The following is a 57,671-nucleotide window of genomic DNA, read 5'->3' on the forward strand; positions in this document are numbered from 1 at the left end:
ATCATATGCTTTTGCAAAATAGGCTGCAAGAAATCAAATTTGAGCTCTACATAGAACTGATCTGGATCTTTCTCTGATAGCTGCACAGTATAAGAGATCTGCGCTGTATCATTCGTATCAAGCACTGCAGTTGCTTGGCACTCTCGTCTTTTGATCTTCTCATCATACGAAACAGGTAAAGCATCTTTTATATCTACGATCTTTTTGGGTAGATGGAAGTCGATTTTACCCTTTTTGCCCATTTTCATGATTGCAATGAGTGGAATGCCGTCATAAATTTCATCCACATTCTTTGCGAATATCTCTTTCACCGTCTCAATAGTCTCTTCATCTGAGCACTTTGGAGGCTCTTTTTTAAAGCATCCACTCAAAAGTACCAAAACCAAAACCGCCATTATCGCTTTGTACATTCTCTTTCCTTTAATTTGATAATTATGTATTATACAAAAATCGAAGATTTTTTAAGCGATAATAGCAAAGTGATTTTACAATACCATTTTTATATCTTCATGTTTCTTAAGATCTTGATAGATCTTTTCCCTCTCCTCTTCAGAGTGTACCATGATATCCGCATTGAAACTTTGGTATTTTCCACGGTTACTCTGCTTGGAAAAGGTGATAGTCGTAGGTCGTTTTGTCACGCTCTCTATCGCCTCTCGCGTCTTTTTGGCATTTTCGCCAATCACTTTATATCGCCAAATTGTTGGATACTCTATCTGTACTTTTTGATCAAAATCTTTCATCTCTCTCATTGTATCTCCTTTTTGTTTTAAACTATTTTTATCATAGCAAAAAGGAATCAAAAAAAGTGCTACTTAAGTTACAATTAAGTTTATGGCTGGGGTAGAAAAATCTTTTCAAAATAGGATAAAAGCTATATCTTTATCTAAACTGCTTCTACTAATTCATTAGCCAATGCTTCAGCTTGTTCTAAAACTGTTTGGGTGGCAAGCTTTTGCATATCGGGCGGATAGCCATATTGTCTGAGTGTTCTTTTAATTATTACTTTTAATTTTGCTCTTGCACTTTCTCGTATCGCCCAATCTATTGTGGTATTTTCTTTAACTTTTTGAAACAAAACAACGGCAAGTTCTTTTAACTTTTCTTTCCCCATTAACTCCCTTGCGCTTTCATTTTCTGCAACTGCGCAATAAAATGCATATTCATAATCACTAAGCCCCAATTCTTCGGGCTCTTTATCACTTTGTTTTATCTCTTTTGCAAGGTTTATAAGCTCATCTATCACTTCAGCAGCCGTTAAAAGTCTATTATTATACTTTCGTATTAATTCCTCTAAAGACTCTTTTAAAGATTTGCTTTTTACTATGTTTGTTTTGATTCTGCCTTTAATCTCATCATTGATAAGCTTTTTGAGTGCCTCAATGGCTAAGTTTTTTTGCTTCATTCCCTTAATCTCTTCTAAAAACTCATCAGATAAAATAGAAATATCAGGCTTTTTAAGTCCTACTGCATCAAATATATCAATCACTCCATTTGAAGAGACAGCTTTATCAACAATCTGTTTGATTGCTGTTTCATACGTTCCAATTGTTTCATTATCTGTATTAAACTTGATAAGTCTTGATTTTACAGCTTGAAAAAAAGCTACTTCATCTTTTATCTTCATAGCCTCACTATGTGGCACAGCCAATGAAAAAGCTTTAGATAATGTGCTGACTGCATCAATAAATCTTTTTTTACCATTTTCAAGCCCAAGGATAAAGTCTTCAGCCTCAAGGATAATATGAAGTTTTTGTGAAGTATTGGCATCAAAATATCTTTTATAGTCATATCCATACAACATATCTCTTACAACTTCTAACTTTTCAAGCATCACTTTTACAGCTTCTTCTTGTAATTTCGCTGGCTCACCTTTACCGCCACTGTCACTATAAAAAGCTAAAGCTTCTTTTAAATCACTTGCAATTCCAATATAATCAACAATAAGCCCACCCGTTTTATCTTTATAAACTCTATTTACCCTGGCAATCGCTTGCATAAGGGTATGCCCTTTCATAGGCTTATCGATATACATCGTGTGCAAACACGGCACATCAAAACCAGTTAGCCACATATCCACAACGATTACCAACTTTAGCTCATCTTGCGGGTCTTTAAACCTATCAGCAAGCGTTCTTCTTTGATCTTTTGTAAGATAAAATCTTGCAATGTGGGGTTCATCCGATGATGAAGTTGTCATTACTACTTTAATCTTCCCTTTTTTTAGTTCATCACTGTGCCAATTAGGGCGAAGCTTGATAATCTCATCATATAAATTTACTGCAATTTGCCTCGTCATTGCAACAATCATCCCTTTTCCATCCATCACTTCAAGACGGCTTTCAAAATGGCTTACTATATCTTTTGCTATCTCTTTAATTCTTGGCTTTGCTCCAACTAAAGCTTCAATTTTGGAATATTTTGCTTTTGCTTTTTCAATTTCAGATAATCCTTTTTCATCCAACTCTTCTTCATACTCTTTAATAAGCTTTTTACCCTCATCTGTTATATCTATTTTTACAAGTCTACTCTCATAGTAGATTGGAACAGTCGCTCCATCTTCAACAGCATTTGCTATATCGTAAATATCGATATAGTTTCCAAAAACTGCGGGAGTGTTTTTATCAGAACTCTCTATAGGCGTTCCTGTAAAAGCTATATAGTTAGCATTTGGCAGCGCATCTCGCAGATATTTAGCAAAACCATACTTAATCTCTCCACTTTTTTTATCCACTCTCCCTCTAAAACCATACTGAGTTCTATGCGCTTCATCTACAATAACAATAATATTATCTCTTATAGACAATGTTTCATAAATATTTCCATCATCTGGCCAAAACTTGTGAATAGTAGTAAATACAACTCCACCACTTTCTACCTTTAATAGCTTCTTTAAATGCTCTCTATCTTTTGCTTTTACCGGTTCTTGGCGTAAAATCTTTGAAGCAGTTGAAAAAGTGTTAAAAAGCTGATCATCAAGATCATTTCTATCTGTAATAACAACAATTGTTGGATTATTGATAGTTTGGATTATTTTTCCAGCATAAAAAAGCATCGAAAGTGACTTACCTGAACCTTGAGTATGCCAAACAACACCTGCTTTTTTATCCCCTTCACTTTGCTCTTTAACATCAGGTAACCCATAAGTTATTGGAGGCTCTTTAACTAAAAAACTTTCTCTATTTTTACCAATAGCACGAATGGTTGATTGAATAGCTTTATTTACTGCATAGTATTGATGATATGCTGCTATTTTTTTTATGGTTTGGACGGTTATCTGGGCTTTTTCTTCTTTTTTTGTTTTTTCAAAAAGAATAAAAAACCTGATGTAATCAATCAAAGTTTCTTTATTCAAAAGCCCTTTTATGAGTATCTCAAGCCCACTTACAAGATGTGAGGCTTCACTTTTCCCATCTGCACTTTTCCACGCCATAAATCTATCAAACCCTGCTGAAAGACTTCCCATCTTTGCTTCAAGCCCGTCTGAGATAATTAAAATCTCGTTATATGTAAAGAGTGAAGGAATCGTTTGTTTATAAGTTTGAAGCTGGTTATAAGCTGATTGTAAAGTGGCATTTGAAGTTGTAGGATTTTTTAGCTCCATGACTACAAGTGGAAGTCCATTGATAAATATAACAATATCGGCTCTTTTATTTTTGTGATTTTCTATAACCGTAAACTGGTTTACTACCAAAAAATCATTCATTTGGGGATTCTTAAAATCAATAAGCCATACAATATCGCCTCGCTGAACTCCATCTTTTTGATAGGTTACTTTTACCCCTTCTGTTAGCATTCTGTGAAATATTTCGTTATTTGCTATCAAATCTGGCGTATTGATTTGTGTTAGTTGCTTGATAGCATCATCTATTGCATCTTGAGGTAAGCTGGGATTAATTTTTTTTATTGCTGTTTTTAACCTATCAAATAAAATCACTTCTTCAAAAGAATCTCTCAATGGATTTATCCCATCTGGGGCAATATCTCCGCCATAGAGGTAATCATATCCTTGATTTTTTAAAAGCTCTATGGTAAAGTTTTCAATGGAAGATTCGGTTAGTTTAGGCATTGTTAACTCTCTTTTTTATTATATTCAAAATAAATATCACGTAAAAAATCAAAACCTCTGGCTCCATATAAGTTGCATATTCTATCTGCCAACTCTTTTTCTCCTGTCTCGTATAGTATTTTTATTGTTTCCTGAATATTCTCAACTTTATAATATAAATAATTATTATTTTCGAGCATTTCAATATAAAGTTCTCCTACTTTTTCCGGAGTTTTTGATACATGTTTCAATAAATACTCTGATAAAAATATAGTATTATGATATTTAAAAGAATATCTTATTGCAGGTTTTAACCATTCAAAAATTTCATCATCTATTTCATCAATTAGTACTAACCAGTTAATAAGATTTGAAATAACTTCTTGATTTTCAGAAGATTCCTTGTTTTCTATTGTTTTTTCAAAAATTGCTTTCCATAAAGGTTTTATTTTAGTTTTTATCTTATCATTAATATCTTCTCTCATCATCCAAAAGAAACTTACCATTGCTAAAAGTTGTTTTTTGTTTCCATTTTCAATCAACTGTGAAATTAAGCTTGTTTCATCATCTAAATTTTCCCAATTTTCTATATATCCTACTGCTATATGTTGGGCAAGCCTTTCAGTAATATGTTCATCTTTAAAGCTTGTTTTTATTGCTTTTAAATAGTGGTTGTTTTCTCTAAGTAAAAAATAAATATCCTTATAAATTTTTGAAGAATAAAATAAATAACCTGTAAAAGCAGCTTGCCAATGAGTTTCATTTTCTTTAGGGAAAATTTGATTAATATGATTAATCACCCACTTTTTATCAAGCCAGTAAAGATTGGCCAAATATCGTCCTAAAATTACTGAAAACTCAATAGAAAGGTCAATATTGCAGTTTAGCCTTTTGGTAAATTCTTCTTTTATGCTTTTAATCCATCTCCCTTCACTTTCTGTTTTATATAAGAGGGCGTATCTCAGAGAGTAATTTATCATGGCTGAAAATATTTTCCCTTTTGTTGAATTTAAAACCGATGTAACCACATCAAGCATATCAGGGACTTCAGATTCGGTTTTTTCTGCAAGAATTAATAATATTTTTTCTGCTTTTGGTAAAAGTTTAGGTTCAAAAGCATGTTTATCATCTTTAGTCCCTTCTTCAAGCAGTTCTGCTATTTGTGATATTATCCAATCCCTATAATTATTAAATTTATATTTTTCACTCCAAAAATCATCTGATGAAATTAAATAACTAATAAAATCAAATAATATATTCCAATTAATTGGCTTTTTTAAACTCCAAGCTTCTTTTAACCCCCATAATAATGAGTGTTGATAAATTCTTTGAATTTTAAGAAATGGTTTCATATTTGCAGTAAACTTTTCAGGTTTTTCTTTTACAGCATTTCTAAAAGAGTTAGCAATTCCTTCCATATCTATATTTTTCTTATCTTTAAAACTATCTAAATATTTTGCTATTTCTTCATTAGATTTATTAAGAAATTCTTCTATATCTCCTAAACTTTCATAACCCCATTTAGTTTCCGTCCAAAAATCAAAGCCAGGATGAACAAGTTTTACAGAATTTATAGAGTTGTATTTATTATAAAGCTCAACAATCTTAGAATCTCCTGAATCTAAAAGCGAATAAAGCCATTCTTTTTTCTGATATGCAAGAATTTTCTCTTTTTCTTGTTCATTATTTTTTATCCCTTCAGGTATATAATAATCTTTAGACTCAATCCATTCTATAATCTTTTCAATCTGTTCATCTGAAAAATCTTTTGCATGACTTTTAAATAGTTCAAATAGTTCATGTTTTATAGAAATTTCATCCAGAGGATTCTTATTATAATTCCACAATAGATGATTCAATTCTTCATAATGATGATTTATGGTATAAAAAGCAATTCTTTTGAATATAGGATGTTCTTCATTCAATAAATTTCTTATAACTTCTTTTATTTCTTGAGGTTTTGAAAGTTCAAACACATCTCTTACAAAATAAACTAACTGATTTTGATATTTATCAGGAAAACTTGTTTGTGGATGGTCTTCTATTGTTGGTATCCAGATAGAATTAAATTGTGTTTTATCCTCAGTTACTATTTCTTTAATTTTTTGGATAGCAATTCTAGCAGCCTCAAATCCACAGATTTTGGCTATTTGTGGCTTATAAATTTTTAAAGATTCATAAAGCCAATACTCATCCATTATTGAAATATAATCAAAAGAATCTTCTTTCCCCAAAATAGAGTCTGTTTTAATCTTCTTATAATCCAAAATGACCTTTAATAATTCTAAGATTAAATTTTTTGCTTTTTCTCCTTCATTTAGTAATTTAGGAAGTACGGTTTCTTTTATCTCAGATGAAACTAATGAACTATCCCATTTTGAATTTAAGGCTATTTTTACAAACTCTATATGTTTATTGCTTATCTTTTCAATTGGCAATGAAAAAATAATTTTTACCATTACCCAATCAGTTCTATAATTTTCAATCCTTTCTTCATTTTCATCTTTATAATCTATAATTTCCTGAATTATTTCTAATAATAAATTTGTTATTTCGTCCGAAGGGGTTTCTTTGTTCTTTTTAGCTACATTTTCTAAATATCCAAGAATATTCCAGTGAGGTATAGTAAAATAGCCTTTTTTATTTGGAACTTCTTGAGGTTTAGGATTATCTGCTGGATTAAAATATCCTTTTTCTTTTAATGGTCTTAACCATGGAAATGGGTTATTCGTTGAAGCGAGACATTTAAAAAAATAATTCCTTTGAGGCTCATCATTTTTTATAAGTTGAAAAACTTTATATTCCTCAGATTTTTTATAGCTATAAGCCAATTTTTTTAAATACTCATAAGTATCATATAAGTATCCAGAAACCTGATTAATTTCTTTATTCCAATTTTGTAAAACTTCATAAAGTTGTTCATATCCTTTTTCATCTTTTTCATAAGGTATAACCTCAATACCCATAGAATTATAATAATAACGTTCAAATGAAAGTATGTTCTCCTCGCCACGATAAAATGGAATAAGTATAAAATGTTTTAATTCTTTACGCTCTGAATATTTGTCGTATTTTGTTATTAAAAAATCAAGTAATTCAAATTCCGCTAATCCATATCCCAAAAACAATACTGTATATTCTTCAAAAATTTTTTCTAAAAACTTTTTAAAAGTTTTCTGATTATATCTCCTAATATAATCAGAAACTGTAAAGATAATAGAACTTCTACCTTTTTCTAAGCAGCCATGGATATGATAAAGTTTATTTCTATAAATATTTGAAGGTATAAATTCATTTTCTTTAAATACAATATTCATAGGTTCAAAATATTTATGAAAATGACTATCAATATTTGTTGTAATAAATAAAGCTCTTAATTTATATATTTCATCATAAATATTTTGTAAATTTAGACGGTCTGTATCAGCTTTAATAGCATTTTCAAGAGTTTCATAATAAATTTCTTCATTATTACTTTCTTTTAAAAGATGATAGCAAACAGTAATTATTTTTTTAGGATCTTTAAGCTGTTTTAAAGAGTCAGACTCTCTATAATTAATAAGTTTCTTTTCAAAACAAGTCTTAATAAAATTATACGCAAGTTCATCCCAACCTGAACTCCCTAAAAGCCTTGATACTCCAGCGCCAATAAAAACAGCTAATTTTTCATTATTAACTGCATCAATTATTTCTTGAGGAACTTTTGGAATAGGTAAAATTTTGTTGTAATTCATAATTTAACCCTTACTTCTCCACTCATAAGTTTTGGCAAAAGTGTATCTCTTAAATTTTCAAGGGTGCGGATTTGTCGAATGTTATTACTGATTTTATTAAATAGTTTTCTTAAGTATGGAATTTTAGATTTTAAATAAATTTTAGGTGGAATTATGAGTTCAGTTTCATTTATATCGTTTTTATTTATATGAGGCTGTGCACCACCTGTTTCATTTAATATAATTTCTCTTATTTTAAATTTAGCCCATAAATAAACAAATTCTTTACATAATCTTTCATTAGGAATAATACCAACTACTGATTGATTTGCACAAGAATCTATTTCAAGCAAACTAGTTTGGCCGAGTGTAGCACCTGTAATAGCAATAACAGTTGTACCTTTAGGCAAAAGTTTTGTATTTGATTTTTCTAAACCAAGTTTTGTAATGAATTTTGTTGGACTGTCAATTCGAAATCTATTGACTTCCCCTGAGTTTATCCAAGGGATATCCCCATCCCAATACTCTGGTTTTGATGTTGAAGGTGTACCTCCAAGGACTGTATGCAATTCTTTTCCGATTGTAGTTATCTCCCAACTATCATCTGCATCTTTTATAAACCATTTTCTAAAAAGCGTCTGTGCCATCTGCTCAAGCGTTTGATTTTGACGATGTAAAAGATCTATTTTATCATCAAAAGATGAAAGCACAGAAGCTATGGCTTTTTGCTCGGGAAGGGATGGAAGTGGAATGTCAACTTCTTTAATATTTTCTCTTTTAAGTTCTATTTGACCTGTTGACCCTTCGGCTATTTCTTCAAGTTCTTTTTCTCTTTTTCTCAAATTATAAAATACAAATTTTGGAAAAGCTTTTTTTGTATCTATTCTTAATATAGAAACATGACTATCTACCGTAGCTTTCATTGAGGTTTTATATATTGCAACTCTTCCTGCTGTTCCAACTCCAGTAGAATTTATTAATATATCATTTGTTTGTAATATTTTTTCAGATTGAAATTTTTTATTAATATCATGTAATCTCACTAATTTAAAATCAATATTTCCATTTCTTATACATTTTTGATTAATAACAGTAATTCCATTCTTTTCTACATATTTAGGAGTTATTCCTCTATTTATGTATAAAGCAACCTCCCCCAACTTAACCTTTTTCCATCCCTTAGGTAATTTTTCACTCATCATTCACCCTTTACCCTTCAAACGCTATAAAATTCATAATAAGCTTGATAAGCTGCTCTTTTTGCTCTGCTGGACTTGCTGCCACAAGATAGCATAGAGCGGTTAGGGTATTGCTATTAAATTTTTGAAAAAGTTCTTTTTTTGATAGGTTTTCATATAAAAATTTTAAAAAAAGCAAAGCTCCTATGCGTTTGTTTCCATCTACAAAGGGGTGATTTTTGATAATCAAATAGAGCAAGTTTGCAGCTTTTTCTTCAAATGAGGGATAAAGCTCCTCACCGCCAAAACTTTGATAAATGGTATTTAATGCACTTTCAAACAATCCTCTATCTCTTTCTATTCCAAAAATTTTTGATGCCTCGTTACGCTCAATAAGATACTTTTTAAGCTCTTTTATTGCTTCTTTTGCTTCTTGGTAGCCTATTTTTTTCCTATCTTTTCTTGCAATTTTTGCTTCTATTTTGCCTGTATCATACTCTTCTATCCATCTCCAAACCAAAGCATATTTTTCAATAATTTCAAGCATTCCTTTTGCTTCATTTGCACTAATTGAAGGGGTGTTAATATTTTCTTTTATAAATTTTATAGCGTTTTCTAACTCTTTTAATCTTTCTTCAGTAAGCTTTTTTTCATTAACTACATACCCTTTAATAAGATAATTTTTTAAAACATTTGTTGCCCATATTCTAAATTGTGTTGCTTTTTTGGAGTTTACCCGATAGCCAACGGCTATTATTACATCAAAATTATAAAGATTCATTTTTCTTTTTTTACCATCTGCGGCAACCTGTGCAATTTTTGCACAGGTTGAATTTTCGTCAAGTTCTCCACTTTTATAGATGTTTCTAATATGTTTTACAATAACCGTCCTATCAACATCAAATAATTCAGCAAGCCTATGTGCATCAAGCCATATTGTTTCTTCTCTTAATTGCACCTCAACCTTTTTATCACTATCTTCAAAAATAACTAATTGATTTTCCTCTTTCACCCTTCACCTTTAATATCTATCTTTGCCAGACTCTCAAGAATCTGTTTATTAAGTTTTTCTTCTTCAACAAGTTGGGCTAAAAACTCAGCTTTTAGTTTTGCAAACCTCTCTTCAAAATTAAAATCATCCTCTTCTTCAGGAAGTCCCACATATCGTCCCGGGGTTAAAACATAATCAAGCTCTTTTACCTCATCAATCGTCGCAGATTTACAAAACCCCTTTATATCTTCATACCTGCTATCCTCTTTTTGCCATGTATGGTAAGTATTTGCAATTTTTTTAATGTCTTCCTGTGTTAAAATCCTCTGTCTTCTATTTATAAGTTCTCCCATATCTCGTGCATCAATGAAGAGGATTTGTCCTTTTCTTGTAGTTTTGTTTTTTCTTAAAAACCACAAACATGCTGGAATTTGCGTATTTAAAAAGAGTTTTGCAGGTAGATTTACAATACAATCAACTATATCATCTTCTATCATATTTTTTCTAATCTCATACTCATCTTTTTGTTTGGTAGTCAAAGACCCTTTTGCTAAAACAAAACCAGCCTTTCCATGGGGTGCAAGGTGAAAGATAAAGTGTTGTATCCATGCATAGTTTGCATTCCCAGCTGGTGGTATGCCATACTTCCATCGTGCATCTTCACGTAATAGCTCTCCACTCCAATCACTATCGTTAAATGGGGGATTGGCTATGACAAAATCTGATTTTAAATCTTTATGAGCATCATTTAAAAAGGAGCCTTCCGGGTTCCATTTAACTTGTGAGCTATCAATCCCTCGAATAGCCAAATTCATCTTACAAAGCCGCCAGGTTGTCTGGTTGCTCTCTTGTCCATAGATTGAAATATCATTAATTTTTCCTTGATGCTCCTGTACAAACTTTTCAGACTGCACAAACATACCACCGCTTCCACAACATGGATCAAATACCCTTCCACGATATGGCTCAAGCATCTCAACCAAAAGCTCAACTACACTTCTTGGCGTATAAAACTGCCCACCTTTTTTCCCTTCAGCTAATGCAAACTCCCCTAAAAAGTACTCAAATACATGCCCTAAAATATCTGAAGTTTTTTCTTTGGCCGCGTGTATTGCAATATTGCTAAAAAGATCAATCAACCCTCCAAGAGCGATTGGATCAATATTTCCTCTTGCATACACTTTTGGCAAAACGCCTTTGAGAGATGGATTTTTCTTTTCTATTATTTCCATTGCATTATCAATAATTTTCCCAATTTCTGGATCTTTGGCTTTTGTTTTTAGATAATTCCATCGTGCCTCAGGCGGAATAAAAAAGACATTTTCAGCCCTGTATTCATCTATATCTTCCGGGTCTGCCCCTGCGTATTCTCCCTCACCCTTTTGAAGTTTTTCATAGAGATCTTCAAATGCTTCTGATATGTAGCGTAAAAAAATGAGTCCAAGCACCACATGTTTATACTCAGCTGCATCAATATTTTTTCTCAGTTTATCAGCAGCTTTCCATAAGCTTTGTTCAAAACTCTCTTTTTTCTTTGCCATTATAAAATTCCCTCCTCTTGTAAACTTACAAATCCCTCTTTGCTAAAAATGATATGATCTAACAGTTCAATTCCAAGTATCTTGCCACTTTGCTTTAATCTTTCAGTAATTAAAACATCTTCTTTACTCGGAGTTAGATTGTTTGATGGGTGATTATGAGCTACAATGATACTTGCACATCTATTTTCAATTGCTGGAGCAAAAACCTCTCTTGGATGTACCAGACTTTGATTTAACGTGCCAATAGTTATCACTCTTTTTTCACAAATTCTCTTTGCCCCATCAAGATAAAAGGCTATAAAATACTCTTGCTTTTTATCAAAATACTCTTTTAGCTCCTCATATACATCCTTTGGTGAAGTTATCGTTTTATGTTGTTTTAGTAAGTATCTTTTTGAAAGCTCTATAGCACTTACTATCTGAGCAGCTTTTGCAATGCCAAGTCCGTGAATTTGAAGAAGCCTTTCTATATCGATTCCATCAAAATCTTGTTGAAAAAGTTTGATAATTTCTCGTGAGAGCTTGATAACATCTTTTCCTTTTACACCACTTCCAAGCAAAATAGCTACCAATTCATAATCTTTAAGGGCTTTTACTCCTTTTTCTAAAAGTTTTTCTCTCGGTTTTTCAAACTTTTCAAGTTCACACATTTTTCTCATCATTCATCCAAACTATTTTATTTCTTATCATAGCAAATATTTTTTTATTAAGTTATTTTTAAGTATATACAGCTACAATACGTCAAGCCTTTAAGAGGCGTTGATTTACGATTCGATCCCCTTATCACCTCTACACTCCCAAAAAATCTTAGAAGTGACCTTTGATTGAATCGTCTGTGATTCGCTCATTGAAGGTTAATATTTTTACAAAAAGAGGCAAAATGACTTTTTCTGATTTCAATCTCAAATCCCAAATAATGAAAGCGATCGAGCAAGCTGGTTTTAAAGAGCCAAGTCCGATCCAAAAAGAGGCAATTCCTGTAATTCTTGTAGGCAAAGACATGGTGGGCCAGGCTCACACAGGTACTGGCAAAACGGCTGCATTTGCTCTGCCAATTCTTAATATGCTTGAGCTTGATGGCGAAGTAGAAGCGCTTGTGATTGTCCCTACACGCGAACTCGCAACGCAAGTAAGTGATGAAATCTTTCGCCTAGGCAAATATCTTGGTATCAAAACAGCAACCGTTTATGGAGGGAGCTCTTACTCTAGACAAATTAACCACATAGCCAATGCAGCTGTTGTGGTAGCGACGCCAGGTAGACTTTTGGATCTACTCAAAAGCGGTAAAATTGAGCTCAACCCAAAATTCGTCGTTCTTGATGAAGCTGATGAGATGCTTGATATGGGATTTTTGGATGATATCAAAGAGATTTTTACATATCTTCCCACAAATCGGCAAACACTGCTTTTTAGTGCTACAATGCCAAACGAGATCAAAGAGCTTGCTCGCCAGATCCTCCATTCGCCAGAGTTTATCTCAATTACCAAAAAAGAGGTAACCAATGCAAATATTAAGCAGTTTTACTACGTTGTAGATGAGCGAGAGCGCGATGAAGCACTTATACGTCTTATTGACTATAAAAATCCGCAAAAAGCGATCGTCTTTTGCCGTATGAAGGTTGAAGTTGACCGTCTTGCAGATTTTCTCAATGCCCAGGGGCTCAATGCAAGAGGTTTGCATGGTGATATGCAACAGCGCCAGCGTGAAGAGACAATCAGAGCATTCAAAAAGGGTGCTGCAGATATATTAATCGCAACAGATGTAGCAGCAAGAGGTCTAGATATTAGTGATGTAACACACGTCTTTAACTATCATATTCCGTTTGATCCAGAAAGCTATGTACATAGAATCGGCAGAACAGGGAGAGCTGGAAAAGAGGGAGTAGCTATAAGTCTTGTGACTCCGCACGAATTTAAGCAGCTCTTGCGTATCCAAAAAGCTGTTGGAAGCTCACTTATCAACAAAGAGATCCCTACTTCTACTGAAGTCAAAAACAAAAAAGCAAAATCGTTGATGGACCAGATCCTCTCCCAGGAAGTAAGCCCAGAAGCAGTAGAACTTGTCAATCTATTGGAAGCTGAAGTAGATCTCTCTACAGTAGCTATGAAACTAGCAAGCCTCGTTATTGCTCAAGATAAAGAGTATGGCAAAGAGAAAATTGGCAAGAGCCTCAAAGAGATCGAAAGACTCTTAGAAGATGCCAAAAGAGAACTCTCTCGTCCTCACCGCTCAAGAGGACGCAATACCAATCGCGGATTTCGCAATAATCGTCGAGGCCGTAGCTCCCACAGACGATAATTTGCTATAATAGTCCAACTTTACTCAAGGTTGGACTATGAGCAATAACTTCAAAAAAGATCTCATCAAACGTATTGAAGAGGTTAAAAAACCACGTATTAAAACCATAAAAGAACTTCTTATACAAATAGATAGACTCAAATCACAAATAGAAGCACAAAAACGAGCACTACGCTCTGATCTTGCACTTCTATTCAATGAAATTGAAAAAGAGGTAGAATCGTTTCCTCAAGAGCAAAAACAAGAGGCATTGCGCATCCTCCAAGAATGTAAGCTCAGTTCTCTCGAATTTCTCGGTATTTTGGCAGAAACTGTTGAGAGTGCCATACTCAATGCACTTGAAAATGGTGAAAATATTGAAGAGACTATCAAAGAAATCACAAAAGACCTTACATTTGAGACAATAAATATCAATGTAGATCCGCAGCATATCAAAAATACTAGCAAAACCATTCTGCAAGTTGCTGCAAATATCGCCGAAGCTAGTATCAATCATGCAGATGAAATCATAAGAGGTGCTATATATGGTACAAAGCAAGGAATCCACAAAAGCCTTGCAAAATTTAATGAAACAATTGAGTTTACCCCAGACGAGGCACGCACACTTATCATAGAAAACTATGAAACTATTATCCAAAATCTCCCGCATATTGATGAAATTTTTTATAAAACTATCGAAGAAGTAGCGCAAGAGAGTGAACCTGGAATCAAAGAGAAAATTTTACATATTGCTCAACAGCCAATCTATGATAAACTCCTTACAGAAGCGCAAAAGGCAGTTACATCCCTTAAAAAAAGTTTTGGTGAACTCCTCAAAGATGCACCATCGATAAAAATCAGTACTGATGAGGCAAAAAAACTTGGTCTACGAGCTTTTGAAATTGCGAAAGAAAAAATTCAGGAGTCAATCAATGCAATTAAAAAATAGCCTTTTCATCCTTCTCCTTCCTCTTTTTTTACTAGCACAGCAACCAAAAGAGAATGATGTAACACAAATGCAAGAGGCCTTGCAGCAATTTATGCTCTTCATGCAAAAGGCAACTGAGTCTCTCAAGGATCTCTCAACCACAAAACAAAAAGCGGTCCCAGAGGATGAGCATAGCTGGATGCTCTACTATAAAAAGCTCAAAAATGCTCATATCCCGCAAAAGCGCAACGATCTCTTGATCAAAACACAACTAGAATACAACTTCCTCACAGATAAATCTATTCCCTCTTCTACTATCTTGGTCACTGTACATAATGGTCGTGTGGAACTCTATGGCAAAGTAAACTCCAAAGAGACTGCTGACAAAGCCCTTGATATAGCCCTCCATACGCGGGGTGTCAAAGAAGTAGTCTCCTACCTCATCATCAAATTTCCAGCCAAATCTTTGATATAAAGCAACTAAAGTTGCTTTATATCACATCACTATAGTTTATAATAGCATCTAAAATAAAAAGGAGTTGCTATGCTAACTGAACTACGCGAGAAGATGCTTCTCAATACATTGGTATTTGAAACTCTAGGTGCACCTGAAAAGGAGCGAGAATTCAAGATAAAATCACTCAAAAAATGGGGCTTTGATCTGCTTTTTGGTAAAAAAAATGGTCAAGATTCTTACTTCGTAGCAGCTGAAGACAAACATAAAAGTGGTGATACATACGAGAGTGAGGGGAGTAGCTATGAAGTTACCGAAGTACTCAAAGAACTTCCCAAAAATAAAAAAATCTATGCGCATATCGAAATGATTGAAGGAAGAGCCTACCTTTGTGCTGACTTGCGTGAGGGTGATGAAAACATTGAAATATTACGTCTTCCTGCGGGTGAAATACTCCTCGCATATTTAAAAAAACATAAATTCATAAAAGTTATCGAAGCACTACATAACCTGGGAAGTGCTGCAAGCTTGGTCAAACATCATGGTGAAGAAGGAAAGCCTCTTCCTTTTGAAGAGTTACCACCAATACCACGTAGATTTTTGAGAGATGCAAAAAAGATAGAAAAGGAGATGGGATTTGGTCGTATTGCTCTTGCTTACTTTGGAGAAAACAAAGAAGGAAAGGCAAGATATTGGATGGGATGGATGGTACCAACTATCGCCCTATTTGACGAACATATTGCACAAAAAATAGATAAAACATTAGCGGAGTTTAAATAATGCTTGTAGCTTGGAATGCTATTGCGTATGAAAAGGGGGAGTTTTTACGTGATGAAAATGGTGCATATATCCCCCGCAATGAAATAGTTGAAGCTATAGAGAGTGCATTGGTTTTTTATTATATAAAAAAAGATAAAGCACTTGAAAATAGTGTTAAAAAACGTATCTTGGCAACTGATACAAAACCAAAACTCAAAAGTTTATCTAAAGATATTAAAGATCTCGTCTTCACCAAACATCCTTACCATATAGATATTCTCGAAAAAATCTACCTTCCAAAAGAGGGAATAAAAAAAGTATATGTAGAACGATTTGATTTTGTCAAAAAAGAGTTTGTAGAACGCTTTGAGACAGAGATTTTCAAAGGTACCATTGAAGATTTTTCAATAGATGGAATTGAAAAAATTAAAGCCGCACTTCTCTCATATGCAAGAGGCTTGGCAGAGCGCGAACATGAGCTTCTCAAAGATACCATCCTAGAGCCATTGATCATTGAGATTCAAAACCTCATCGCTAACGAATGGCAAAATACACTGCGTATAGGAGCATGGACAAAGACTCCCTACAAAGGTGATCTCCTCTTCTTTTGGCGTATTAAAGAAGTGAGAGAAAAATTTCTCAAAGAATTTAAAATCGATATCCGCCCCAAAGATACACTCTTTATACCAAAATTTAAAGAGTTTCTTGGATGGTGTGAGCTATCTTAGTCCCATGCACCAAGATTACAAATAATCTCTTGGTGCACTTTTCCGTTGCTTGCTACAATAATATCACCAAATTTGTATGGCTTGCCTAAATGATTTGTTACCTTCCCTCCAGCTTCTTGGACTAGTAGTATCCCAGCTGCCACATCCCATGGCTTGAGATTTACCTCATAAAATCCTGCAAATCTCCCACATGCTACATAGGCTAGATCGATAGCAGCACTCCCGAAGCGACGAATATCACGGGTAATTGGCAAGAGATTTGTCATAGACTTAATCACAAAGCGATAATCTCTCCCTCTTTGCGTCTTGGTATAGGGGAATCCTGTGGCTATGAGCGTATCGATGAGTTTGTCAGTCTGTGCAACTTCTATCTTTTGTCCATTCAGATATGCTCCATCACCTCTTTTTGCATAAAAAAACTCTTCTAGAATCGGATTGTAAACAATCCCTTCTTGAGGTTTTCCATCTTCCCATACAGCAACACTTATAGAAACAAAAGCAAGATGATGGACAAAATTTGTCGTCCCATCAATGGGATCAACGATGATAGCTTTGGATGGAATCTTGCCACTGAAGCTCTCTTCACCGACAAATGCATAGTCGCTATACTTTTTTGTAAACTGCTTGCGCAAAAACTCCTCAATTTTCACATCATATTCGGTGACAAGATCTACACTCGATTTTTTTTGTATATACTTTTTCGCCTCGTATCCTTGGCGCAAAATCTTTCCAGCCTCTTTTATAATATCTTTCATCATTAACCTTCTGTTAATTTTTGATTAATTTTTATCAAAGATTTTATTCTATCATTGTGTTGATAAAAAAGAGGAGGTAAAAATGAAGAAAATTATTGCAATCTCTGCACTTACTGCAATCATACTCAGTGCAGCGACAATACATTTCAACGAAGCATCAAGCAATATCAAACGTGTGATGCCAGGAGCTGGCGAAAATGTTGTTATATCATACTATGATGCGATCAAAGATGCCAAACAGAGCGTTGTCAATATCGCTACTAAAAAACGTATCAAAATGCCAGCGATGCAAGATATGCCATTTTTCAACGATCCATTCTTCAAGCAGTTCTTCGGACCAATGTTTCGCAACTCTATTCCACGCAGCAGAGTTGAAAGAAGCTTAGGAAGTGGTGTGATCATTAGCAGTGATGGCTATATCGTTACCAACAACCACGTCATTCGCAATGCTGATGAGATCACTGTAACACTGCCAGGTGATAGCAAAGAGTATAAGGCAAAAGTTGTAGGCAAAGATCCTCTCACCGACTTAGCAGTTATCAAGATAGACAAAACCGGTCTCAAAGCTATCAAAATAGCTGACTCATCAAAAATCAAACCAGGGGACTTGGTATTTGCTATAGGTAATCCTTTTGGAATCGGTGAGACAATCACACAAGGAATTGTGAGTGCTACAAACCGCGACAATGTAGGTATCAACACATACGAAAACTTCATCCAGACTGACGCGGCTATCAATCCAGGTAATAGTGGTGGAGCTCTTGTAGATAGCAGAGGTGCGTTGATTGGTATCAATAGTGCGATTATCACTCGCAGTGGCGGTAATAACGGTATCGGTTTTGCTATACCTGCAAATATGATGAAAGAAGTCGTGAAAAAACTGATCGAAAAAGGAAAGATTGAACGCGGCTATCTTGGAGTCATCATTGAAGATCTCAAAGGGGATCTCAAAGATGTATACAAGCACAAAGAGGGGGCAGTCATTGTTGATGTGACAAAAGACAGCGCTGCAGACAAAGCAGGTCTCAAAAGAGGTGATCTCATCATCGAAGTAGATGGCAAAAATATCGCAGATGCAACTGAGCTCAAGTCACTCATCGGATCGTATCCTCCGGGAAAAACTGTCACTATTACATATGAGAGAAACGGTAAAGTCCACACTGCAAAAGTAAAACTAAGTGAACGTCCAGAAGCGAGTGGAAGTGAGAATGTAGAAAAATTCAAAGGTCTTGAGGTTCAGACTCTCGATGATAAGATCCGCCGTATGTATAACATCCCGCAAGATGTAACAGGTGTATTTGTCACAAACGTCAAAGAGGATAGCGCAGCAGACAAAGCTGGCATCAAACCGGGTGATGTTATAATTGGCGTAGAAGATATGAACATCAAAAACGTAGAAGATCTCAAAAAAGCCTTTGAGAAATATAAAGGTCCCAAAAAGATCTTCATCAAACGACAAGGTATCCCACTAATAGTAGTTCTCAAATAATCTCCCTCCCTGAGGGGGACATAAAAGGATATTGATGAAAAAGGTGGTAATGATCGAAGATGATCTAGAGCTGGCTGAAATATTGAGCGAATATCTCAAGAAGTATGGCATTGAAGTGATAAACTATGATGATCCGTTTATTGCACTTTCGGCTTTGCATATAGAAAAAGATTTCGATGCCCTCATTCTCGATCTCACTCTTCCTGGAATGGATGGATTGGAGATTCTTAAAAAAATTCGTGAATTTAGCGATATTCCTGTTATCATCAGTAGCGCCAGGAGTGATCTGAGTGACAAGGTCATAGGCCTAGAACTTGGAGCAGATGACTATCTTCCAAAACCCTACGATCCAAAAGAGCTAGAAGCTAGACTCAAAGCGATTACAAGACGCCGTAGCAAACCACCAAAAGAGCCAGATCTCAAGGTCTACAAAAATAGACGAGAAATCCTCTTCAAAGGAAAGGCTTTGCATCTCACACCTGCTGAATATGAGGTACTTAGTTATCTCATCGAACATCCAAATCAACCAATCAACCGTGAAGAGTTACTTTATTCATGCGAAAACCTCAGTGAAAATGCTTCTGAAAAAACTATCGATGTGATAGTAAGCCGCATTCGCCACAAACTAGGAGAAGATCCCAAAAATCCACGCTATATTCAGTCTGTTCGCGGAATAGGATATAAATATATTCCATGAAAAAAACCTCGATATTTTTATGGATCACTCTCATCTTCCTGCTTGCCTTCATTGGCATCGGTGGGGCATATTTTCTCTCCATCAAGTATATTAGTACTGCTAACAAATATCAGACCCAAAGACGTCTAGAATTTATTGCACAATCACTTATATGGCAGCTTGGAAGCTATGTGCAAAAAGATCTTCTCTTTAAAAATCTCGAGCGCCTTGAGCTCTTACCAATTCTCTATCCCAAAGAGGCAGAAAAGATCCTCAAAAAAACAAAATTTATCAAACGGATTCGTTTTCCTATAGGCCAAGTTCTCATCCTCAAAGACAAAAATAATTACTACTTTTTAGTTCAAAGCTACGGTAATGTTTTGTTGCTGAAAGATATCTCCAAAAACCTTGCTACTCTCAAGCTCATCTATACTGCAATCTTTGGTCTTATGGTAGTCTTGCTTCTCATTATTTATCTCTTGATCATCTACAAGCTCCGCCCTCTCAAAAAAATTACAAAAGAGATAGAAAAATTTAGTAGCGGCAAGCTCGATCTTGATCTCAATATCCAAGGATTCAAAGAGATCAACGAAGTAGCGCAGGCTCTGCAAGATGCTTCTAACTCACTCAAAAATATCCAAAACTCGCGCAAACTCCTTTTGCGTAATATCATGCATGAGCTTAAAACCCCTATCACAAAAGGGCGCATCCAGGCTGAAATGGTAGAAGACCAAAAACAAAAAGAGCGTCTTGTGCATATATTTGAAAAACTCAACTCCCTCATCAATGAGCTTGCAGCTATCGAAGCGGTAAATGCCAAAATCAAACCAAACTATGAAAAGATCAAGGCAAGTGATCTCATCCAAGAAGCAGTCCACATCGGCATGTTTGATAAAAAAGATCTTGTTATCGATATAGAGGCAGATCCGACAATTGAAGGTGATTATAAACTCCTCGCCATTGCTCTCAAAAACCTCATAGATAACGCTATCAAATACTCAACCGATGGAAAAGCAAAGATAGTAGTAACACAGAGCTCTATACAGATACACAACAAGGCTCCAGCTCTCTCGCAAGATCTCTCCTACTATCTTGAGCCATTTAGCAAAGAGAATAAAAGAAGTGGTTTTGGGCTAGGACTCTATCTGGTAGATAATATTTTGCGCATGCACAACTTCAAGCTTTCTTATAAACATGAAGATGGAGAGAATATTTTCATAATTACTTTTACTCAATAAATCTGCTCTTTTGAAGAGTCTGCTCAAGTTTATCAAGTATCTGCCCTTGGGATTTGACAATTTTTGCTTTTGCTTCATCAAGCCGCATCCAGGCAGCTCTATCAATCTCTGGGATCTGCAGTTCTTTGCCATAATAAGTGATTGTAACTTTGTTAGAAGAGATATGCGTATCGAGATCTGTTTGCAAAGCATAGATATGCAGAATCTTATTGGATGTACGAAACTCTCCCAGATCTATAAAATCTCCATCAACTCTTTTGCCTGTCTCTTCATAAAACTCTCTCTTTGCAGCCTCTAAATCGCTCTCACTCTCTTGTACTTCTCCCTTGATTACACCCCAAGAGCGCTCTTTTTTGCTCCAAAAGGGTCCTCCAAAATGGCCAAGATATACTTCAATTGAACCATTTTTAATGCGAAAGGGAAGGATTCCAGCACTTCTTTTCATAAAGCTCCTTTATTAAACTATAAGCTGCGACATTCTACACTATCTCAAAAGGAGTGGTATGAACATCCAAAAGGTAATCAGCGGCTTTTTCTTTATCCTCGCTATGACGACAAACTTCGGCTTTTTTTATGGCGATCCTGCAAATTTAGAGTATCATAGCAAATATGAGCTCTTTGCTGCAATTGTTGTCAATCTCATCGCTACTATTCTCAAACTTGGTGACAAAACGCAACTAGGATCAGTACTCTTAGCCACAAGCCTCGTTGCAGATATCCAGCTCATCAGTGCAGCAAGTGTTTGGGCACTAGCACTCTATGGTCTAGGACATCTCAATCTTGAGGCCTCTGTGGCGATTGTATCAATGAGTGGAGGAGCACTTTTAGCAAATATTGTCTCTGTTCTTCTTTTTGTTGGTGATACTCTCAAATCTAAAAGGTAACCATGGAAAGTAATAGTGCTTGGATCATCATCCATCGGATGAGGATCCCCCTCCTCGTCATTATCATTACATTTGCTATCTCTATCCTTGGCATGACTCTCATTCCTGGTCGCGATGATCAGGGTAACGTCTACTATATGAACTTCTTTGATGCCTTCTACTTCGTAAGCTATATGGCTACAACGATCGGATTTGGCGAGGCTCCCTATACCTTTACCTACCCCCAAAGACTTTGGGTGAGCTTTTGTATTTATCTCACTGTTATTGGGTGGTTTTATGGTATAGGTAACATCATCGCTCTTATCCAAGATAAAAAATTAGCACGCGAGCTTGCAGTTGCACGCTTTCGCACAAAAATCAAGAAGCTTAGTGAGCCCTTTATTATAATCCTTGGTTACAACAATGTAACAAAAGAGATCATCCGACGCCTCAATTCTGAAGGTATACGGATCGTTGTAGTGGATAAGGATGAGAGTAAAATAGATGAGATAGAACTAGAAAACTTCATTCCAGAAGTTCCAGCAATCAGTGGAGATACCACAAAACCTGAAATCCTCAAAATTGCTGGAATTCACGAGAAAAACTGCCAAGCTGTTGTAGTGCTTTTTGAAGATGATATTAAAAATGCAAAAATAGCTCTCATGTGTAAACTTCTCAATAAAAAGATCGATATTATCGTCAAATCCACCACCAAAGACAATACCGAGCATTTGCGCAATATCGGTATACGCCATATTGAAGACCCTTTCAAGATCGTATCTGATCGCATCTACTTTCAGATTACTGCTCCATATATTTGGCTTTTGGAGATGTGGATATTTGGACATATTTTACGCATACGCAAAAGAGAGTTCTTGCCAAAGGGTAAATATATCATCTGCGGTGCTGGACGTATGGGAAAAGCTCTCGCCCACGCACTAGAGCGAGCAAATATAGAGTATGTCTTCATCGATATCAAATCGAGTGATTACAAAAAACGCAAGCAAAGTGCTATTTATGGAGATGCTGAAGATATCAGGATTTTGATGAAAGCTGGCATCCAAGATGCTAGCTGTATCATCGCTGCAACCAAAGATGATATGATAAACCTCACTATTCTCTCTACTGCCAAAAAACTTAACCCTTCCATTTATACAATTGCAAGAGAAAACACCCTCGAAGATATTAGCGTCTTCAAATCTGCTCGTATCGATCAGATCTATATTCTTGAGCGCGTGCTGGCAAAGTATACCTACAACTTCATAGCAAGACCTATGGCAAACCGCTTCATCCGCTATATCTACCACAAAGACAACAACTGGGCAATGCATGTGGTAGGCAAACTCAGTGCTACAATTGGTAAAAATCCTGATGTTTTTGAGATGACGATCACAGAAGAGAATGCCTATGCACTCTATCATGAGCTCAAAAAAGGAATGGCTATAAATCTGGAAATTCTACGCCGTTCTAGAACAGATTATCGCAAGAAGAATAGAATAGTCTTTTTGATGTATCACTATGAAGATGAGTATACCAAAGAGACGATCCTTATGCCTGATGATAATGTAGAGGTAAAACCTGGAGCCTCTTTGCTCATAGCCTGTGATGAAGAGTCACGCATAGATTTTGAATATATTATCAACAACTACTATGAGCTCTATTATGTTCTCACTGGTAAAGAGCAGCATATGGGAGTATTTAATCTTTTGGGAAGAGAAACAACAAGTATCCATAATGCAGCATAAAACTCTCAATATCAAAAGCTATGAGTGGTAGTCAGATATGACCAGCTAACAATTTCTGTTTTAGCGATTTTTGACAAAAAGCTTTTTTTCATAGCACTTATACTCTCACGTTAATACAATTTTAAAGGACTGCAATGGTACGCAAACATATAACAGAACAGACTGCTATTCTCATATCAGTTACTAAATGGATCATACTCTCCTCTATCGTAGGCATTATCATTGGTGCCATTGTGACACTATTTCTCAAAACTATTCACTATGCTGAACTCTACCAACACAAACTCCCTTTTCCCTATTACTATTTACTCCCTTTTGTACTCATACTTGTAATCTGGCTCATTAAAACTTTTGCCCCCAGTGCACAAGGGCACGGTACAGAAAAAGTCATAGAGGCAGTACACAAAAAACATGGCAAGATCGATCTCAAAGTAGTACCTATCAAACTCATTGCCACAGTCCTTACTATTTTTGCTGGCGGATCAGTAGGTAAAGAGGGACCTGCCGGTCAAATAGGCGCAGCCAGTGCTTCGGGACTCAGCGACCTTTTACGCTTTAGTGATAGCGATCGTAAAAAGATTGTAATCTGCGGTATTAGCGCTGGTTTTGCATCTGTTTTTGGTACGCCTATTGCCGGTGCTATTTTTGGTGTAGAAGTCCTTATCATTGGTGTTATTATGTATGATGTGCTTTTACCATCTTTTATTGCGGGTTTTGCTGCTTTTACTACTGCCCAATTTTTAGGCATTGAGTATACCTATTTTGACCTTCGCTACTACCAAAGTATCAATCTTGATCCTGTTTTGATAGCCAAAGTTGTAGCAGCTGGGCTCTTTTTTGGACTTATCTCTGATATTGTGGTAACGAGCATCAATCTCATGCATAAAGGAATTGAGAAGATACCTCTCAATATCTATATCAAAGCATTCCTCATAGGTCTTATATTAGCAGGTATTGGAACACTTTTTGGAGAGCAGTATCTTGGACTTGGTATGGGAACTATCAAAGATACCCTCAATCCAGATCCCTATTTCGCAAAAGATCTTCCATGGTATGCCTTTTTGCTCAAAACCTTTACTACAGGCCTTACACTTGCCGGTGGTGGAAGTGGTGGAGTGATTACGCCAATATTTTATATCGGAGCGACCAGTGGTCACGCATTTGGTAGCTGGTTTGATTATGAACATATTACTCTCTTTGCTGCTTTGGGCTTTGTAAGCGTACTCAGTGGTGCAACAAACGCACCGATAGCCGCAACGATTATGGCTGTAGAGCTTTTTGGACTAGAGATCGCTCACTACGCAGCCTTGAGTGCAGTCATCAGCTTCCTCGTCACAGGGCATAGGAGTATTTTCCCTTCACAGATTCTTGCGATGCGCAAAAGTGAAATTCTTGAAGTCAAAATCGGCGAAGAGATTGAAAAGGCAGAAGTAGACATGGACATTGACAATACCCGCTTCAAGCGTATCCGTCGCAGAATTTTGCGCAAAAAGGCAAAACTTGGCAGAAGAAAGTAGTCTACCTATACAAGATTTTTCTCAGACGCTCTTCTATCTCTTGAGGTTCCCATAAAATGCGTTTTTTGATCGTACGTTTTGTAGTCAATCGCAAAACAATTTCTAAGAGGTAAGCACCAAAAAATGCTCCTGCAACATACCATCCAACCGATGGCATCTTCTGCGATGCATACACAAGCGCCAATATTGCAGCACTAAATGCACCAATTGCAGCAAACATAACCGCAAATGTATTAGCATTGGTATATTTGATTTTGAAGCAATGACCAAGATGGACAAACCCTTGAATGAAAAGAATCACAATAGAAGCAATCGTAGCAATCTCATCAAGATCCAAAAACAAAATCATTGGCACAATAAGGAGTGCAGAAACTATAAGCCCTTCAGTAGAGTGGAATACATTATACTCATATACCTTCGGCAGCTCTCCTTTTCGTGCTAAATCATAGCTTATCTGTGTAGCTGCATAGAGACTGGCATTAATTGCACTTGTAGCGCTCACAAGTGCCACAGCAGCCATAATCTTAAATCCCCACTCTCCAAATACTGGCTTAGCAGCTTCTGCGAGTGCGTAATCTTTGGCTTTAATAACTTCGCTCAGTGGCAAGTTGCCAAGTACTGCTACCGCGGTAGCTACATAGAGAACTATCACTATTCCTATAGCAAACATCATTGCTCGAAGCATATTCTTTCTGGGGTTTTGCATATCTTCTACAGTATTGGTAATTACGCTAAATCCCTGATAAGCAAAAAAAACTAGACCTAAGGCATAGAACATATTGATAAGAGGCGGGGAGTCTTTGAGGGAGAGATAGGTAGGTTTGATGAAAAAGAGTGCAGCACTGACAAAGATCACAAGGGCAGTGAGCTTGAAAATGACAATAGCATTTTCACTTTTGGCTACAAAACTTGCACCAACGAGATTGATAAGAGTAAAGAATGCTAAGATACCAAGAGCAAAGATATTCACATACAATGGAGTAACGCCACTACTCATATACGTTGCAGCATAAGTACCAAAAGATTTACAAACCGCTGCTAGTCCTATGAGTTGAGCAAGATAGAAAAGCACCCCAGCACTACCACTAAAAAAGCCTTCGCCATACTCTTGCACCAAATACTCGATCACACCACCGCGGCTTGGATAGACAAGTGCAAGCTTGGCGAGAGAATATCCGGCAAAAAGTGCAATGAGACCACCAAGAATGAAGCTTCCTATTACTAGATTGCCAGCAATAGCACCAGCTTCACCGATGACAATAAAAATCCCAATACCAACCATTGAGCCTATACCCAAAAATACTGCACTCCATAGACCAAAAGCTTTGTTTTCCATCTATTCTCTTTTTTTGTTTTTTATATGGTATCATTTTTGCATTGGAGGTGTATATGCATAAAATACTTTTTTTAATTCTTTGTTCTTTGAGCCTCTTCGCAGCTCCTTTGCAGTTTGCAATCCAACATCCTTGGCGCATGGCTTTTTATCCTCTTACACCTACAGATACCACTGTTAAAAAAAGCACAACGTTTACCTTCACTGAAACCAATGATTATGAAAATGAAGAGCATCTCATTCTTGATTATGAACTCAGTACCCTTACTCTCACACAAACCTACAATCTAGATACAACAAAAGCAGTAACGCTCCATCTTCCTCTTTGCCAAATATGGGGAGGCTTTATGGATAAGCCCCTTGATTGGTTCCACGATGTCACAGGACTACTCAACGGAGAAGAGCATAACATTAAAGGGGACAATAGAGTCTTCATCGATTTTGGCAATATTCACCAAAATTCACCTTACGCATTCATTGGAAACGCAACTTTTGAATTTAAGCAGCTACTCCCTTGGCATCCAAAGAGTACCAATTTTGCTTATCGCGTCGGTATAAAAATCCCTACAGCTCCTAAAAGCAGTGGGTTTGGTACGAAAAAGGTTGATTATTTAGTAGGATTTATTGGAAGTTATAAAAAGTGGTTGTACAATATTGACCTCCTCTATCTTGGAAAAAATCGTATCACCAATCTAGCCAAATCTAAAAGATGGGCATATTCTCTCTATCTCTTTTATAGTTATAAAAAATGGGAAATCTCTTGGCGCTATATTAGTTCATTCTATACAAGCGATCATGACTGGTTCGATTCACCTTCACAAATCGTGAATGTTACGTATCAGTTAAATGATAGATGGAGTATTTTTGCGAGTGAAAACCTCACCCCTTTTTATGGAAGTCCCGACTTTACCATTGGTGCACAGCTAAAATTTTAAGGAGAATACATGGATAAGAAAAAATATAAAAAAGAGCTCTACCTTCTCCAAGTTGAACTTGTCAAGTTCCAACGTGAAGTCATAACTAAAGATCTCAAAGTCTGCACCATCTTTGAAGGCCGTGATGCGGCTGGAAAGGATGGAACCATCAAACGCTTTACCGAACACCTCAGCCCAAGAGAAACACGTGTTGTTGCTTTGGGAAAACCAAGTGATATCGAAAAGAAGAGCTGGTATTTTCAGCGCTATGTCCCTCACCTCCCTCATGGTGGCGAGATGGTTTTTTTCAACCGTAGCTGGTACAACCGTGCAGGTGTTGAAAAGGTGATGGGATTTTGCACCCAAGAAGAGTATGAGCGCTTCATGCAAGAGGTGCCAAATTTTGAACATCTTTTAGTGCATGATGGCATGATCTTTACAAAATATTATCTCGATATAACAAAAGAGGAGCAAAAAAAGCGCCTAGAAGAGCGCAAAAAGGATCCACTCAAACAATGGAAACTCAGTCCCATCGATCAAAAAGCACAAGAGCTGTGGAAAGAATACTCTTTGGCTCGAGATGAGATGTTTGCTAGAACTCACTTTGCCTATGCTCCCTGGTATGTAGTGAGGGCAGATGATAAGAAGGCTGCCCGCATCAATACCATAAAGCACTTTTTAAGTAAAGCAGAGTATGATGGAAAAGATGAATCACTTCTCATCTATGATCCAAACATAGTGTGTGAGTTTGATCAAGCCTGCTACGAAAAAGGGCTCATAGCCCCATAAAATTTTTCACTCATACTTCACATCCTCTATGCAAATATTTCGAATCTTTATTTAAAAGACTGTTCTCTTTGTTTTTATCTTTAAATTTTATATTAAAATTTATAATAATTTTTAATTAAAGACTATTTTTATGATTTGTAGAGAAGTTTTATAAATTCTCCGTTTAACACACTTATAAAATTTAAACAATATTTAAATAAATATATTTAAATTACTTATTTATTATCAAAATTTAAAGTAGCTATCATTTTATTTGATATTCTTATAATACTTTATAAAAAGTATATTAATTTTAGTTATTATTCAATATAATATTTTCCATAAACATTTCAAATAATAAGGAGATAGTATGAAAAAAATAGTTGCAACAATGGCTTCGTTTGCTTTGGTCTCTAATCTTTTTGCATTTACGCTATCAGATCCTATTACTACAACTACCAATCCGGTACAATTTGTCCAACAATCACATGAGACTATGCTTGATTCACAATTGGTAGAAGCAAAAAATCTCTTACAGCTTTCTCAACAACTAGTTGATTTGAGTAATTCTTATCTCAATACAATGACTCAGTTCAATAAAGATTATATCTATGCTATGTTGAGACTTTCTGATGATATTGGTAAAATGGCTGATAGAATTGGTGAAATGGCTGATAGAATTGTTCAAACAGAGGTTTTAATAGGTGAAATGGCTGATAGAATTGTAGTTGTTGCAAAAGATATTCTCAACTACTGCAACCAAACTCAACAAAATCTCTTACAAGCACAAAAAAATTTCAATGAACTCCTCATCGCACTCAAATAAAGGGCAGAAAAATAATCTGTCCTTTATTGTCTCCTCTTTGCATATTAACTGCACATAAACATTCCAAAATATATTATAAAGTACTTTTTAAGTAAAGTAGAGTATGATGGAAAAGATGAATCACTTCTCATCTATGATCCAAACATAGTGTGTGAGTTTGATCAAGCCTGCTACGAAAAAGGGCTCATAGCCCCATAAAGGAGGAGACTATGGCACAACTTGAGAGATTTATGTTCTACTACATCGATACCATCAATGAAAAGAACTTCAAAGAAGCGATAGATCTGGCTAAACAGATGCTAGAAATCTGCGAGGATGAAAGTGCACCTGTGATTGAGGGGCTCTTGAGTGCAGCAATGTCGCTAGAAAATATGAAAATAGGCGAATTTGACGAGGTAGAGGAGCTTTGGAATAGCTACGAAGAGGCCAAAAAGTTCTTGATGCCGCAAAATAGGCACTATGCTATTCTTTTAGAAACTACACTCATTCTAGAAAATACAAAAGAAGAGATAGAGAGAATAATATGATTATCGATTTTGATACATTGGAGTTAAAAGATCGCTATAAAATCATGAGTCGCACTATTATTCCGCGACCAATTGCTTGGATAGTAACTGAAGGCAAGAGCCTCAATATCGCACCTTTTAGCTACTTCATGGCTTTAAGCTCTGAACCTCCCACACTCATAGTCTCTATCGGGCACAAAAAGAACAGAGATCCCAAAGATACGCTTGCCAATATCCGCTCACAAAAACGCTGCACTATCTGCTTCGTGACACCCGAGCAGATTACCAAAATGCACCAAAGCAGCGAACCACTTCCTAGTGAAGTGAGTGAAGCGAGCCATTTTGGCATAGCAACTACAAAAATCCTCAAAGATTTTCCTCCTGTCATCGATGATTCACCTGCTGCATTTTTTTGCACACTCCACCAAGAGATAGAGCTAGGCGGCAAAACCATTCCTCTTATTTTAAAAATTGAAGAGTACTACATCAAGGATGAACTTTTTGACAAAAACTACGATTTTGATTTTCACTTTGTAGCAAGAGTAGGCAAAGAGTATAGACTCTGCGATAAAGTTATAGAACCTTAAATGCTACTTAAGTAGCACTCCTTTTCTTCTTTGTTTGCTATAGTGAATAATAAATATAAAGGAGAAAAGATGGGTGCAACAGCATGGCTTAGCAAAAAACTCCCTTCAGGCAAAATTTTGTGCGAAGCATGTGCACAAGCATGCAAACTCGATGAAGGAGAATACGGCATCTGTGGGGTAAGAAAAGTAGAAAATGGCGAACTCAAGCTCTTGGTATATGGCAAAGCAGCGGCTGTAAATGTAGACCCTGTTGAAAAAAAGCCGATGTTTCACTTCTTGCCAGATACGAAGGTCTTTTCGTTCGGAACAGTAGGATGTAACCTCAGCTGTAGTTTTTGCCAAAACTTCGATATCAGCCAATACCCACAAGAGCATGATCACAAAATATTTGGGCATGATCTTCCACCAGAAATGGCTGTAAAATTAGCCCTCGAACACGATTGCAAATCGATAGCCTACACATACAACGAGCCAATCGTCTGGTTTGAGTATAGCTACGATACTGCAAAGCTAGCGCATGAAAATGGACTCAAAAATATCTATGTTACAAGCGGTTATGAAACTCGCAAAGCGATGGATTATCTAGCACCAGTTATTGATGGTATGAATATCGATCTCAAAGCCTTTACAGATAGATTCTACAAAGAACTCTGCGGCGCAAGGCTCAAACCGGTGCTCGATGCAATCGAGTATGCGTATAAAAAGGATATCTGGATTGAGATTACAACACTCTTCATTCCTGGACAAAACGATAGCGAAGAGGAGATGCGCCAAATCGCTAACTTTATAGCAAGCATCGATACAGCAATTCCATGGCATGTGAGTGGATTTTATCCAACATATAAAATGCTCGATACCAAACCAACACCACCTGAAACGCTTCTCAAAGCCTATGAGATAGGCAAGAGTGAAGGGCTCAAATTTGTCTATGTGGGTAATTTCAATGCACCTGAATATGAAACTACCTACTGCCCATCATGCGGCTATGCAGTTATTGAGAGAAGCGGCCATATCGGAAGTCATGTAAAAAATCACCTGGAAGATGGTAGATGTCCAAAATGTAACACCTTCATTCCAGGTGTATGGAGCTAAAATCTACTCAAAAGTCTCTTAATCTTTGCAATGGTGCGATCGTGCTTGTGCACACGCCCTTGCAATACTGCATTGAGACTCGTTTTATAGAATCTACTTGTAGCTTTTTTATCAATATCGAGTACCGCCCCATTGAGACTTACTCCAGCAAATGCACCGCGACTGCGTGAATAGGAGTATATCTCTGCACTGAGCGTCAAATCTGTCGCAGCGTTTGCAGCTCTGCCTACCGGACCTATCGCCAAAGATCCATCGACTCCGAGAGTAAATCTCCCTCGCAAAAGTTTTTTGAGACTCCTTGGTGAACGAAATACAAGCACCACATCGATACTCTCCACACCAATCTGCCATCCAAAACTTCCACCATACACCTTGATAAAAACAGGATCGCTCCAGCCATGGGAATTTCTTACAAGCAAAATCCCCTCACCATATCTCCCACCAACTATAAAAGCACCTCGTAAGAGATTTGGCACTATGAGGACAGCTTTTGCTTGGTGCAAGAGCTTGTGAGGGATCTTCTTCTCACTTATATGGACAAAATCTTGCAATGCATAGAAAGAGTCCTCTAAAATCTGCTGTGGTGATGCTCCAAAAAGCCACACCGTTGTCAAAAACAAAAGAACAATCTTTTTCATGCCTCCTCCAATCTAAAACAGAATCTACTTCCCTTGCTATATTCACTCTTAATCTCTAGCTTGGATCCGTGGAGTTTGAGAATATAACTGACGATATAGAGCCCTAGCCCCATAGAATTATCCCAAGACTTTCTCACGCGGTAAAACTTCTTAGTAATCTTTTCTACCTCTTGGGCTCTTAACCCTATCCCCCTATCCTCTACACAAAACTCTCCTTCTTTGACCCAAACCCTTACAGGTAGCTCAGAATATTTAAGAGCATTGTCTATAAGGTTACTCATCGCTATTTCAATCATTGCTTTGTCCGCTTGAACAATGCTCTTTTGACAATGTAGCTCAATCTCTCTCTTTGGATACTTTTGCTGCAAAAACTCTACTACTTCACTGGCTAGCTCACACATATCAAACTGGCTCAATCTTGGCGTGAGATTGTTGTTCTCAAACTTCATAGCAAGAGCCAATCTATCAATCATATTTGCTATTTTAGAACTTGCATTATAGATTTTTTCGATAAATCGCTGCCTCACTATAGGGGGCATATGGGAGTCTTCTAGGAGAGTTTGCGCATAGCCGTTGATAATTGCTACTGGATTTTTAAACTCATGGCTAATAGCAGAGATGATCTCGTTACGCTGGCGTGAGATTTTTTTAATTTTGTTGGTAAATTTCTCTTTTTTTGCCTCACTCTTTTTGAGTTTGAGTGCCAACTGCCCCAGATGCTCTTTGATATCCACAAACTCTTTGGCAAAATCAACCGAAAAGCTTCTCGCATACTCTTTGTTTGCAATTGCATTGAAATAGTGAGCTATCTGCTGCATATTCTCTTCGATAGCTTCTTTATTTTTTGCTGCAAGGAAGAGGGCAACTAAACTAGCAAGAATATATACCCCAAAAAGCCACACCCAAAACGAATAAACCCAAAAATGCCCATAAGTAAGAGGATAAGAGAGGCGTATGATTGTATCATCAACCTCTTTAGCTACATAGAGCACATCTTTTTTGTATATATTGGAGTAGCGTACATCTACTCCCTTGCCACTGCGCACTGCATTTTGGATTTCTTGGCGCATAAAGATATTTTTTTCACCCTCTTTTGCATCACTAAAAATTACTTCACCTCTTTTGTTGATAACGAGGATATGGCCATCAAGCTTTTTGAAAATTTGTGCAAGCTGCTTGAAATCTCTGTCAACAACATCATGTGAAATAAGAGCTAATTCACGAAAAAGCAGAGCAGTATCATTTTTGATAACTATATTTTTGACGCTGTAGTAGCTTACTATTGAAGCAAGGAGAAAAAAGAGGGTAAGGAGTGCAAAAGTTTGAAGAAAAAATTTATGGCTTAGTTTTAGCATAATTTATAACCAACACCGCGTATGGATTCGATGTAGTTTTTCTCTCTATTTGGATCAATTTTTTCCTTGAGCCTCTTGATAGCCACATTGACGCTACGCTCTTGCTTCATATCACCCCAAACATGCTCTAAAAGATAGTCACGCGAGAGCACATGGCACCTATTTTTTATAAATTCAAGTAAAAGGCGGAACTCAAGATTTGTAAGGTTAACCCTCTTGCCGGCTATATAGACTTCACTCTTTTGTGGATAGATTTCGATATCTTTAAAAATAAGCTTCTCTTTTATCTCTGGTTTGGTGCGACGCAGTATCGCTTTGATGCGAAGTTTTAGCTCATTGATATTAAATGGCTTGGTGATGTAGTCGTCTGCGCCCTTTTCAAACCCCTCTTCTATATCGCTCTCACTATCTTTTGCTGTGAGGAAGATCACAGGGATGTCATACCCCTCCTCTTTCAACTGCTGCACAAACTCGCTACCCTCCACACCAGGAAGGTTGCGATCGACTATGAGCAGATCTGTACCCTCTTCATCGATGAAGTCCTTGACTCTTTTGGTATGCAAAAAGCCGATAACCTCATACTCTTTGCTTAGCTGATACTCTAACAGCTCCAAAAGATCTTGCTCATCCTCGATAATTACTATTTTTGGTTTCATCGTATAACCGATTCTATATATCCCTTTCCGTCACTTGCCCAATTGCGAATAATCTCTTTATCCTCTTTTGAAAGTTTAGCATCTTTATGCAGCCAAAGATATTGTGGCAGTGGCATAGCAAACTCTACACTGCGAAAGATCTGTTTTTTGAGCTCTTGCTTCTTTGTATCACTATACTCCTCCCATGTGCTAAAGTTGAGCGCTTTGCGTCCTTGAATAACATCGCGTCTGACCACCCAGCTCATAGGTGCAACATCAGCATACCATGGCCACTTTGTCTCATTTGAGTGGCAGTCATAGCAGCTTCGCTTAAAAATTGCCATCACCTCTTTTGGCACCTTGATCTCTTTTGAGATCTCTACTGGAGGATTTGATTTTTCATACGTTGGAATAAACTGCATAAGCCCAAAAATAACCGCCAAAGCACCCAAATACATCAAAAAACTTCTCATTCACCCCTCCGCAATTTTTTGCCTAAGTTTATCAAAGTTTAGATAATGTTGCGTATATCCACATACTCTCCGCTCGGGTATTCGAGCAGTTTAGGAAAATTATCACTCAGAAGTATTGCTGCCTCTTGGGGATCTAGTCTTTTTGACTCGGCGAGGCGCTTGACTACCGGAAATCTTTCTCGATCTGCATGCGTGAGAATATACTCCATCATAGGCGTCTGTATGAGTCCTGGAGCTAAAGCTGTGAGGTGTGTGTTTGGCATCTCTGCTGCATAGAGGCGAATGAGCATATTAAGAGCTGCTTTGCTCATGGCATAGGCATTCCACCCTCTTGCGCCACTCACACTTGCACCACTGCTTATCGCCACAACCTGCTTAATGGTCTTATATTTTAAAACATCTAGGATCACTTTATTTGCCCATACATTGAGATGCATCACCACTTCAATCTCATGGAGACTCGTCTCGCTCATATCTTTGAGCTCTCCCAATACTCCAGCATTTAAAATTGCAAGATCTAACTCATTCTCTCCTATGAGCTCTTCCACTGCTTTAGCAATTTTCTCTGTCGCATGCAGATCTAGCTGTACAAAATGGAGATTTTCAAATCCCTCAAGAGCTCTTGGCAAGATCCTGCTTATGGCATAGACCTCCTCACCAGCTTCTACGTAGAACTTTGCCAATGCTTCTCCCAATCCACTGCCAATACCTGTGATAAAGACTTTCACACTCTCTCCTTAATCTATTTGAATATTTTTTCTATGGTAGCGCTGTACAATTTCTGGGTCTGGATGAAGTGAGACTTTTGCTTTCTCTTTGCCATCATATGGTATATGTGCAAGCACATAACGAATCGACTCAAGACGCGCTAACTTTTTATTATTAGAATTAACAATAATCCAGGGACTATAGGAAGTATGTGTACGGCTAAACATCTCCTCTTTGTAGTGCGTTATCTCATCCCAAAGCTCCTGGGCTTTCATATCCACCGGACTCAACTTCCACTGCTTGAGAGGATTTCTCATACGCTCCTCAAAGCGCCTCTTTTGCGTCTCTTTGGAGATTGAGAACCAAAACTTAATGAGAATAATCCCATCATCAATGAGAGCATGCTCAATCTCAGGTACCTCCATCATAAACTTCTCATACTGCTCTTTTGTACAAAACCCATACACTGGCTCTACAATTGCGCGGTTATACCAGCTGCGGTCAAAGAATGCGATCTCTCCTGGATTTGGCAGATGCTGAAAATAGCGCTGAAAATAAAACTGCCCCTTTTCAACTTCAGTAGGAGCTGGCAGTGCCACTACGCGATACTTTCTGGGATTGAGATGCATTGTAAAGCGCTTAATTGCTCCACCCTTGCCTGCCGCATCACGTCCTTCAAAGATAATCATAAGCCGTCTTTTATTCTCATAAATCCAGTTCTGCATTTTAATAAGCTCTATCTGCAATCTTGTTAATTCATCTTCATACTTAACATATTCTATCGCTTTTTTGAGCTTTTTCTTCTTTACAAGCTGCCTCAGGCCTTTTTGGGTTCGCAAAAGATGAAATTGCTGCTCAAGGTCTTCCAATTTTTCTTTGAGATCTGGATTCTGGATACGCTCTTTTAAGTAGTAGATATCTTCAAAAACACTCTTCATGCTACTCCTTTTTTTTTGATTATAAAACCTTGTGGCTTTAATTTTCTTAAGCAGAAGAGCAAAATTACGATAATATAGTATTATGAGAAGTTAGAATTATAAAAAGTATAAATATGAAAAAGTGGTCAATTTTATTAATAATTGTTATATTTATGGCGGGCTGCTCGAAGCAGTACCAGCCAACAATAAGACTTGGTCTTGTAAGCTGGATAGGGTATAGCCCACTCTATATTGCTGAAGCAAAAGGGTGGCTGCCAAAAAACATTCGCATTGTCGACTTTCCATCCAATTATGACATTATCGATGCTATGAAGCTCGATACTCTTGAAGCATCATCTTTGACACTTGATGAGATGCTTATGCATCATAAGGATCTTGCAGACTACAGGGCTATTTGGCTTATTGACTACTCTAATGGTGCTGATGCATTGTTAGCTGCTCCAAATATCAAAAATCTTCAAGATCTTAAGGGCAAAAGAGTTGCGTATGAGCCCCAAAGCGTGCAGGAGTTTCTTTTGGAGCGAGCATTGCAAAAAGCACATCTCTCATATAATGATATTATTTTAAAACCTGTAAAATATGATCAGGTTTTGCAAGCCTGGAACAGACATGAAATAGATGCCGCAGCCACATTTGAACCTCTCAAGAGTGATCTTTATCGCCAAGGTATGCATACGGTTTTCGATAGTAGTCAAATTCCTTATGAGATAGTTTATCTCCTTGTTGTCAAAAAGAGTGAGCTCGATCGTGACACAATAGCAGCACTCATAAAAGCCTATAACAAAGGTTTGCGCTTTATACGGCGTAAACCTAGCGACTCTTATGAGATTATTGGCCACTATTTGCATATTACACCAAATGAGGTACAAAAAGCTCTCAAGGGAGTGCATCTTTTAGGATGCAAAGAGAACTATGATGCGATAAACAAGCAAAATATACTACGAAACTCCTATAATACCGTTATGGATTTTTTACTCCAGCAAGGATATATACACAAAAAACCTCATCTTCATGAAGTCTTCTCTTTCGCTTATATGCAAAGGTGCAAAAAAAGATGAAAAAACTTTTTGAATCTCTCTATGTACAGCTTGCTATTACTTTTGCACTCTTTTTTGTCTCCTTTTTCATAATCTATGCAATATTTTCAAGCTACTCAAAAAATATCGCCTTCAACCAGGCCTTTGATACAAACAAAGAGAATATCTTTTTGCTCAAAAGTTTTATCGAAGAGCGATCGCTCCAAAAAGATGCCACTTTAATAGAGCGGGAGTTGATACGCTTTGCTACAAGGCGCTATTTGAATAAAATTATACTCTTTGACAAGAGGCAACAAATTCTTTATGCAAACAGGAAGATATGGATTGGCCAGCCTATAGATCAATTTGTCCCCCTCCAAGAGCTGAAAATATTGTCGCAAGCAATCAATCATGAAAGGTTTAAATTTCATAGAGTCAAAGATCAAATCTATAGCCTAATTCCTCTCTCGTATCTCTACAATCCCATAACAAAGAAAATAGCAAAAGGCTATCTCTATATCGAGCTTGATTTTTCATCTTTGATGCAGCAGATTGATAGGGTAATGCGAGAAGCTTTTTTAGTTCTCTATCTCATTATAACACTCCTCTTTTTATTCTACTTTTTTCTTAGCTATAGAACTTTTATCAAAAAATATGAAAAACTAAGCTCCCTGCTACTGCCTCAAAAACAAAAGTCACAATTTTTCACTTCCATCGATGAGCTCATTGCAGCACAAAGCAGCGCAATTGAGAAAATGGCAATGATGCATAAAGTGATACAAAACAGCACAGATGGTGTCTTGATCACTGATGATAAAAAGAGAATTCTTACTATCAATCCAGCTTTTGAAAAGATTACAGGCTTTCAAGAAGCAGAGATTACAGGCAGAAAACCTGAAGATTTTTTAAAGTCAAATCTCATGAACCAAAACTTCTACGAAAATATGTGGCATTCACTCAATAAAAATGGACGATGGTCTGGTGAGATAATAGATAAGAGAAAAGATGGTTCAAATATCACCTTGTGGCAAACTATCTTCACAATCACCGATCCGAGCTCTGGCAAAATTACAAATTATGTCTCCATCATCAAAGATATCTCTGAGCTAGCCAAAAAACAAGAGGAGATTAGAAAATTGGCACTTTTTGATATACTCACGGATCTACCTAATCGTGCTCACTTTTTGCAAAGACTTGATGAGCTTGTAGCTCTTAACAAACGCCATCCGCTCCCTTTTGCTCTCCTTTTTATCGATATTGATAATTTCAAAGACATTAATGATACATTAGGGCACGATAGTGGTGACCAGCTCTTGCAGCAGTTTGCTATACGCGTTGCCAAGCAAATACGCCAAGAGGATGTTTTGGCGCGCTATGGAGGAGATGAGTTTGTTGTAATAGCTCCTTATATCAACAATGCGCAAACTGCTTTGGAGTTTTCCTGTCGTATTCGTGAAGCTCTCAAAGAGCCATTTGTTATAAATGGACAGCATCTTCAAGTCTATATCAGTATAGGTATAGCCCTCTTTCCATATGATGCAAAAGATGCCAAAGAGCTTCTCAAAGGTGCTGATATTGCACTCTATAAAGCCAAAGAGCAAAAAGATAGATGTATTCTTTTTGAAGAGAAAATGCAAAAACAAGCATTAGAAAATATTACGCTCAAGCAAGATCTTGAAAAAGCGATAAACTCTCGCGATCAACTTACTCTTTATCTACAACCAAAAATTGATTTGCATACCAATAAAATAGTAGGCTTCGAAGCACTTTTACGTTGGTTTCATCCCAAAAAGGGGCTTATTACGCCAGATAAATTCATCCCTCTTGCAGAAGAGGGTCATCTCATAGTACCTCTAACGGAGTGGATTTTTGGGCATACCAATGAGATATTGCAAAACTTTGAAAAAAATAAAATCTCTACATCTGTAGCTATCAATATTTCAGCGAAACATTTTGTGCTCAGTAATCTCCAATCCCATATCTCCGGCCATATTGACACTCAGTTTATAAAAAATAAAAATATAGAGATTGAGATCACAGAAAGTGCTATTATGGATAATGTCAATCTTGCTATTAAACAGCTCAATGCACTTCACGATATGGGTATTAAGATTGCACTCGATGACTTTGGTACTGGCTACTCATCTTTGCAATATCTTAAAAACTTCCCGATTGATATTATCAAAATAGATCGCAATTTTATCAATAAAATCCCGCACGACGAAAAGGATTTGGCAATTATAAAAAGTACTGTTGCTATAGCACAAACGCTAGGTATGCAAAGTCTTGCAGAGGGCATAGAGACCAAGGAGCAGTTAGAGACTGTCAAACACTTTGGCGTAGATCTCGCACAAGGATACTATTTTGCAAAACCTATGCCATTTGAGGAGACATTGGAGTTTATAAGATCTTGGAGAGCTACGTAGAGATCGTTTAACACCGTGTAAAAATCTGCTTTGCCCTCTTGTACCTTGTCCATGAGCCCTTCAAGCTCGCGGGTATAGCGCTCGTTGACAAAAGCATAACTCTTTGGATCATTCCTTAGCTCTTCATAGACTTGGGTGCCAAGCTTCGTTGCATACAAAACTCCTCTACGCTGCACAATATAGTGGCGCTCTTCAAGTTTTTCTATTGTTATTGCATAAGTCGAGGGACGACCAATTCCACGCTCTTTCATCATACGTATTACTTCGGCATAACTGTAACGGGGTACTTTTGGACGTGTAATAAGTTCTTTTTCTACACTATATCTTCCCTCTTGAAGCGTATGAATAGCAATTGGAACAATAAGATCAATTCCATGTTTTACAATTTTGCTAAAAAAACCTACCTCTGTAGTTTTATCTAGGGCTTGTACCTGAGCATGTACCTCTTCTACAACTGCAGGACGCATCTGTGAAGCAATGAAGTTACGAAAGATCAGATCATAGAGGCGCAGATGATGTGGAGTTAGTGTGCTGTTTTGCAGTTGCAAAAACTCTTGCAGATCCTCTGCATCCATTGGACGTGTTGGGCGTATTGCCTCATGCGCGCCACCGTCTTTGGCATGTGTATGCGGGGAGAAATACTCCTCTCCAAAATGAGAGAGTATATACTCTTTTGCTACATTTATTCCGGCTGGACTTACACGAATAGAATCGGTGCGGTGGTATGTGATAAACCCGGCCTCAAAGAGATCCTGGGCTAGCTGCATAGTCTTTTGCGGAGAAAAATGGAGCTCATTTGAAGCTGCATAGAGCATGGCATCAGTAGAAAAAGGTGAGCGAAAGAGCTCTTTTTGTTCTATGTTGCTTACCCTTACTACAACTTCTTGCAGCTTATCGAAAAAATCCTGCGCCTCCTGTTTTTTTTCAAAAATAAATGCAGCCTCCAATCCTCCAAATCGTACTTTTATTTCATAAACCTTTTGCTTCGCTTCATACTCTCTTAGGACTATCCACTCAAGTACCGCACTCTGTACACGTCCCGCACTGAGCCATTTTTTGCCTAGACTCTTTTGAAGACGTTGAGAAATACTAAAGCCTATCCATCTGTCTGCAATACGCCGCACTAGTTGCGCTTTGACAAGATTTTCGTCAAATTTTCTTGGATTATCGAGGGCTGCATCAAACGCCCATCGGGTTACTTCATGAAACTCTGCTCGTTTGATATTGCCATTGAAAGGACGAATATTTAGGCACAAATCATAGCTGATCTTCTCTCCTTCAGTGTCCGGATCTGTAGCAATATAGAGCTCTTTGACTTCATATCCCAAATGGCGCAAAGTTTTGATAATTTCCAACCTATTTTCGTCAAGAGGCTCAAAAAGCGGAATAAAGTGCTCTTGTTTTAAAACGCCATATATTCCCTCTTGCTTCTCAAGATCTACCACATGTCCCTTTGAGGCTGCAATAGAGAGCATTTTACCCTCGCGCGCCACTTCATAGACTCTTACTCCCGGCAGATCCCTTACCATTGGTCTACCATAAAAATTGGCAATTGTACGGGCTTTATTGGGTGATTCTACAACAATCAAAGAAGTAGTAAAAAACTCTTGCTTTTCTTGCAGCTTTCCTTCTAAAGCTAATCTTATCTTCTTTCTGTCCTGATCGATTTGCGCAAAGATTGCTTGCAAATCAACCTCATCTGCCCTTTTAAAAACTATATCTTGGCTAAACCATCGTACCTTCTTTTGCAGACTATGAAAAGCTTTTTGACTATCAACCAAAAGATAGCTCAAACCTTTGCTCAGTCCTCCTACATAGAGCCTGCTTGTACGACCACTTGCTTGAATATACCCTGTCACATCAGCAGTAATAAGTTTGAAGCTATCCCCCTTCTTATAAATAGAGACATCAGGATTTTGGTTAATTTTTTTAATAACAGTATCTGTAAGAATCTCGTTGATGCGTCTATAGATTGCACTAATATGCTCCTTTGCCTTTTGTGTTAGACGCTCAGCAGGAATCCTATAGACTTTTTCCAGATATTTCACAAATCCTACCACCTCATCAAAAAAAGGCTCACCTTTTATTGCACCTATTAGTGCAAGCAAGAAGTAGTAAAGAGTACTATGTTTTGTCAAATCTAGATAGAATTCAAGCTTTGGTACTCCGACAAAAAGTGCATAACGTATAATATCTGGCATATCAATACCGCGTGCCAGTGGGTTACGATAACTTGCAAATCCAACTAATACCTGCACATCTCCTCGTCTATATGCCTCCACATCAAATTTCTCATAACTTTGTGCTTTAATACCTTTTTGCTCCAAAAACTCTACAAATTCCTGGAGGTTCTCTTTCTTTTTGTTACCAGGCAAAAAAACAAGTCCACCATTACCAAACTTTTTGAGCAACTCTACAGCACGGTTTTTTATATCTTGTGGTTCTTCATAGATATCTTCTACATTTCTTATGGTAAGAGATGGTCTGCTCACCTCAAATCCCAACAACTCACGAAAGAGTCCTACACGGCGACTTTTCGGATTTGCTGTAGCACTTGAGACGATAAGTTGAGCTTTGGCATGTGTACGGATTTGTTTTATCTGTTCTTGCCATGTAGTAAATTCTTCTGGTTTTAAAGCTCTTTTGCTTTTGAGATCGATAAACTCCATCGCCCTATCGATATCCTTTTGGCTAAAGCCTAAAAGCATCATCACCTTATCAATATTGCGGGCAGATTTGAGTATACTATCTACATCATCGATAAAAACGAAACCAAATTCTTTTGGAATATTATTAAAATTTTTATACATAAAGTTAGTGGTAGTAATTAAAATATCAAACTCACCTTCAAATATACGCCTCTTTGCTTCATCGCGCTGCTTTTTTGATAAACGTGAATCATAATAAACCGGCTCGATTCCTAGCTTTTGTACTCTCTCAACAGCCTGATTGACAAGAAGTTGTGTCGGGAAGAGAAGATAACTCTTTGTTTTTAAATTTATTTTTAAAAATGCTGCAAGACTCAGACCAAAAGTTGTCTTGCCTACACCTGTTGGAGCAAGGAGAGCAAAGGAGTGACCAAGAAAGAAGCGTTTTGCCCAACTATGCTGAATCTGACGAAGAGCAAAACCATTTTTATGTTTAAAAAACTCTTCAAAAAGCTTCTCTTGTTCACTGATTTTACAGATTTTAAGGTATTCCCCCTCTTGTAAAACCTCGCAAGGATCCCCAGCTTGCGGCATACATCGCTCACACATCAGTCCTTGTGCAAGCCTTTGGCTACTAATTGTCCCGCCACAATTGGGGCATAGATCTTTATAGTAGAGATCTATCACTATTTCCCTTGCCCGTCAAGATACTCTTTGATTTCATGTAATAGCTGCGCAGGTGTTTTTATCGGATACATGAGATTTTTTGCAACCTCTGCACCATCAATTCCTTTAATTTGAATCCCGGCAAGACGCTTTTCGAGCAATTTGCTATCCATGATAGGATAGTCGATGCCTTTAGAGTGTTTGAGCACAAGATATGCCCACGGACTCTCACAGCTTGCAGCTTTGAGAGATTCTGCGGCCATAGAATGGCAAAAATCGAGTAGTGTTTGAGAATCTTGACCCTCTTTGACAAGTTTATATGCCAATTTCGCTACACCGCCAGCAGTATGGACTTTGAGTTCCTTTTTCTCTTCTGGAGTCAGCTCATCCATATGCTCTATTTTATACATTGCCTGATCTGGATCAGCGCGTAAGATGTTGCGCACAGTATTGCGCGTAAGACCAACATACTCAGCAATATCATCTTCAGATTTGAGATACTCCTCACGCAAAACTATCGCAAACGCAGCACGAGCAAGGCTTGGTAGCCATGTCAGGGTGCGAAACTCAGCAAGTTTTTTGAGACCTCCAAGCAGATCGATTGATTTGAAAAATACACGCTCAACAAGTCTTTCTAATCCTTTTTCATCGATATCGAGTCCACTTCCTGTAAGTATAATCATGTTAACCTCCTATTGGTCCTAAAATTTTGACAATTCCTGTCTCGGTAATCTCCATAAAATGCGTCTTTGTATCATGTCCACTCATACGACATCCATCGATACGAAAAAGACGCACCAAATCGCCTAGTTGTGCTTTATACATTCTTGCAGCGTACTGACTTGTAATAAGCTCTTTGGCAACTACCATAGTTCCATCGACAATATGCCCAACCGCATATCCACCAGCTGCTTCAGCGCTCAGCTCTTCGTGCCCACTGCGCTTCTGGCTGATAAATATTGCTGTTTGATACCATTTTTTCATAAAGTTAAAGACTCTTCTTACAATCGCTCGCGCCATCATCTCTTTATTCTCAAATAGACCCGTGATCGAGTCGATGACAGTATAGTTGATCTTATACTCTTTGATCGCATAGGCGAGTGTCGCCAAAAGATCTGGAATATTTTCTCTCAATTTCCCATGACTTGCAGCATCAATGAGAATAATATTATCTTCAAAATCATCGAAGTTGTATCCCATAGCCAGTGCGCGATACTTAATTGAAGAGATTACAAAGTTTGCTGGCGTCTCAACAGTAATAAATGCAACCTTTTCGCCTTTTCTGGCTTGTTCTACAGCAAACTGCTCAGCCATGAGGCTTTTTCCTGTATCACTTACTCCTGTAATATTAAAGACACTATATTTTGGTATCCCGCCAAGTGATACCTGCTTGAGTTTACCCTTTTCTTCCTTGACAGTGAAGAAAAGGTCATCAAGCCCCTCTATGCCTGTTGGTACACCTGTAATCTTGGGAGCCTTTTTGAGCGCCTCGCTTCCTACAAAGATACTCTCTTTGATAACTTCTGGCTCACTGTAATAGCTAGGATATGGACTATTTTGTGTGATATTTTCTGCCATACTCCCTCCTTTTTGTTATCTTAGCAAAAAAACCTCATATCTATTGCTATTTTTGTATCACAAGATTTGCACAATTGGTTATAATTTTTAAAAATTTTACAAAGAGCTATCATGGAACATATCCACCATTCATCCAATCCACTCATCAAACATCTTGTCAACAGCTTGCGCGATACTACAATCTCGCCTGCATTTTTTCGCAAAAATCTTGCACTCATAGCGCAAAATCTCCTCTTAGAAGCTGCACATCTCTTGCCTCAAACCACAAAACAGATCACTACCTGGCAAGGAGAAAATTCATTTAGCTTCATTGATCAGCGTCAGATTGTCTGCATACCGATACTTCGCGCCGGGATTCCCATGATGGATGGCGTTTTAGAACTCTTACCAGAGATCCAAGCTGGCTTTTTAGCAATGAAAAGAGATGAAAAAACTTTTAAGCCTACTATTTTTTACAAACGTTTCCCCTCTTTAGCAAATAAAATAATCATTATCGTCGATCCCATGGTAGCAACGGGCGGAAGCCTCATCGATGCGATTTCGCTTATCAAAGAAGAAAACCCAGCTCATATTATCTCACTCAATCTCATTGCGGCTCCAGAAGGTCTGCATGCTGTCTCAAAAACTCACAGTGATGTATCGATCTTCATAGCCCAGATTGATGACCATCTCAATGCCAAAAAATATATTATTCCTGGACTGGGAGATGCTGGTGATAGAGCCTACAACACTGAAGGATAAAAATGGAAAAACTGCTCCAAGAAACAATTACAAAGAGGCGATACTATCTCGATCTACGCAACAAAGATCTCCAAGAGATCCCCCAAGAAGTAGCTACAATGGACTTCTTAGAAAATATCGCTCTTTCGCACAATCAAATATATGATATCTCTCTTTTAGCTCATATTCCCCAGCTACGCAAGGTTGCCCTTACCAATAATTGCATCAAAGGCCTTACTCCACTTCAAAATTTCAACAACCTCAAATATCTCTTCATTGGCAACAATTGCATAAGTGATCTTACGCCCTTGCAAGATCTTCCAAAACTCAAAAAACTTGTTGCACATAACAATCACATAGCTGATCTGACACCTGTTGCAAAGATGCAAAATCTTGTATACCTTGATATCTCCCACAATCCCTTAGCTTCAATTGAACCTCTAAAAAGGTGCAAAAATCTACGCTATTTGCGAGCTTATGGACTAGAAAAATTTGTAGAAGAGCTTCACAGTCTCAAAAGAGAGCTACCAAATCTCTATGTTCTTGATATGTAAATTTTGATCGTTTACTTGTCACCCTTTTGTTAAAATCTTAGATAAGATGACACAAAGGAGTAACATGACAAAAATAGTTGCCACATTAGGACCAAGCTCGCAAGATAAAATTGATAAACTGATCAAATCAGGTGTTAACGTTTTTCGTCTTAACTTTAGCCATGCAGACCATAACATTCATAAAAAAGCAATTAATAAAATAAGAGAGACTGCAAAAAAACTTGGAAGCAAAACAGCAATTTTACAAGATATTAGCGGACCAAAGATTCGTATAGGTGAAATTGATGGGATCTTAGAACTCAACAAAGGCGATAAAATCCGTCTTGTCAAAGACCAACCTACTTCAAAATATGACCTTACCCTAAGCTTTCCTGAAATAATTGATGATTTGCAAGTAGGAGAATATGTCTTCTTTGCTGATGGCACTATCAGAGCAAAAGTAGTAGAGAAAGACCCTCATAGTGCTACTCTCATAGTTAAAAATGCAGGAGTCCTCTCTAGTCGAAAAGGTGTTAATTTCCCTCACTCCAATCTGAGCCTCAGTGCTATTACACCAAAAGATGAAAAGGATTTGCGCTTTGGTGCAAAAGAGGGAATCGATATAGTAGCGATAAGCTTTGTAAATAGTGCACAAGATATCCAAAAAGCTCGCGAAATTTTGCGCCAAGAGGGAGCAAATCCTTGGATAGTTGCCAAGATAGAAACAAAAAAAGCGGTAGAAAATCTTGCATCCATCTTACAAGCCAGTGACGGAGTAATGGTAGCACGAGGAGATTTGGGCATTGAAGTGGGAATCGAGAAGGTTCCTGTCATACAAAAACGTATCATCAAAGAAGCAAATCGTCTCGGAAAACCTGTCATCACTGCAACGCAGATGCTCCTTTCAATGGTCAACTCACCATTTCCAACCCGTGCGGAAGTAAGCGATGTGGCTAATGCAGTGATGGATGGAAGTGATGCAGTCATGCTCAGTGATGAGACAACAGTGGGCAAATATCCGATTGAAGCTGTAGAAACACTCCGTAAAGTAATCAAAGAGACTATGAGTATCTACCCATTTTACAAGCGCTATGAGGGCAAAGATGTCGATGCAATTGCAGGAAGCGTAGCAGACCTTTGTAAATCTATCGCTCCAAAAGCAATCGTCTCTTTTACAAGTAGCGGAACAACTGTCAAAAGTATAGCCAAATATCGCCCCCAAGCCCCTATCATCGCTGTCACACATGATAAAAAAACTTCGCATAAACTCTCGCTAGTATGGGGTGTGCAAGAGATTTTAGAAATGCCAAAAATCAAAAATCCAGAAAACCTTATTCAGAAATTTCTTGATGTCGCACAAAGAGAAAAGATTATAGCACCAGGTGATACAATCATCCTCACAATGGGAAGTATTGTCGGCAAAGAGGGAACAACCAATATGATACGGGTCGTTGAAGTATAAGGATCACATCTGTGGATGTCCTGCAAATCCTCCTACAAATATCCCAATTAGTGCTGAGAATAGTCCAATAATAAAATAGATTATAAAAAGTGCCGGAATAGAAGCAAATGCAAACTTCACCATAAACCAGACAAGATCCCAAAAGGGGATCTTAAGTCCCGTAATTATTACCTCTTTTTTCTCTTGTGGCATTTGAGTCTCTTCAGCCATAGCTACTCCTCTATACATGATCGCACATTATATCCGCGGGGAAATTCTGGATGAACAAGCTCATCTCCCTTGAGTTTCCACTCACCCTTCTTCACAAGAACATAGCCTATTTTGTTGGTTTTATCAAGGCATAAAATATTTTTGCCCTGCTCAAAGGCTGCTTTGACCTCTTTGATATGGTGCATACGCCAACTGTAGTGTGCAAGCAAAGCCGCAAAGAGTACAACTCCGAGGGTTCCTAGCACCTTTTTGGCATTGAGATCAACAAAGGGACGTGTCACAACAAAAGCAGCGATTGCCATAATAAATAGAGCTATGAGGATATACACAAGCTCTTCTCGCAAAAAATCAACCACCATATCTCCTCTCCCACTCATAAAATGCGTCACTAAAATATTTGATACGCTCTTTTTTAAACTCCCTCGTTGAGTAGAGATAGCGATAATCACGTGGCTTGATCTCTTTGGCAATCTCCTCTACCACCTCTTCTACCTCCTCTTTGCTCTTTCCATGCACCATGCTAAAGAGACTATATGGCCAATTGGGATATGTGGGACGCAAATAGCAGTGACTCACGGCTTTATAGGCTGCGACTTTTTCTCCTATCTCTTCGGCTTTTTTTTCATCCACATCCCATACTACCATCGCATTGGCGCTAAACCCTGCTTTGCGGTGACGTAAAATAGTAGCAAAACGGCGCATATATCCACCCTCTTGCAATCTTTTAGCCTCCTGCGCCAATGTATCATAATCGATACCAAGTTCCTCTACCACCTTTGCAAAAGGCTCATGCACTGCATCAATATCTTCTTGCAATAGTTTTATAAGGTTGTAGTGTAACGGAGTAAGATCAAATGATACCTTTTTCTTCTTCTCTACCTTCTCTTTTTTCTTCCCCATGCCACGAGGATCTAGCTGTACTTTGATTTTGAACATCTTTTTTGTAGGCAAGATAATATATTCTTGCGCATCACTCCTCTTTGCCAAAACTTCAACTGTCTTTTCCAATCCCAACTTACTATCTGGGGCAACAGCTATTGTAAACCATAGATTAAAATCGTGGTCTCTCTCATAATTGTGTGAAACTCCCGGATGGGTATTTATAAATGTTGCGGAACTTTCAATATCCTCTACTTTAAATGCAACTAAAGAGGAGCTATACCCTAATGATTTTGTATCAAAAATAGCAGAAGTTTGACGGATAATTCCCTCATCTTTGAATTTTTTATAAATGTCAAGCACTTTATCTTCACTTGTTTCTAATTGTGCTGCCAATTTGGCAAAAGGTCTTTGACAAATGGGAAACTCTTGCTGCAGTAATGTTATGAGTCTCTCTTCCATATCACTCCTTTTTGCCATTGTATATATTTTAACCTTGCAATACCTTGATATCTATCAAAAGCTCCCAGTTTTAGCTATGATACAATGTCGAAAAAGGAGTGATATGGGATATTTTCCAGCCTTTTTAAAACTGCAAAACAAAAAAGTTCTCATTATTGGTGGAGGCAAAATCGCAACTGATAAGCTCTCTCATATGCTCGACTTTACCAAAAACATTACTATTATCTCTCCTGATCTCTCATCATCTATGCAAGAGTTTATAGAGTGTCACAATCTCGCCTATCTTCCACGAAGATTCAAAAGTGGTGATACACAAGGTTTTTTTCTCGTTATTGTAGCAGTTGATAATATAGAAGTACAAAAAGAGGTATACCAAGAGTGCCAACAAAGTCGAACCCTTTGCAACGCAGTAGATAGCGTAGAGTATTGTGACTTTATCTTCCCCTCTTACATTAAACGTGGAGATCTTACAATCGCAATCTCTACAAGTGGTGCTTCTCCCGCTTTTGCCAAATATTTACGTAGAGCTATCGAAAAACTTCTTCCAGACAATCTCGAAGAGTTTTTGGATGAACTCAAAAATCTTCGCAAAACTCTTCCAAAAGGAATAGAGCGAATGCAACTGCTTGATAGCAAAGCAAAAGAATTTATACAAAAACTCTTTAAGGAAAAATAATGTATAGCAAAAAGATTCTTTGGGCGATCTTCTTTACATTTTTGTTTGTGAGTCTTGCACTTTTTTACCAAAATCTTCCAGCTCCTAAAAATAAGCGTGTATATGAGCAGATTTTGCCCTATTTTCCCTACACTATCCAAAAAGAGCTTGGTGGTATCGATATTGTAGATAAAAGAACCGGTAAAGATCTCAATATCGATAATGTGAAAGTTTATGTAGCTTTTGATGAACTGCTAAGAAAATGGGGCAAAAAACACCTCTTGCTCAGTGGCGATATCCTCGTCATTCTTGATGACAATGGACATCCTGTCAAAAAAATCCAACTCAATCAAAAAGAGCGGGAATGGGTAAAGAAATTTTTTGGACTCTAAGATTATGGCATATCAAGATATTTGATAAGACCAATACCCTTATGTACTATTTCCGGAAATGTTAATGTCTTGGTACCACCATATTTGAGTCGAAAAACATTGAGTGCGTCACTGTTTCTCACAGGGATCAGGTCGTCACCCTTTGGCCCTTGGAGGCGACTGCCAAACACATAGATTGCACCTTCTGCTCTAATCCAATCACCACTGATGTAGTCTTTTACCATCAACTTTTTAAAATCGGTCTCTTTTGTTACATTATATTCAGGAAACTCATATGGACGCAGATAAAAATAAAACATCGATTTTGGACAGCAAAAGAGAACTGTTTTACCATTTGCAAGCTCTATTTTTGCTTGAAACTTTGGATATTTGTTGACATCAATATGATAGACAGGATCTTTGACAACCTTAGCAAAAAGTGCAACAACAAACAAAATAAGCACTGCTATACGTCTCATAACCCCTCCTCTTATAAAAGATCTCGCTTTTTGAAAAAGTAATATCCAAGAGCTGCAAAGAAAAAACCTACAAATAGCGGATAAAAAATTGCATACAAAATAAATGGCGTATGTCCAAAATTATCAAGTAAAAAGTACGCTACTGGCCCCATCACAGTGAGTTCCGGATCAAATAGGCTCATAGCCCCTACCCGGAACACTTCTAAAGGATTGAGCAGCGCAATCGAGATGATCACCTCATCACTCCACCTATTAGCAAGCATAAGTCCAATCAGCGCAATATCCAAAAATGCAAGAAGTGTAATCCAGACAACAAAGCTAGCCCCCAGGGCTACATCATGTGATTTTACAATGGTAGAGATAAAAAAGGCTATTCCCAAGAAGGCAGCACACATACTAAACAAAAAAGCACTGTAAACCAAAAGCATTTTCCATGGTAACTCGCCACCCTTAAAGACTCCCCAAATCACACCCAAAATAAGCGCTAAAAAAACGGGAACAAAAACAATAAAAAATCTGCCAAGCATTTTCCCCCAGTAGTACTCTTTCAATGAAACAGGAAAGGAGAGCATATATTCTAGTATCGCACTCTCTCTATCACCAGAAATCGACTTCACTGTTGTAATGAGGATGAAAATCGGCAAAATTACAATTGTTACTTGCATATAAACAAGAAGTAGTCTGCTAAGCCCAGTAAAACCCATCACAACACTATCGGTAATGCCTGTAATGAAAAAAAGAGCCATCAAGCCACCAAAGACCAGCAAATAGACAAGAAACCACCGACTTCTTGTGGATTCTTTGATATCGAGTTTAGAAATGAGGAATAGATTTTTCAATGTTGCTCCATATGCATTTTGTGCATTTTTCTTTTTTTGATCGTTTTTTCCATCTCTTCATAACTAAGTCCTTTATCCCCTGCCTCACTTGGCAAAAGTGCTCCATATCCAAAATCCATAGGAGTAGTATAGCCTTTGACATAGCGGGCTTTTTTCGCATCAATCCACTTCCCAGTTTTCGCATCAGTAATCCATACTTTGACAATGTGGATATCTGGATGAGACCGCTTCCAAAGCACATAACATCCGATATCATCAAACCTGTATACCTTTTGATGATCATCTACAGCCTGTACTGCAAATTTTCGCTCACTGATAGCCATTTTACACCGATCACATAGATCCCGATCCCAATGAATCGGTGGTGGCTCTTTGGTATAGTCTTTTTTTGAACATCCTGCTATAAAAAAAGCTCCTATGACCAATAACTGTGCCAGAAAAAAACTCCAAACTTTAAACCCTCTCATCTTCCACCACCTTTCCAAGATCCATATAGATCTTTCTATTGATTAGTGACTCCACCTCTTCCAATCGGTGCGTTATGTAGATCGTCGTCACCTTTTGATCAAGTTCCTCAAGCAAGCTATAAAATCGCTCTCTCGCCTTTGGATCGAGATTTGCCGTAGGCTCATCAAAGATTAAAATATCACTATTTTTCGCCAAAGCAATGGCAATGAGCATCTTTTGCTTCATCCCTCCACTGAGTTTAAAAAAGGGCTTGGATAAGTTCTTCTCCAAAGCAAGATCCATCTTTTTGGCCTCTTGCTCGATAGACTCTCTTTTCACACTAGAACTTTTTGAGACATACTCCATCAGTTCTATGAGACTTAGTTTGATAGGAGGAGGAGTTTGGGGAATGAAGCTGATATGATGCAAAACGTTTTGCCGCTCTTTGATAGGGTCAGATCCGTTGACGCGAATAGATCCACTATCAAGATGGTAAAATCCCAAAATGGAGCGTACAAGCGTTGTCTTTCCGGCTCCATTGGGACCCATCAAAGCAATCTTGTCACCATCTTCGATGGTTAAATCGATCTCATCTAATACATTGACATCTAAAAATCGTTTGGTAGCTTGCCGTACTTCTATCATACAAGATTCTTCAATCGGAATTCGAAGTTATACGCATCCTCATGACACACATCAAAACATCTTGCACACATTATACAATCGCCATCTTTAACGAACTCTTTAGTGATTCCTTTTTCTTTACGCTCTGGATCATATTTCGCTTTGAATCGTTCAAGAACATGCTCTTCAGGACAAGCGATAAAACAAGCTGCACAGTGATCACACTTTTCCATATCCCATTGGACTTTCATAGGGCTCACCCATCCCAAAAAGCTATAGGTGGTTCCTATCGGACAGACATATTTACACCATGCTCTTCGTGAATAGAAGATCTCTATGAGTAAAATAACAAGTACCCAAACAATTGCGAGACTCCATCCATACACAATGAAGCGGCTGAGTATTCCCACTGGATTGATCACTTCAAAAACCATATATCCATCGATTGCTGCAGCAGCAAGAAAAATGGCCCAAAAGATATAGCGTACTCGGGGATTGAATTTGTGCTCTTTAATGATATGTTTGCTGACCAATTTTTGATGAAAATACTCCCCGATTTCACTCAAAAGCCCATAGGGACAGACCCATCCACAAAATGCCTTTCCCCCAACAAAAAAATAAAAAGCCACAATAGTCGAAACCCCTATGATGATGTTGGTATGGACATGATGCTCTGCAGCCAAGATCTCCAATGCTGCAAAAGGATCGATCAAATGAAAGCCCAAAAGCCTTGAGCCTGTGAGCGTCCCCTCTAGAAACTGTATATCGATGTGATACGAGAGGAAAAAGACTAAATTGATAATGATAATACTCAGCCATCGCCAAAAACGCCATGTGGGACGAATTTTTCCCTCTCTTGTTTTATAATAGAGTGTTGACCATAAGGGAGCACCTATGATTTCCCGTACACTCCAGTTATATCTATCCACGTCCTCCCCCTTACTGTGCCTTTTTGAGTTTTTGGGCAAATGATGCGATTTCTGCTGCTAATGATTCAAGCTCTTTATCGCTCAGCTGTTGCAAAAGACCATACATTACATAGTTTTTACGTTTACCAGATTTAAAATCTTTGAGTGCTTGCAAAATTTCCTCTTTACTTTTACCAATAAGTTTTGGCCCAACTGCACCACCACCGTTGATACCATGGCATGATGCACAGTTTCTTCTATAAGTAGCACTCACTTCAAATGCACTCATGCGCCCTGCTTTCTCTTTGAGAACTTTCAGCTTTTTCTCCTCTTCGCTCTCTTCAGCTTTTTGTGGCTTTTGTGTTGGTGTCGGTGCTACCGCCTTTTTCGCCATAGGCACCTCAAGTTTACTTTTTTGGATAATCTCATGAATCATCTGCAATCTATTTACCTCTCTATCAAGCTTTGCCATATAAAGAATTGCCCATACCGTAAGAGCTGCTGCTATCGCTGCTATGATATGTCGTATCATTTTTGATCCTTTTGTCCATTTTGCTCAAGAAGTTGTTGCACCTTTTTATTAAATGCTGCTATCTCGTCTGCAAGTTTTTTTAGCTGTGCATCACTCAAGCGTCTCACGAGTTGTACCATGAGAACATTTTTTCTCTTGCCTGATTTGAAATCTTGCAATTGCTTGTAAATATAAGCACCATCTTTACCTAAAAGCGATGGTCCAATAACTCCATTTGCATAATCATCATGACAAGCTGAGCAGTAGATGAGAAAATCTTTACTCAATTTATTTGCCCATAGGGAGATCTGCACCTTTTGATAGTTATTGACCACATGACGATATGCGCCTAGTCTTGTATATCTTCCTTCATCCTCAACTCCCTCTTTTTGCTTTTTTTCTTCATTGTAAGAGTAATAAAATTCTCCCTTGTCAAGAGATTTCTTCTGCACTTTTTGCTCTTTGACTACACCCTCAGTTATTTTAATCTCGCCCTTGACTGCAGCCTGTTTTTCCTTTTGTTCTTTCTTTTCGCTACACCCACTCAACGCAAAAAGCAAGATGAGTGCGATTAAACTACTACCTATTTTCATCATAATTAAGCCTTTTTCCCATAAACCTCATCATAGGTTTTTCTTGGGATTATTTTGAGTACATCTGTAGGACAGAGCTCTACACAAGCCCCACACCCTACACATTTGCTTCTAATTTCTGGAATGTAACCATTTCCCTTTTTCACCATTCCTATAGCTAAAGATTGCTCAGGATAAGGACAAAGATCTGCACAAATTGTACACTGCTTACCAACATAACTTTCTACTTTTTTCAAAAGCTCCACTTGCAGTGTTCGCTTTTCACTCGGATTTGGAATATCAAAGACTTTTTTCTCTCTGCGCTCAGCTGGAGTCAAAACTTTTGTATGTTCAAATATGAGATCCCTCTCGCTCTTTGGAACCGGTTTGTTATTGAGGGCAAGACATGCACTCTCATTTGCAATGACAGCTACACCCATGTGTGTTTTGCGCACATCATCGGCATCTTCATGTTTGAGTGCACCACTTGGGCAAGCTAAAATACATGGCAATGCTCTGCAAAGATAACAGCCTCTTTTGTCTGGATCGATATATGCTGTCCCAAGTCCAGCTTTGCCATTAACATCTTCCAACATGATCGCATCGTAAGGACACACTTGCAAACACTGCCCACATTTAATACATAAAGCTAAAAATTGGTGCTCTGGCATTGCTCCTGGGGGACGCAGTGGTGACTCTTCGCGTTGTAGCAACTCTTTTCCACCCCATACAGTACCAGCAGCAGCCAGACCAAGAACACCAAGTCCGATCATCTGCTTTACAAACTCTCTTCTTTTTTTGTCTTTCATGATACCCCCTCTTCATGCATTAGCGGCTTAGGATCTGTAAGCAATTTAATAGGCTCTGAAAAAGGTGCCAGTTTATACAAAAAATTCAAAATACTAATAACCGGTGATCCATAAAAAAATCTGATGTTTGGATTGAGAAGCCAAAGCTTATCTGCATAATAGTAGAGCGTATAGGGCACATCGCCAATCCCATCACCATCTTGATCAAAACCTTGATAGTCATCCCAGTAGTTTTCATACCATTTATTCATAACTGTATGAATGCGCCCTTGACCCGAATCGTCATAGACATTCTCCATATTGCCTTTGAAGACATTCTGTGTAATTTCATTATCAGTACTCAATGAATGAAAATGCATCCCTATGGAGTTATATAAAATCTTGTTTCCAACAATTTTGTTGCTTTGCCCCGGCTCAAAAGGGGATCTATCGATATACATTCCTTTCGCACAGTAAAGAATTGTATTGTTGCTTATTATAAAATTTGAAGCATCTTTGAGCCCTATTCCTATACCGGTTGTACCCAAAGAGCTCATAATGGTATTGTTCTGTGCAATGGTGTCTCGCGAGTACATAAAAAATATCCCGACACTATTGTGCTTATAGATATTTTTGCGCACAATATTTTTCCCTGCGTACATAAAATGCAAGCTATAGCGACCATACTCTCCGATATTGCCTTCAATGAGATTACCATGGCTGTACCAAACCACAAAATCTCTCGATTTAAATAGATGATTATTTTTTAAAACATTATCATTGCTATACCATAGCCTCACCCCATCACCACGAATGCCAAGAGGAAAAGGCTTTGAAGTGATATAGTTTCCGATGATTTTTGAATTTTTAACATTTTGCAAATCTATGCCAAAGAGGGAGTCAAGAATTTTGCAGTTGCGTATCTGTACAAAGGCAGCATCTTTTACTGAGATCCCAGCATCAATCTTTTCGTGCTCTTTTCCGCTATTGCGGATAGTGAGATCTTGCAAAATTACATTGGAACTGCGAATCTTGATAACAGTCCCTCTCCCTTCCCCATCGATAATTGTATCGTGCCCCACTAGCATGAGCGGTTTATCTATTGTAATAGAACCTTTGAGCACACCTTTTGGCAAATCCAATCTAGCCCCTGGTTTTGCTCTGTTGATCGCCTCTTGCAATATATTGGCGTGCAAAATAGCTCCGATACATACTAGCAAGGCAACTCTGCGCATTAAGCCTCTTTTTGTTTGAGATACTTGTTTTTTGAAATGATTGCTAAAAGCGTAAAGGCACTAATTGCCAAAAGGAGCCAAAAACCGATTGTAGGATAGGAGTGGGTGGTAAACTGCGCCACCTTTCCATCTCCAAAAACTGTCGGCATAAATGGCTTGATCTTAAATGCTCCCCAGTCGTGCATGTGGTGCCCAAACCAGTAAAGCCAGTAAGCGTAAAATCCTAAGAAAATCAGAGGCAGTGCCACTGCTATCCACATAATGTAATTAAGCCATTTCCAATCATAAAGAATAAACAGGACATATACAAATGCTAAGAGCACTAATACATATGGCGCGATCATTCTTAGATAGGGAGCACCCCTTTCCATCGGATCCATACCGATAAAGTGGTTAATCGTATTCATCTCATGCACATCACCGCTAAAACCATCAAAATGGTAATACACAGGAATACCTTCAGGAAATGCATCTTTTGGATAGTTGGGAGCTTCAAGGGATACGTACCAAATCGGTGCGCTTGCTACGCCTATTTCAGCATTGTACTCTATCATTTTTTTAAGAATCGGATTTTTGTTTTTATCTAGCGCTTCAGGTGGTGTATTAGGACTTACGTAACGTCCTTTCATATAGTAATCCCACACTTTATAGGCTATTGGAGGAATCTTATCCGCCTTACCTTGCTTTGCCAAATAGTTTACATCATGGGTTAAAACTGCAGGAATTACGAACCAGTACAGCAGTATTGCTAGCGCTATGAGAGCGTAGATTTGATACTTCTTCATCTTCTCTTCCTTACATTGTGTAATGAGAATATCTTACCACTTTTTTTACTAATTCTTTATGATATATATCAAAAATTATCAAATTTTATTTTTATTATTAGGATTAATTATTAAATAAAGTGCGGCAACATCGTAGCTCGAGAAAACAAACAATAAAAATAACCTTGAAATAACATATATTAAGAGGCCAAAAGGCCCCTTATGCATTAAAAGAGATTGGCGTTTTCGTCAACCCACTTGAGGTATTCGATGATATCTTTGATCTCTTGATCGCTCATATGCTGATTAGGCATGCGGAGGTTGAAGTAGTCGATCATCGCTTTGACATATGGATCATTATATTTACTAGCAGGATTTTTGATAAATTCTGCCACCCATTTTTCACCGTTTTCATGGCGTTTGAGAACACCTACAAGGTCTGGTCCAGAGCTTACTTTACCAATTACGTGACATCCGTTACATCCACCCTCTGCAAATGCAGCCTCACCACGTTTTGCAGCCTCACTCATTGGAGTTGCAAGTTTTTTCACAAGAAGGTCTTTTGCTCTAATTCCAACATCAGCAGTTTTTACAAGATATTGCCATGCTTGGTATTGGAAGTTGATCGCAGTTTCAATGTCACCTTTTTTGAGTGCCTCTTCAGCTTTTTTCTCTTCAGCTGGCACTTTATTGAACTGATCCATAGCATCTTCAACGAGCTGTTTTACAACAGGATATTTTTCATAGTGGTTCTCTTTGAGGAATTTCACTACACTTTGGATAACTTTTTTGGTAGCCTCGTTGAGTTTGACAGTTTTTTCATACTCTTTCATGAGCTGTTCTTTGCTCATTTTTTTGAGTTTGATCTTTTTGACAGATTTATATTTTTTATTTGGATCTTTTACAAGCAAGTAACCCATCATCTCAAGGTGCAATGCAGAACAGAACTCTGTACAGTAGTAAGGGAACACACCTTCACGGTCTGCTTTGAATGTCACAGCTACAGTCTTTCCAGGCTCAAGTGATGCATGAACGTTGTACCAGTCCACTGTAAATCCATGTGTCTCATCTTCTGCACGCTCAAGGTTTGTGAGATAGAATGTGACAATATCACCTTTATTCACAGTTACGTGCTCTGGGTTGATATGGCTTCTAACAAGCGTACCATATACATAGACATGATTACCTTTGCGAACAATTTTTT

At 37.7% G+C, this 57,671-nt stretch carries 58 protein-coding genes (2 of these 58 cut by a window edge); 24 read left to right on the plus strand and 34 right to left on the minus strand.

The window, feature by feature from the left end; genetic code table 11:
* The 8 genes from JG734_RS08620 to radC form a co-directional block, all read right to left on the minus strand.
* Window positions 1–410: the 5' portion of a hypothetical protein gene (locus JG734_RS08620; RefSeq protein WP_201332887.1), read on the minus strand. 28 nt of this gene lie to the left of the window's left edge; the window shows 410 of its 438 coding nt (coding positions 1–410); it begins with the start codon at window positions 408–410; the stop codon falls past the left edge of the window.
* A gap of 75 nt (window positions 411–485) precedes the next feature.
* Window positions 486–752, minus strand: coding sequence for a YbeD family protein (locus JG734_RS08625; protein ID WP_201332888.1), 267 nt, complete (start codon window positions 750–752; stop codon window positions 486–488).
* A 134-nt stretch (window positions 753–886) separates the two neighbouring features.
* Window positions 887–4,069 (minus strand): type I restriction endonuclease subunit R, encoded by a 3,183-nt coding sequence (locus JG734_RS08630; RefSeq protein WP_201332889.1) that lies wholly within the window; start codon window positions 4,067–4,069, stop codon window positions 887–889.
* A gap of 2 nt (window positions 4,070–4,071) precedes the next feature.
* The gene (locus JG734_RS08635; RefSeq protein ID WP_201332890.1) at window positions 4,072–7,782 is read right to left on the minus strand and encodes an SIR2 family protein; all 3,711 of its coding nucleotides are present in this window, start codon (window positions 7,780–7,782) and stop codon (window positions 4,072–4,074) included.
* Window positions 7,779–8,960, minus strand: a complete 1,182-nt coding sequence (locus JG734_RS08640; RefSeq protein ID WP_201332891.1) for a restriction endonuclease subunit S — start codon at window positions 8,958–8,960, stop codon at window positions 7,779–7,781. Before JG734_RS08640 ends, JG734_RS08635 begins: the two co-directional genes overlap by 4 nt.
* A gap of 10 nt (window positions 8,961–8,970) precedes the next feature.
* On the minus strand, window positions 8,971–9,951 hold the full coding sequence (gene rhuM / locus JG734_RS08645; RefSeq protein ID WP_201332892.1) for a virulence protein RhuM/Fic/DOC family protein: 981 nt from the start codon (window positions 9,949–9,951) through the stop codon (window positions 8,971–8,973).
* Window positions 9,948–11,471, minus strand: a complete 1,524-nt coding sequence (locus tag JG734_RS08650) for a class I SAM-dependent DNA methyltransferase (protein WP_201332893.1) — start codon at window positions 11,469–11,471, stop codon at window positions 9,948–9,950. The genes rhuM and JG734_RS08650 overlap by 4 nt, the downstream gene beginning before the upstream one ends.
* Window positions 11,471–12,130, minus strand: a complete 660-nt coding sequence (gene radC, locus JG734_RS08655) for a DNA repair protein RadC (protein WP_236586881.1) — start codon at window positions 12,128–12,130, stop codon at window positions 11,471–11,473. The genes JG734_RS08650 and radC overlap by 1 nt, the downstream gene beginning before the upstream one ends.
* Window positions 12,131–12,351: 221 nt before the next feature.
* On the opposite strand from radC, the gene JG734_RS08660 reads away from it, so the two are divergent.
* From JG734_RS08660 to JG734_RS08680, 5 genes are all read left to right on the plus strand, one after another.
* Complete coding sequence (locus tag JG734_RS08660) at window positions 12,352–13,770, plus strand: DEAD/DEAH box helicase (protein ID WP_201332895.1); 1,419 nt, start codon at window positions 12,352–12,354, stop codon at window positions 13,768–13,770.
* A gap of 37 nt (window positions 13,771–13,807) precedes the next feature.
* On the plus strand, window positions 13,808–14,698 hold the full coding sequence (locus JG734_RS08665; protein WP_201332896.1) for a hypothetical protein: 891 nt from the start codon (window positions 13,808–13,810) through the stop codon (window positions 14,696–14,698).
* Window positions 14,682–15,152 carry a BON domain-containing protein gene (locus JG734_RS08670; RefSeq protein WP_201332897.1) on the plus strand — a complete coding sequence of 157 codons (471 nt, stop codon included), beginning with the start codon at window positions 14,682–14,684 and terminating at the stop codon, window positions 15,150–15,152. Before JG734_RS08665 ends, JG734_RS08670 begins: the two co-directional genes overlap by 17 nt.
* A 69-nt stretch (window positions 15,153–15,221) precedes the next feature.
* A complete protein-coding gene (locus tag JG734_RS08675; protein ID WP_201332898.1) occupies window positions 15,222–15,911 on the plus strand; it encodes a TIGR00703 family protein in 690 nt (229 codons plus the stop codon).
* Window positions 15,911–16,618 carry a hypothetical protein gene (locus JG734_RS08680; protein ID WP_201332899.1) on the plus strand — a complete coding sequence of 236 codons (708 nt, stop codon included), beginning with the start codon at window positions 15,911–15,913 and terminating at the stop codon, window positions 16,616–16,618. Before JG734_RS08675 ends, JG734_RS08680 begins: the two co-directional genes overlap by 1 nt.
* Here JG734_RS08680 and JG734_RS08685 read toward each other — a convergent pair.
* The gene (locus JG734_RS08685; protein ID WP_236586898.1) at window positions 16,615–17,373 is read right to left on the minus strand and encodes an inositol monophosphatase family protein; all 759 of its coding nucleotides are present in this window, start codon (window positions 17,371–17,373) and stop codon (window positions 16,615–16,617) included. The two genes, JG734_RS08680 and JG734_RS08685, sit on opposite strands and share 4 nt — an antisense overlap.
* A gap of 82 nt (window positions 17,374–17,455) precedes the next feature.
* Here JG734_RS08685 and JG734_RS08690 point away from each other — a divergent pair, with 82 nt between their 5' ends.
* The 3 genes from JG734_RS08690 to JG734_RS08700 are packed head-to-tail and all read left to right on the plus strand — an operon-like array spanning window position 17,456 to window position 20,776.
* Window positions 17,456–18,862 (plus strand): DegQ family serine endoprotease, encoded by a 1,407-nt coding sequence (locus tag JG734_RS08690; RefSeq protein ID WP_201332900.1) that lies wholly within the window; start codon window positions 17,456–17,458, stop codon window positions 18,860–18,862.
* Window positions 18,863–18,896: 34 nt separating this feature from the next.
* On the plus strand, window positions 18,897–19,559 hold the full coding sequence (locus JG734_RS08695; protein WP_201332901.1) for a response regulator transcription factor: 663 nt from the start codon (window positions 18,897–18,899) through the stop codon (window positions 19,557–19,559).
* On the plus strand, window positions 19,556–20,776 hold the full coding sequence (locus JG734_RS08700) for an ArsS family sensor histidine kinase (protein WP_201332902.1): 1,221 nt from the start codon (window positions 19,556–19,558) through the stop codon (window positions 20,774–20,776). The genes JG734_RS08695 and JG734_RS08700 overlap by 4 nt, the downstream gene beginning before the upstream one ends.
* On the opposite strand, the gene JG734_RS08705 is transcribed toward JG734_RS08700, so the two are convergent.
* Entirely contained in the window at window positions 20,766–21,221 is a 456-nt protein-coding gene (locus JG734_RS08705) for an NUDIX domain-containing protein (protein WP_201332903.1), read from the minus strand. The genes JG734_RS08700 and JG734_RS08705 overlap by 11 nt on opposite strands.
* A 58-nt stretch (window positions 21,222–21,279) precedes the next feature.
* Between JG734_RS08705 and JG734_RS08710 the strand changes: the two genes are divergently transcribed.
* The 3 genes from JG734_RS08710 (at window position 21,280) to JG734_RS08720 (ending at window position 24,901) form a co-directional block, all read left to right on the plus strand.
* Complete coding sequence (locus JG734_RS08710; RefSeq protein ID WP_201332904.1) at window positions 21,280–21,660, plus strand: DUF6394 family protein; 381 nt, start codon at window positions 21,280–21,282, stop codon at window positions 21,658–21,660.
* 2 nt (window positions 21,661–21,662) lie between these two features.
* Window positions 21,663–23,384, plus strand: a complete 1,722-nt coding sequence (locus JG734_RS08715) for a TrkA family potassium uptake protein (protein ID WP_201332905.1) — start codon at window positions 21,663–21,665, stop codon at window positions 23,382–23,384.
* Window positions 23,385–23,518: 134 nt separating this feature from the next.
* The gene (locus JG734_RS08720; protein WP_201332906.1) at window positions 23,519–24,901 is read left to right on the plus strand and encodes a chloride channel protein; all 1,383 of its coding nucleotides are present in this window, start codon (window positions 23,519–23,521) and stop codon (window positions 24,899–24,901) included.
* A 1-nt stretch (window position 24,902) separates the two neighbouring features.
* Here the strand turns inward: JG734_RS08720 and JG734_RS08725 are convergent, their stop codons facing one another.
* The gene (locus JG734_RS08725; RefSeq protein WP_201332907.1) at window positions 24,903–26,237 is read right to left on the minus strand and encodes an APC family permease; all 1,335 of its coding nucleotides are present in this window, start codon (window positions 26,235–26,237) and stop codon (window positions 24,903–24,905) included.
* A 53-nt stretch (window positions 26,238–26,290) separates the two neighbouring features.
* On the opposite strand from JG734_RS08725, the gene JG734_RS08730 reads away from it, so the two are divergent.
* The 6 genes from JG734_RS08730 to amrS all read left to right on the plus strand — a co-directional run bounded on the left by JG734_RS08730 (window position 26,291) and on the right by amrS (window position 30,927).
* Window positions 26,291–27,169: a DUF3187 family protein gene (locus JG734_RS08730; RefSeq protein WP_201332908.1), complete on the plus strand. Its 879-nt coding sequence runs from the start codon at window positions 26,291–26,293 to the stop codon at window positions 27,167–27,169.
* A 9-nt stretch (window positions 27,170–27,178) separates the two neighbouring features.
* A complete protein-coding gene (gene ppk2, locus JG734_RS08735; RefSeq protein WP_201332909.1) occupies window positions 27,179–27,937 on the plus strand; it encodes a polyphosphate kinase 2 in 759 nt (252 codons plus the stop codon).
* Window positions 27,938–28,286: 349 nt separating this feature from the next.
* Window positions 28,287–28,742 (plus strand): hypothetical protein, encoded by a 456-nt coding sequence (locus JG734_RS08740; RefSeq protein ID WP_201332910.1) that lies wholly within the window; start codon window positions 28,287–28,289, stop codon window positions 28,740–28,742.
* Between the two features lie 209 nt (window positions 28,743–28,951).
* Entirely contained in the window at window positions 28,952–29,269 is a 318-nt protein-coding gene (locus JG734_RS08745) for a hypothetical protein (RefSeq protein WP_201332911.1), read from the plus strand.
* Window positions 29,266–29,835 (plus strand): flavin reductase family protein, encoded by a 570-nt coding sequence (locus JG734_RS08750; RefSeq protein WP_201332912.1) that lies wholly within the window; start codon window positions 29,266–29,268, stop codon window positions 29,833–29,835. The genes JG734_RS08745 and JG734_RS08750 overlap by 4 nt, the downstream gene beginning before the upstream one ends.
* 69 nt (window positions 29,836–29,904) lie before the next feature.
* On the plus strand, window positions 29,905–30,927 hold the full coding sequence (gene amrS / locus JG734_RS08755) for an AmmeMemoRadiSam system radical SAM enzyme (RefSeq protein WP_201332913.1): 1,023 nt from the start codon (window positions 29,905–29,907) through the stop codon (window positions 30,925–30,927).
* On the opposite strand, the gene JG734_RS08760 is transcribed toward amrS, so the two are convergent.
* The 6 genes from JG734_RS08760 to ppk2 (JG734_RS08785) are packed head-to-tail and all read right to left on the minus strand — an operon-like array spanning window position 30,924 to window position 35,674.
* Window positions 30,924–31,565 (minus strand): lipid-binding SYLF domain-containing protein, encoded by a 642-nt coding sequence (locus tag JG734_RS08760; RefSeq protein WP_201332914.1) that lies wholly within the window; start codon window positions 31,563–31,565, stop codon window positions 30,924–30,926. The genes amrS and JG734_RS08760 overlap by 4 nt on opposite strands.
* Window positions 31,562–32,920 carry a sensor histidine kinase KdpD gene (locus tag JG734_RS08765; protein ID WP_201332915.1) on the minus strand — a complete coding sequence of 453 codons (1,359 nt, stop codon included), beginning with the start codon at window positions 32,918–32,920 and terminating at the stop codon, window positions 31,562–31,564. The genes JG734_RS08760 and JG734_RS08765 overlap by 4 nt, the downstream gene beginning before the upstream one ends.
* Window positions 32,914–33,576 (minus strand): response regulator transcription factor, encoded by a 663-nt coding sequence (locus tag JG734_RS08770; RefSeq protein ID WP_201332916.1) that lies wholly within the window; start codon window positions 33,574–33,576, stop codon window positions 32,914–32,916. Before JG734_RS08770 ends, JG734_RS08765 begins: the two co-directional genes overlap by 7 nt.
* Window positions 33,573–34,028 (minus strand): heme-binding domain-containing protein, encoded by a 456-nt coding sequence (locus tag JG734_RS08775; protein ID WP_201332917.1) that lies wholly within the window; start codon window positions 34,026–34,028, stop codon window positions 33,573–33,575. Before JG734_RS08775 ends, JG734_RS08770 begins: the two co-directional genes overlap by 4 nt.
* Before the next feature lie 38 nt (window positions 34,029–34,066).
* Window positions 34,067–34,756 (minus strand): SDR family NAD(P)-dependent oxidoreductase, encoded by a 690-nt coding sequence (locus tag JG734_RS08780; RefSeq protein ID WP_201332918.1) that lies wholly within the window; start codon window positions 34,754–34,756, stop codon window positions 34,067–34,069.
* 9 nt (window positions 34,757–34,765) lie between these two features.
* Window positions 34,766–35,674, minus strand: a complete 909-nt coding sequence (ppk2, locus tag JG734_RS08785) for a polyphosphate kinase 2 (RefSeq protein WP_201332919.1) — start codon at window positions 35,672–35,674, stop codon at window positions 34,766–34,768.
* A 113-nt stretch (window positions 35,675–35,787) separates the two neighbouring features.
* On the opposite strand from ppk2 (JG734_RS08785), the gene JG734_RS08790 reads away from it, so the two are divergent.
* Both JG734_RS08790 and JG734_RS08795 read left to right on the plus strand, forming a co-directional pair.
* A complete protein-coding gene (locus JG734_RS08790; protein ID WP_201332920.1) occupies window positions 35,788–36,732 on the plus strand; it encodes an ABC transporter substrate-binding protein in 945 nt (314 codons plus the stop codon).
* Complete coding sequence (locus JG734_RS08795) at window positions 36,729–39,116, plus strand: bifunctional diguanylate cyclase/phosphodiesterase (RefSeq protein WP_201332921.1); 2,388 nt, start codon at window positions 36,729–36,731, stop codon at window positions 39,114–39,116. The genes JG734_RS08790 and JG734_RS08795 overlap by 4 nt, the downstream gene beginning before the upstream one ends.
* On the opposite strand, the gene rgy is transcribed toward JG734_RS08795, so the two are convergent.
* From rgy to JG734_RS08810, 3 genes are read right to left on the minus strand one after another with little or no spacing between them, the layout of a single operon-like run.
* A complete protein-coding gene (gene rgy, locus JG734_RS08800; RefSeq protein WP_201332922.1) occupies window positions 39,050–42,451 on the minus strand; it encodes a reverse gyrase in 3,402 nt (1,133 codons plus the stop codon). The genes JG734_RS08795 and rgy overlap by 67 nt on opposite strands.
* On the minus strand, window positions 42,451–43,113 hold the full coding sequence (locus JG734_RS08805) for a bacterio-opsin activator (protein ID WP_201332923.1): 663 nt from the start codon (window positions 43,111–43,113) through the stop codon (window positions 42,451–42,453). The genes rgy and JG734_RS08805 overlap by 1 nt, the downstream gene beginning before the upstream one ends.
* Before the next feature lies 1 nt (window position 43,114).
* On the minus strand, window positions 43,115–44,008 hold the full coding sequence (locus JG734_RS08810; protein ID WP_236586909.1) for a KaiC domain-containing protein: 894 nt from the start codon (window positions 44,006–44,008) through the stop codon (window positions 43,115–43,117).
* Between the two features lie 111 nt (window positions 44,009–44,119).
* Between JG734_RS08810 and upp the strand changes: the two genes are divergently transcribed.
* The 3 genes from upp to pyk all read left to right on the plus strand — a co-directional run bounded on the left by upp (window position 44,120) and on the right by pyk (window position 46,723).
* The gene (upp, locus tag JG734_RS08815) at window positions 44,120–44,749 is read left to right on the plus strand and encodes a uracil phosphoribosyltransferase (protein ID WP_201332924.1); all 630 of its coding nucleotides are present in this window, start codon (window positions 44,120–44,122) and stop codon (window positions 44,747–44,749) included.
* Between the two features lie 2 nt (window positions 44,750–44,751).
* A complete protein-coding gene (locus JG734_RS08820; RefSeq protein WP_201332925.1) occupies window positions 44,752–45,282 on the plus strand; it encodes a leucine-rich repeat domain-containing protein in 531 nt (176 codons plus the stop codon).
* A gap of 64 nt (window positions 45,283–45,346) precedes the next feature.
* Complete coding sequence (gene pyk, locus JG734_RS08825) at window positions 45,347–46,723, plus strand: pyruvate kinase (RefSeq protein WP_201332926.1); 1,377 nt, start codon at window positions 45,347–45,349, stop codon at window positions 46,721–46,723.
* 3 nt (window positions 46,724–46,726) lie between these two features.
* Here pyk and JG734_RS08830 read toward each other — a convergent pair whose 3' ends face one another.
* Genes JG734_RS08830 through JG734_RS08840 form a run of 3 tightly spaced genes read right to left on the minus strand, consistent with a single transcriptional unit; the run spans window position 46,727 to window position 48,274 of the window.
* Entirely contained in the window at window positions 46,727–46,933 is a 207-nt protein-coding gene (locus JG734_RS08830) for a hypothetical protein (RefSeq protein ID WP_201332927.1), read from the minus strand.
* Between the two features lie 2 nt (window positions 46,934–46,935).
* Entirely contained in the window at window positions 46,936–47,289 is a 354-nt protein-coding gene (locus JG734_RS08835; RefSeq protein WP_201332928.1) for a hypothetical protein, read from the minus strand.
* Window positions 47,282–48,274, minus strand: coding sequence for an Lrp/AsnC family transcriptional regulator (locus tag JG734_RS08840; protein ID WP_201332929.1), 993 nt, complete (start codon window positions 48,272–48,274; stop codon window positions 47,282–47,284). The genes JG734_RS08835 and JG734_RS08840 overlap by 8 nt, the downstream gene beginning before the upstream one ends.
* Before the next feature lie 103 nt (window positions 48,275–48,377).
* Between JG734_RS08840 and JG734_RS08845 the strand changes: the two genes are divergently transcribed.
* Complete coding sequence (locus JG734_RS08845; RefSeq protein WP_201332930.1) at window positions 48,378–48,950, plus strand: bifunctional precorrin-2 dehydrogenase/sirohydrochlorin ferrochelatase; 573 nt, start codon at window positions 48,378–48,380, stop codon at window positions 48,948–48,950.
* Window positions 48,950–49,321, plus strand: coding sequence for a hypothetical protein (locus tag JG734_RS08850; protein WP_201332931.1), 372 nt, complete (start codon window positions 48,950–48,952; stop codon window positions 49,319–49,321). The genes JG734_RS08845 and JG734_RS08850 overlap by 1 nt, the downstream gene beginning before the upstream one ends.
* A 2-nt stretch (window positions 49,322–49,323) precedes the next feature.
* Here the strand turns inward: JG734_RS08850 and JG734_RS08855 are convergent, their stop codons facing one another.
* From JG734_RS08855 to nosZ, 11 genes are all read right to left on the minus strand, one after another.
* The gene (locus JG734_RS08855; RefSeq protein ID WP_201332932.1) at window positions 49,324–49,779 is read right to left on the minus strand and encodes a nitrous oxide reductase accessory protein NosL; all 456 of its coding nucleotides are present in this window, start codon (window positions 49,777–49,779) and stop codon (window positions 49,324–49,326) included.
* A gap of 11 nt (window positions 49,780–49,790) precedes the next feature.
* Entirely contained in the window at window positions 49,791–50,618 is an 828-nt protein-coding gene (locus JG734_RS08860) for an ABC transporter permease (protein ID WP_201332933.1), read from the minus strand.
* Window positions 50,615–51,085 carry a hypothetical protein gene (locus JG734_RS08865; RefSeq protein ID WP_201332934.1) on the minus strand — a complete coding sequence of 157 codons (471 nt, stop codon included), beginning with the start codon at window positions 51,083–51,085 and terminating at the stop codon, window positions 50,615–50,617. Before JG734_RS08865 ends, JG734_RS08860 begins: the two co-directional genes overlap by 4 nt.
* A complete protein-coding gene (locus JG734_RS08870; RefSeq protein ID WP_201332935.1) occupies window positions 51,072–51,710 on the minus strand; it encodes an ABC transporter ATP-binding protein in 639 nt (212 codons plus the stop codon). Before JG734_RS08870 ends, JG734_RS08865 begins: the two co-directional genes overlap by 14 nt.
* Window positions 51,707–52,618, minus strand: a complete 912-nt coding sequence (locus JG734_RS08875) for a NapH/MauN family ferredoxin-type protein (protein ID WP_201332936.1) — start codon at window positions 52,616–52,618, stop codon at window positions 51,707–51,709. The genes JG734_RS08870 and JG734_RS08875 overlap by 4 nt, the downstream gene beginning before the upstream one ends.
* A gap of 10 nt (window positions 52,619–52,628) precedes the next feature.
* Complete coding sequence (locus tag JG734_RS08880; protein ID WP_201332937.1) at window positions 52,629–53,129, minus strand: c-type cytochrome; 501 nt, start codon at window positions 53,127–53,129, stop codon at window positions 52,629–52,631.
* Window positions 53,126–53,704 (minus strand): hypothetical protein, encoded by a 579-nt coding sequence (locus tag JG734_RS08885; protein WP_236586918.1) that lies wholly within the window; start codon window positions 53,702–53,704, stop codon window positions 53,126–53,128. Before JG734_RS08885 ends, JG734_RS08880 begins: the two co-directional genes overlap by 4 nt.
* Before the next feature lie 2 nt (window positions 53,705–53,706).
* Window positions 53,707–54,489 (minus strand): 4Fe-4S dicluster domain-containing protein, encoded by a 783-nt coding sequence (locus JG734_RS08890; RefSeq protein ID WP_201332938.1) that lies wholly within the window; start codon window positions 54,487–54,489, stop codon window positions 53,707–53,709.
* Window positions 54,486–55,703: a nitrous oxide reductase family maturation protein NosD gene (locus tag JG734_RS08895; RefSeq protein WP_201332939.1), complete on the minus strand. Its 1,218-nt coding sequence runs from the start codon at window positions 55,701–55,703 to the stop codon at window positions 54,486–54,488. Before JG734_RS08895 ends, JG734_RS08890 begins: the two co-directional genes overlap by 4 nt.
* Window positions 55,703–56,488: a cytochrome C gene (locus tag JG734_RS08900; protein ID WP_201332940.1), complete on the minus strand. Its 786-nt coding sequence runs from the start codon at window positions 56,486–56,488 to the stop codon at window positions 55,703–55,705. The genes JG734_RS08895 and JG734_RS08900 overlap by 1 nt, the downstream gene beginning before the upstream one ends.
* A gap of 206 nt (window positions 56,489–56,694) precedes the next feature.
* Window positions 56,695–57,671 carry the 3' end of a Sec-dependent nitrous-oxide reductase gene (gene nosZ, locus JG734_RS08905; protein WP_201332941.1) on the minus strand. Its footprint extends 1,627 nt past the window's final position, so 977 of the gene's 2,604 nt are visible here — the last part of the coding sequence; the start codon falls outside the window, past its right edge; it ends in the stop codon at window positions 56,695–56,697.

Source organism: Nitratiruptor sp. YY09-18 (genome assembly GCF_016593235.1).
GTDB lineage: Bacteria > Campylobacterota > Campylobacteria > Campylobacterales > Nitratiruptoraceae > Nitratiruptor.

Bases quoted from the DNA above. Each gene is read 5' to 3' on its own strand.
- JG734_RS08625 (WP_201332888.1), bottom strand. From the start codon at position 752: ATGAGAGAGATGAAAGATTTTGATCAAAAAGTACAGATAGAGTATCCA.
- JG734_RS08630 (WP_201332889.1), bottom strand. From the start codon at position 4,069: ATGCCTAAACTAACCGAATCTTCCATTGAAAACTTTACCATAGAGCTT.
- JG734_RS08635 (WP_201332890.1), bottom strand. From the start codon at position 7,782: ATGAATTACAACAAAATTTTACCTATTCCAAAAGTTCCTCAAGAAATA.
- JG734_RS08640 (WP_201332891.1), bottom strand. From the start codon at position 8,960: ATGAGTGAAAAATTACCTAAGGGATGGAAAAAGGTTAAGTTGGGGGAG.
- JG734_RS08650 (WP_201332893.1), bottom strand. From the start codon at position 11,471: ATGGCAAAGAAAAAAGAGAGTTTTGAACAAAGCTTATGGAAAGCTGCT.
- radC (WP_236586881.1), bottom strand. From the start codon at position 12,130: ATGAGAAAAATGTGTGAACTTGAAAAGTTTGAAAAACCGAGAGAAAAA.
- JG734_RS08660 (WP_201332895.1), top strand. From the start codon at position 12,352: ATGACTTTTTCTGATTTCAATCTCAAATCCCAAATAATGAAAGCGATC.
- JG734_RS08665 (WP_201332896.1), top strand. From the start codon at position 13,808: ATGAGCAATAACTTCAAAAAAGATCTCATCAAACGTATTGAAGAGGTT.
- JG734_RS08670 (WP_201332897.1), top strand. From the start codon at position 14,682: ATGCAATTAAAAAATAGCCTTTTCATCCTTCTCCTTCCTCTTTTTTTA.
- JG734_RS08675 (WP_201332898.1), top strand. From the start codon at position 15,222: ATGCTAACTGAACTACGCGAGAAGATGCTTCTCAATACATTGGTATTT.
- JG734_RS08680 (WP_201332899.1), top strand. From the start codon at position 15,911: ATGCTTGTAGCTTGGAATGCTATTGCGTATGAAAAGGGGGAGTTTTTA.
- JG734_RS08685 (WP_236586898.1), bottom strand. From the start codon at position 17,373: ATGAAAGATATTATAAAAGAGGCTGGAAAGATTTTGCGCCAAGGATAC.
- JG734_RS08690 (WP_201332900.1), top strand. From the start codon at position 17,456: ATGAAGAAAATTATTGCAATCTCTGCACTTACTGCAATCATACTCAGT.
- JG734_RS08695 (WP_201332901.1), top strand. From the start codon at position 18,897: ATGAAAAAGGTGGTAATGATCGAAGATGATCTAGAGCTGGCTGAAATA.
- JG734_RS08700 (WP_201332902.1), top strand. From the start codon at position 19,556: ATGAAAAAAACCTCGATATTTTTATGGATCACTCTCATCTTCCTGCTT.
- JG734_RS08705 (WP_201332903.1), bottom strand. From the start codon at position 21,221: ATGAAAAGAAGTGCTGGAATCCTTCCCTTTCGCATTAAAAATGGTTCA.
- JG734_RS08710 (WP_201332904.1), top strand. From the start codon at position 21,280: ATGAACATCCAAAAGGTAATCAGCGGCTTTTTCTTTATCCTCGCTATG.
- JG734_RS08715 (WP_201332905.1), top strand. From the start codon at position 21,663: ATGGAAAGTAATAGTGCTTGGATCATCATCCATCGGATGAGGATCCCC.
- JG734_RS08720 (WP_201332906.1), top strand. From the start codon at position 23,519: ATGGTACGCAAACATATAACAGAACAGACTGCTATTCTCATATCAGTT.
- JG734_RS08725 (WP_201332907.1), bottom strand. From the start codon at position 26,237: ATGGAAAACAAAGCTTTTGGTCTATGGAGTGCAGTATTTTTGGGTATA.
- JG734_RS08730 (WP_201332908.1), top strand. From the start codon at position 26,291: ATGCATAAAATACTTTTTTTAATTCTTTGTTCTTTGAGCCTCTTCGCA.
- ppk2 (WP_201332909.1), top strand. From the start codon at position 27,179: ATGGATAAGAAAAAATATAAAAAAGAGCTCTACCTTCTCCAAGTTGAA.
- JG734_RS08740 (WP_201332910.1), top strand. From the start codon at position 28,287: ATGAAAAAAATAGTTGCAACAATGGCTTCGTTTGCTTTGGTCTCTAAT.
- JG734_RS08745 (WP_201332911.1), top strand. From the start codon at position 28,952: ATGGCACAACTTGAGAGATTTATGTTCTACTACATCGATACCATCAAT.
- JG734_RS08750 (WP_201332912.1), top strand. From the start codon at position 29,266: ATGATTATCGATTTTGATACATTGGAGTTAAAAGATCGCTATAAAATC.
- amrS (WP_201332913.1), top strand. From the start codon at position 29,905: ATGGGTGCAACAGCATGGCTTAGCAAAAAACTCCCTTCAGGCAAAATT.
- JG734_RS08760 (WP_201332914.1), bottom strand. From the start codon at position 31,565: ATGAAAAAGATTGTTCTTTTGTTTTTGACAACGGTGTGGCTTTTTGGA.
- JG734_RS08765 (WP_201332915.1), bottom strand. From the start codon at position 32,920: ATGCTAAAACTAAGCCATAAATTTTTTCTTCAAACTTTTGCACTCCTT.
- JG734_RS08770 (WP_201332916.1), bottom strand. From the start codon at position 33,576: ATGAAACCAAAAATAGTAATTATCGAGGATGAGCAAGATCTTTTGGAG.
- JG734_RS08775 (WP_201332917.1), bottom strand. From the start codon at position 34,028: ATGAGAAGTTTTTTGATGTATTTGGGTGCTTTGGCGGTTATTTTTGGG.
- ppk2 (WP_201332919.1), bottom strand. From the start codon at position 35,674: ATGAAGAGTGTTTTTGAAGATATCTACTACTTAAAAGAGCGTATCCAG.
- JG734_RS08790 (WP_201332920.1), top strand. From the start codon at position 35,788: ATGAAAAAGTGGTCAATTTTATTAATAATTGTTATATTTATGGCGGGC.
- JG734_RS08795 (WP_201332921.1), top strand. From the start codon at position 36,729: ATGAAAAAACTTTTTGAATCTCTCTATGTACAGCTTGCTATTACTTTT.
- JG734_RS08805 (WP_201332923.1), bottom strand. From the start codon at position 43,113: ATGATTATACTTACAGGAAGTGGACTCGATATCGATGAAAAAGGATTA.
- JG734_RS08810 (WP_236586909.1), bottom strand. From the start codon at position 44,008: ATGGCAGAAAATATCACACAAAATAGTCCATATCCTAGCTATTACAGT.
- upp (WP_201332924.1), top strand. From the start codon at position 44,120: ATGGAACATATCCACCATTCATCCAATCCACTCATCAAACATCTTGTC.
- JG734_RS08820 (WP_201332925.1), top strand. From the start codon at position 44,752: ATGGAAAAACTGCTCCAAGAAACAATTACAAAGAGGCGATACTATCTC.
- pyk (WP_201332926.1), top strand. From the start codon at position 45,347: ATGACAAAAATAGTTGCCACATTAGGACCAAGCTCGCAAGATAAAATT.
- JG734_RS08830 (WP_201332927.1), bottom strand. From the start codon at position 46,933: ATGGCTGAAGAGACTCAAATGCCACAAGAGAAAAAAGAGGTAATAATT.
- JG734_RS08840 (WP_201332929.1), bottom strand. From the start codon at position 48,274: ATGGAAGAGAGACTCATAACATTACTGCAGCAAGAGTTTCCCATTTGT.
- JG734_RS08845 (WP_201332930.1), top strand. From the start codon at position 48,378: ATGGGATATTTTCCAGCCTTTTTAAAACTGCAAAACAAAAAAGTTCTC.
- JG734_RS08850 (WP_201332931.1), top strand. From the start codon at position 48,950: ATGTATAGCAAAAAGATTCTTTGGGCGATCTTCTTTACATTTTTGTTT.
- JG734_RS08855 (WP_201332932.1), bottom strand. From the start codon at position 49,779: ATGAGACGTATAGCAGTGCTTATTTTGTTTGTTGTTGCACTTTTTGCT.
- JG734_RS08865 (WP_201332934.1), bottom strand. From the start codon at position 51,085: ATGAGAGGGTTTAAAGTTTGGAGTTTTTTTCTGGCACAGTTATTGGTC.
- JG734_RS08870 (WP_201332935.1), bottom strand. From the start codon at position 51,710: ATGATAGAAGTACGGCAAGCTACCAAACGATTTTTAGATGTCAATGTA.
- JG734_RS08880 (WP_201332937.1), bottom strand. From the start codon at position 53,129: ATGATACGACATATCATAGCAGCGATAGCAGCAGCTCTTACGGTATGG.
- JG734_RS08885 (WP_236586918.1), bottom strand. From the start codon at position 53,704: ATGATGAAAATAGGTAGTAGTTTAATCGCACTCATCTTGCTTTTTGCG.
- JG734_RS08890 (WP_201332938.1), bottom strand. From the start codon at position 54,489: ATGAAAGACAAAAAAAGAAGAGAGTTTGTAAAGCAGATGATCGGACTT.
- JG734_RS08895 (WP_201332939.1), bottom strand. From the start codon at position 55,703: ATGCGCAGAGTTGCCTTGCTAGTATGTATCGGAGCTATTTTGCACGCC.
- JG734_RS08900 (WP_201332940.1), bottom strand. From the start codon at position 56,488: ATGAAGAAGTATCAAATCTACGCTCTCATAGCGCTAGCAATACTGCTG.